General features: G+C 47.5%; 41 protein-coding genes, 2 tRNA genes, 1 rRNA gene and 2 riboswitches (1 of these 46 only partly in view). Of the genes, 6 read left to right on the forward strand and 38 right to left on the reverse strand.

What is annotated here, in order from left to right; all coding sequences use genetic code 11:
• From atpB to AC58PV_RS27410, 23 genes are all read right to left on the reverse strand, one after another.
• On the reverse strand, positions 1-671 hold the 5' portion of the coding sequence (gene atpB, locus AC58PV_RS27300; protein WP_497435838.1) for a F0F1 ATP synthase subunit A. 28 nt of this gene lie to the left of the window's left edge; 671 of the gene's 699 nt are visible here — the first part of the coding sequence; it begins with the start codon at positions 669-671; the stop codon falls past the left edge of the window.
• Positions 672-717: 46 nt separating this feature from the next.
• Positions 718-1,101, reverse strand: coding sequence for an ATP synthase subunit I (locus tag AC58PV_RS27305; RefSeq protein ID WP_497435839.1), 384 nt, complete (start codon positions 1,099-1,101; stop codon positions 718-720).
• Complete coding sequence (locus tag AC58PV_RS27310) at positions 1,098-1,319, reverse strand: AtpZ/AtpI family protein (RefSeq protein WP_056611689.1); 222 nt, start codon at positions 1,317-1,319, stop codon at positions 1,098-1,100. The genes AC58PV_RS27305 and AC58PV_RS27310 overlap by 4 nt, the downstream gene beginning before the upstream one ends.
• Before the next feature lie 223 nt (positions 1,320-1,542).
• Complete coding sequence (gene wecB / locus AC58PV_RS27315) at positions 1,543-2,679, reverse strand: non-hydrolyzing UDP-N-acetylglucosamine 2-epimerase (protein WP_497435840.1); 1,137 nt, start codon at positions 2,677-2,679, stop codon at positions 1,543-1,545.
• A 79-nt stretch (positions 2,680-2,758) separates the two neighbouring features.
• On the reverse strand, positions 2,759-3,388 hold the full coding sequence (upp, locus tag AC58PV_RS27320) for a uracil phosphoribosyltransferase (protein ID WP_173117292.1): 630 nt from the start codon (positions 3,386-3,388) through the stop codon (positions 2,759-2,761).
• 213 nt (positions 3,389-3,601) lie between these two features.
• Positions 3,602-6,799, reverse strand: a complete 3,198-nt coding sequence (locus tag AC58PV_RS27325; RefSeq protein WP_497435841.1) for a glycosyl hydrolase — start codon at positions 6,797-6,799, stop codon at positions 3,602-3,604.
• 16 nt (positions 6,800-6,815) lie between these two features.
• Positions 6,816-8,417, reverse strand: coding sequence for a response regulator (locus AC58PV_RS27330; protein WP_497435843.1), 1,602 nt, complete (start codon positions 8,415-8,417; stop codon positions 6,816-6,818).
• On the reverse strand, positions 8,414-10,198 hold the full coding sequence (locus AC58PV_RS27335; protein ID WP_497435844.1) for a cache domain-containing sensor histidine kinase: 1,785 nt from the start codon (positions 10,196-10,198) through the stop codon (positions 8,414-8,416). The genes AC58PV_RS27330 and AC58PV_RS27335 overlap by 4 nt, the downstream gene beginning before the upstream one ends.
• Before the next feature lie 77 nt (positions 10,199-10,275).
• Complete coding sequence (locus AC58PV_RS27340; RefSeq protein ID WP_497435845.1) at positions 10,276-11,889, reverse strand: type 2 periplasmic-binding domain-containing protein; 1,614 nt, start codon at positions 11,887-11,889, stop codon at positions 10,276-10,278.
• Between the two features lie 79 nt (positions 11,890-11,968).
• Positions 11,969-12,841 carry a carbohydrate ABC transporter permease gene (locus AC58PV_RS27345; protein WP_497435846.1) on the reverse strand — a complete coding sequence of 291 codons (873 nt, stop codon included), beginning with the start codon at positions 12,839-12,841 and terminating at the stop codon, positions 11,969-11,971.
• Between the two features lie 15 nt (positions 12,842-12,856).
• The gene (locus AC58PV_RS27350) at positions 12,857-13,759 is read right to left on the reverse strand and encodes an ABC transporter permease (protein ID WP_497435847.1); all 903 of its coding nucleotides are present in this window, start codon (positions 13,757-13,759) and stop codon (positions 12,857-12,859) included.
• Between the two features lie 142 nt (positions 13,760-13,901).
• Positions 13,902-14,912: a glycoside hydrolase family protein gene (locus tag AC58PV_RS27355; protein ID WP_497435849.1), complete on the reverse strand. Its 1,011-nt coding sequence runs from the start codon at positions 14,910-14,912 to the stop codon at positions 13,902-13,904.
• A 980-nt stretch (positions 14,913-15,892) separates the two neighbouring features.
• Positions 15,893-17,143, reverse strand: a complete 1,251-nt coding sequence (gene glyA, locus AC58PV_RS27360; protein WP_497435850.1) for a serine hydroxymethyltransferase — start codon at positions 17,141-17,143, stop codon at positions 15,893-15,895.
• 36 nt (positions 17,144-17,179) lie between these two features.
• Positions 17,180-17,785 carry a TIGR01440 family protein gene (locus tag AC58PV_RS27365; protein WP_497435851.1) on the reverse strand — a complete coding sequence of 202 codons (606 nt, stop codon included), beginning with the start codon at positions 17,783-17,785 and terminating at the stop codon, positions 17,180-17,182.
• Positions 17,786-17,800: 15 nt separating this feature from the next.
• Entirely contained in the window at positions 17,801-18,259 is a 459-nt protein-coding gene (rpiB, locus tag AC58PV_RS27370) for a ribose 5-phosphate isomerase B (RefSeq protein WP_028556915.1), read from the reverse strand.
• Positions 18,260-18,363: 104 nt separating this feature from the next.
• Positions 18,364-18,444: riboswitch (ZMP/ZTP riboswitch) on the reverse strand.
• A 110-nt stretch (positions 18,445-18,554) separates the two neighbouring features.
• On the reverse strand, positions 18,555-19,127 hold the full coding sequence (locus AC58PV_RS27375; protein WP_497435853.1) for a low molecular weight protein arginine phosphatase: 573 nt from the start codon (positions 19,125-19,127) through the stop codon (positions 18,555-18,557).
• Between the two features lie 54 nt (positions 19,128-19,181).
• On the reverse strand, positions 19,182-19,745 hold the full coding sequence (locus tag AC58PV_RS27380) for a manganese efflux pump MntP (RefSeq protein ID WP_497435854.1): 564 nt from the start codon (positions 19,743-19,745) through the stop codon (positions 19,182-19,184).
• A 65-nt stretch (positions 19,746-19,810) separates the two neighbouring features.
• Entirely contained in the window at positions 19,811-20,890 is a 1,080-nt protein-coding gene (locus AC58PV_RS27385) for an L-threonylcarbamoyladenylate synthase (RefSeq protein WP_497435855.1), read from the reverse strand.
• 44 nt (positions 20,891-20,934) lie between these two features.
• The gene (gene spoIIR / locus AC58PV_RS27390) at positions 20,935-21,702 is read right to left on the reverse strand and encodes a stage II sporulation protein R (RefSeq protein WP_497435856.1); all 768 of its coding nucleotides are present in this window, start codon (positions 21,700-21,702) and stop codon (positions 20,935-20,937) included.
• A gap of 150 nt (positions 21,703-21,852) precedes the next feature.
• On the reverse strand, positions 21,853-22,743 hold the full coding sequence (gene prmC / locus AC58PV_RS27395; protein ID WP_497435858.1) for a peptide chain release factor N(5)-glutamine methyltransferase: 891 nt from the start codon (positions 22,741-22,743) through the stop codon (positions 21,853-21,855).
• Positions 22,743-23,807 carry a peptide chain release factor 1 gene (prfA, locus tag AC58PV_RS27400; RefSeq protein ID WP_497435859.1) on the reverse strand — a complete coding sequence of 355 codons (1,065 nt, stop codon included), beginning with the start codon at positions 23,805-23,807 and terminating at the stop codon, positions 22,743-22,745. The genes prmC and prfA overlap by 1 nt, the downstream gene beginning before the upstream one ends.
• 33 nt (positions 23,808-23,840) lie before the next feature.
• Positions 23,841-24,941: a redox-regulated ATPase YchF gene (gene ychF, locus AC58PV_RS27405; protein WP_497435860.1), complete on the reverse strand. Its 1,101-nt coding sequence runs from the start codon at positions 24,939-24,941 to the stop codon at positions 23,841-23,843.
• A gap of 78 nt (positions 24,942-25,019) precedes the next feature.
• Positions 25,020-25,754, reverse strand: coding sequence for a PilZ domain-containing protein (locus tag AC58PV_RS27410; protein WP_497435861.1), 735 nt, complete (start codon positions 25,752-25,754; stop codon positions 25,020-25,022).
• Between the two features lie 105 nt (positions 25,755-25,859).
• Positions 25,860-25,946: riboswitch (cyclic di-GMP riboswitch) on the reverse strand.
• A 283-nt stretch (positions 25,947-26,229) separates the two neighbouring features.
• Between AC58PV_RS27410 and tadA the strand changes: the two genes are divergently transcribed.
• Positions 26,230-26,688, forward strand: a complete 459-nt coding sequence (gene tadA / locus AC58PV_RS27415) for a tRNA adenosine(34) deaminase TadA (RefSeq protein ID WP_497435863.1) — start codon at positions 26,230-26,232, stop codon at positions 26,686-26,688.
• Positions 26,689-26,712: 24 nt separating this feature from the next.
• Here tadA and AC58PV_RS27420 read toward each other — a convergent pair whose 3' ends face one another.
• Together AC58PV_RS27420 and AC58PV_RS27425 are read right to left on the reverse strand one after the other, a co-directional pair.
• Positions 26,713-27,252 carry a DUF1697 domain-containing protein gene (locus AC58PV_RS27420; RefSeq protein WP_497435864.1) on the reverse strand — a complete coding sequence of 180 codons (540 nt, stop codon included), beginning with the start codon at positions 27,250-27,252 and terminating at the stop codon, positions 26,713-26,715.
• Positions 27,253-27,267: 15 nt separating this feature from the next.
• Positions 27,268-27,765: a DUF1648 domain-containing protein gene (locus AC58PV_RS27425; protein WP_497435865.1), complete on the reverse strand. Its 498-nt coding sequence runs from the start codon at positions 27,763-27,765 to the stop codon at positions 27,268-27,270.
• A gap of 163 nt (positions 27,766-27,928) precedes the next feature.
• Here AC58PV_RS27425 and AC58PV_RS27430 point away from each other — a divergent pair.
• Positions 27,929-28,002: transfer RNA gene (locus AC58PV_RS27430), tRNA-Arg, on the forward strand.
• Between the two features lie 268 nt (positions 28,003-28,270).
• On the opposite strand, the gene AC58PV_RS27435 is transcribed toward AC58PV_RS27430, so the two are convergent.
• Entirely contained in the window at positions 28,271-28,636 is a 366-nt protein-coding gene (locus tag AC58PV_RS27435) for a hypothetical protein (protein WP_497435867.1), read from the reverse strand.
• Positions 28,637-28,973: 337 nt separating this feature from the next.
• On the opposite strand from AC58PV_RS27435, the gene AC58PV_RS27440 reads away from it, so the two are divergent.
• The 4 genes from AC58PV_RS27440 (at position 28,974) to AC58PV_RS27455 (ending at position 32,487) form a co-directional block, all read left to right on the forward strand.
• Positions 28,974-30,179, forward strand: coding sequence for an MFS transporter (locus AC58PV_RS27440; protein ID WP_497435869.1), 1,206 nt, complete (start codon positions 28,974-28,976; stop codon positions 30,177-30,179).
• A gap of 159 nt (positions 30,180-30,338) precedes the next feature.
• A complete protein-coding gene (locus AC58PV_RS27445; protein ID WP_497435870.1) occupies positions 30,339-30,836 on the forward strand; it encodes a sigma-70 family RNA polymerase sigma factor in 498 nt (165 codons plus the stop codon).
• A complete protein-coding gene (locus tag AC58PV_RS27450; protein WP_497435872.1) occupies positions 30,833-31,309 on the forward strand; it encodes an anti-sigma factor in 477 nt (158 codons plus the stop codon). Before AC58PV_RS27445 ends, AC58PV_RS27450 begins: the two co-directional genes overlap by 4 nt.
• On the forward strand, positions 31,309-32,487 hold the full coding sequence (locus tag AC58PV_RS27455) for a hypothetical protein (protein WP_497435873.1): 1,179 nt from the start codon (positions 31,309-31,311) through the stop codon (positions 32,485-32,487). Before AC58PV_RS27450 ends, AC58PV_RS27455 begins: the two co-directional genes overlap by 1 nt.
• 293 nt (positions 32,488-32,780) lie before the next feature.
• Here the strand turns inward: AC58PV_RS27455 and AC58PV_RS27460 are convergent, their stop codons facing one another.
• The 12 genes from AC58PV_RS27460 to rrf form a co-directional block, all read right to left on the reverse strand.
• Positions 32,781-32,951, reverse strand: a complete 171-nt coding sequence (locus AC58PV_RS27460; RefSeq protein ID WP_497435875.1) for a small acid-soluble spore protein P — start codon at positions 32,949-32,951, stop codon at positions 32,781-32,783.
• A gap of 18 nt (positions 32,952-32,969) precedes the next feature.
• Positions 32,970-33,128 (reverse strand): hypothetical protein, encoded by a 159-nt coding sequence (locus AC58PV_RS27465; protein ID WP_167355939.1) that lies wholly within the window; start codon positions 33,126-33,128, stop codon positions 32,970-32,972.
• A gap of 17 nt (positions 33,129-33,145) precedes the next feature.
• The gene (locus tag AC58PV_RS27470) at positions 33,146-33,493 is read right to left on the reverse strand and encodes a hypothetical protein (protein ID WP_497435876.1); all 348 of its coding nucleotides are present in this window, start codon (positions 33,491-33,493) and stop codon (positions 33,146-33,148) included.
• Positions 33,494-33,614: 121 nt separating this feature from the next.
• Positions 33,615-37,793 (reverse strand): choice-of-anchor I family protein, encoded by a 4,179-nt coding sequence (locus AC58PV_RS27475; protein ID WP_497435878.1) that lies wholly within the window; start codon positions 37,791-37,793, stop codon positions 33,615-33,617.
• 154 nt (positions 37,794-37,947) lie between these two features.
• A tRNA-Ser gene (locus AC58PV_RS27480) sits at positions 37,948-38,034 on the reverse strand.
• 83 nt (positions 38,035-38,117) lie between these two features.
• Positions 38,118-39,398, reverse strand: a complete 1,281-nt coding sequence (gene serS / locus AC58PV_RS27485; RefSeq protein ID WP_497435879.1) for a serine--tRNA ligase — start codon at positions 39,396-39,398, stop codon at positions 38,118-38,120.
• Between the two features lie 91 nt (positions 39,399-39,489).
• Positions 39,490-40,068, reverse strand: coding sequence for a pyridoxal 5'-phosphate synthase glutaminase subunit PdxT (gene pdxT / locus AC58PV_RS27490; protein ID WP_068669666.1), 579 nt, complete (start codon positions 40,066-40,068; stop codon positions 39,490-39,492).
• Positions 40,068-40,949 carry a pyridoxal 5'-phosphate synthase lyase subunit PdxS gene (gene pdxS, locus AC58PV_RS27495; protein WP_057314892.1) on the reverse strand — a complete coding sequence of 294 codons (882 nt, stop codon included), beginning with the start codon at positions 40,947-40,949 and terminating at the stop codon, positions 40,068-40,070. The genes pdxT and pdxS overlap by 1 nt, the downstream gene beginning before the upstream one ends.
• Before the next feature lie 119 nt (positions 40,950-41,068).
• Positions 41,069-42,439, reverse strand: a complete 1,371-nt coding sequence (locus AC58PV_RS27500; protein ID WP_497435881.1) for a D-alanyl-D-alanine carboxypeptidase family protein — start codon at positions 42,437-42,439, stop codon at positions 41,069-41,071.
• A gap of 201 nt (positions 42,440-42,640) precedes the next feature.
• Positions 42,641-44,098: an IMP dehydrogenase gene (guaB, locus tag AC58PV_RS27505; protein ID WP_497435882.1), complete on the reverse strand. Its 1,458-nt coding sequence runs from the start codon at positions 44,096-44,098 to the stop codon at positions 42,641-42,643.
• Between the two features lie 162 nt (positions 44,099-44,260).
• Positions 44,261-45,466 carry a putative glycoside hydrolase gene (locus AC58PV_RS27510; protein WP_497435883.1) on the reverse strand — a complete coding sequence of 402 codons (1,206 nt, stop codon included), beginning with the start codon at positions 45,464-45,466 and terminating at the stop codon, positions 44,261-44,263.
• A 101-nt stretch (positions 45,467-45,567) separates the two neighbouring features.
• A 5S ribosomal RNA gene (rrf, locus tag AC58PV_RS27515) occupies positions 45,568-45,673 on the reverse strand; the annotation flags it as partial.

Here is a 45,673-nt window from a genome sequence, read left to right on the forward strand (position 1 = left end):
TGCGAGATATAAACCATGGTTAACATCGTGAATACGAAGGCTTGAATCGCACCTACGAACACACTAAAGCCCTGCCATACGAAGAGAGGCGCAACGCCAAACCAACCTGCTCCAATAATGACAGATATCATGATTTCACCTGCATAAATGTTACCGTAAAGACGGAAAGCGAGTGTAAGCGGCTTTGATACAACTTCAATTAAATGAAGGATCAACATTGCCCCTTTGTACTCAAAGTAATGCGCGAAGTAATGCTTCGTATTACGTGTTATCCCTAAGTAGTGACTGATAAAGATAACAATAACCGTCAAAGCTCCTGTTACAGCGATATCAGCTGTTGGTGATTTCCACCAAGATACGTGATCTTCCGTTACAATTGAGAAAGGAAGACCGAGCATGTTACCGATAAAGATGTACATAATGAGCGTTAGACCAAGTGCGATAAACCCTTTGCCATGTTTGGAACCAATCGTGCTTCCGATGATACCTTCTACGAATTCAATCGTCCATTCCATGAAGTTTTGCATTTTCGAAGGATTCGATACAGAAAGCTTACGAGTACCTGCAAATGCAAGAATCAATACGATAACCGTGGTTATGCTGATCATCATCAGTGCTGATGCATCAAAGTGAAAACCTAACCACTCAAATTCTGGTACATGATGTTCCATATTTTCCATTTTCACCCCTTTCATTCGTTGAAGTTACATCGTGGAATTACTTCTTCGACTTCTTAATAGAAAGAATACCCAGTACGAGTGTTGCCAATTGCGCAAAAAAGTATCCAACAATTGTCGTGGTTAATGCAACATGTTCGGGATACCTGACGGCAATCAAACCTACAAACCCAGCGACTGCTGCCCTTGTCAGAAAGCCAAGGGTTACTTTGCGCCCCGACTTCTCTATCGCAGCTGCTGCCAGCTTGTTAATCTTCCAGGCTAAGAACCTTGCATTGATCATACTCGCACAAGCTCCAAGCATTATCCCCGCAATGTAAATCCTGTAATCGACAAGAAGCGCCCATGCAGCCAAACAAAAGGATAAAAAGAATAAAAATACATTTTGAACCGTTTTCAGAGTGGCTGAAAAGTCGTCCATCATAGCCCTCCGTACCGCTTAATCATGAAGTAAATGCTCATGATGCCGGTTACAAGCCCCAGTAAAAATCCGACTAGCAACCAGATCTGTCCGCCTAGTGCGCCACTTAACCAATCACCGAAGAAATATCCGGCTGCCAAACACACGACAAGGTCTATGCCAATTGCACTAGTTAACGCTACTGCCCGCCAAGGATTATCATTGGAATTTGGCCGTTTCATTGCACCCTCCTGGGTGTTTTCCACATGGGAAAACGCGTCTCGCAGCTCATCTGCTACGAATCCTCATTCATTGTATCGAAGCCATGCTAACTTTGTCAATTGACGGAACTTCATTTGTCACATCTCACAAAACTCCTTAGAGCCTTGCGGCTCTAGGGTTTGCGCTTTTTTAAACCGAACAGTTCAACTGTACGCTGTAGCGTTTGTCATGATTTTGTCACGGTTAGAAAGATTCCGGGCGTTCAGTCGTCCTACCGAAGTGATGAAGAATTGCTTGAACGATACGTTCTGACGCTTTTCCGTCTCCGTAAGGATTCGCAGCTTGGCTCATTTTGTTGTACTGCTCAGGGTCTGTAAGCAGCGCCTTAGCACGCGTATAGACGACTTCTTCATCCGTCCCAACCAGCTCTAATGTACCCGCTTGGATACCTTCTGGGCGCTCTGTCGTATCACGAAGAACGAGTGCTGGAACTCCGAAGGTCGGCGCCTCTTCTTGAAGGCCACCAGAATCGGTCAGAATCATATACGTGTAAGGATAAAAATTGTGAAGCTCTAGAACGTCAAGCGGGTCGATCAGTTTGATTCGTGGATGATTGCCTAGAATTTCATGGGCAGGCTCGAGAACTACCGGATTCGGATGAACCGGGTACACGATCGCAATGTCCTCAAACTCATCAGCAATCCGTTTCACAGCACGGAAGATTTGGCGATGCGGCTCACCTTGAGCTTCCCGGCGATGCGCCGTCATCAAGATCAACTTGCGGCCTGCGGCCCATTCCAGCACGGGGTGATTGAATTTTTCCTGCACCGTATACTTAAATACGTCGATCGCTGTATTCCCTGTCACATAAATCTGGGATTCGGATTTATTTTCTTTGCGCAGGTTATCAGCGGATTGCCCTGTAGGGGCAAAGTGGAGATCAGCGAGAACGCCTGTTAACTGACGGTTCATTTCCTCTGGATATGGCGACAATTTGTTCCACGTCCGAAGACCCGCTTCCACGTGTCCTACTTGGATCTGCTGCATGAAGGCTGCATAGCTGGCTAGGAACGTTGTTAGTGTATCCCCGTGCACGAGAATCAGATCTGGCTTCGCTTCTTGGAACACAGGCTCCAAACCTTGCAGCACGCGCATCGTAATCTCATTCAGTGTTTGGCGATCCTTCATAACGTTGAGATCAAAGTTCGGTGTGATTTTGAAAATATCAAGCACTTGGTCCAACATCTGACGATGCTGTGCGGTTACGCATACCAGAGACTCAATCTGCTCAGGATGCTTCTCCAACTCGAGAATGAGCGGAGCCATTTTGATAGCTTCAGGTCTTGTTCCGAAGATCGTAATCACTTTTAAACGTTTCATCGGTTTCTTCTCCCCTTAAGTTCCTTCAAGTATTCTTACAGGAAAACTGACTTCGCAAGCCTTATTTTTGTTCAAAAAATTAATCTGTGCCGTACAAACGATCCCCAGCATCCCCGAGTCCTGGCACAATATAGCCATGATCATTCAAATGATCATCAACCGCAGCGACGTAAATATCGACGTCTGGATGTTCTTTTTGCACAGAAGCTACGCCCTCAGGTGCTGCAATGAGACACATGAGCTTAATACGCGAACACCCCCTGCGTTTCAGCACATCAATCGCTGCATTCGCAGAACCGCCAGTTGCAAGCATAGGATCAATTACGAGCAGATCCCGCTCCAACACATCGGTTGGCAACTTCACATAGTATTCAACAGGTTGAAGCGTATCCGGATCACGGTAGAGACCAACATGTCCTACTTTGGCAGCTGGCATCAGCTTTAACACACCATCAACCATACCTAAACCTGCTCGTAAAATAGGGATCAGACCTAACATTCTGCCCGAGATAACTTGGCAATCAGCTGTTGTTACCGGCGTTTTCACCTGTACTTGCTGCAGAGGCAGATCTCTTGTAATTTCATACACCATTAATGTAGCAACTTCATCGACAAGGGCTCTGAAATCCTTCGTTGTCGTGTTCTCATCCCGAATATAAGTAAGCTTATGCTGGATAAGCGGATGATCGCAAATATGTACTTTACCCATATGTTCCTCCTAATTACGCTTCTAGGTCAGGCAAACCTCGTCCATTATATCATATGTTATCCAACTTATCTGCTGTAGAACCGCCATTTCTCTTGATGACTACTAAATGAAGCAACGTGGTTTTCCTGCGGTTATAAAAACATGACGAAAAACCCTCGTGAACCACACTCTCCAACCGGAAAATGGGTTCAGACAAGGGTTTACATGTGAGGTTTAGCTGGCATTAACCAGCAACAATTGAACGCCGGTCAGCCCGCAGCTGACCAAGCAGTAGCGATCCGTCCATATTTTGTCGGCGCCTGCATCGACCCAACCGATTTTATCGGTGAAACTTGTAGGTCCGACAAAGGTGACTTCCCCTTTTAGATGATGATGGGGTCCAAATGTATTACGTCCGCTGCTCAACAGCTCGATTCGGAGCTGAACCTGCTCGCTCATTATCTCATCTGTTATATCCAGCTGCTGGGCTCCCCAGAAAATCGTACGGGTGGTTCCGTCATTCACCGTAATATTCATAGCCGGACAGCGCAGCGCATCCCACTGTAAGACGAGCCTGCTGCCGTTATCCCGGATACGTTCCCACACAGACTCAGATAAGGTAAGCGATTGGTCTGCAATCACTCGTCCTGCGTAGAACACCAATCCCTGCTTCGTAACATCCCTCAACAGGAGCTGCTTCGGCAATGTGGTCAAAGTGAATGGCCCCTCCGTCCACAACGCCTCGCGCTCCGCCTGCTCCCAACCGCCATGTGGTTTCACTGCGAATGGTCCTAATACGTAAATGCTCTCGACTTCAACATCGAATAGGAGCTTATTGCGAATCGGGGCCAAATTAGCGCCCGCCACACCGAAGAACCGATAGACATCCTCGTTACAATAAAAACTTCCTGACATGTGGACGCGATTATGACCCGCGCGCACAAATTCACCGATGCTCAGCATTGGGAAGCTGCGGTCACCGCCAAACCAGCCGTTAGCATCCTCCGCACGGACAAGCTGTTCATTGATCGTGATTTCCCAATGCTCAGGACGCTCGACAGCGAGCTTCCACAATGAGCGATCCGTCTGTCGCATGAGCTCAGCATCCGTCTCGAAAGTGAACGCCAACTCCACATGCAGGGGTCGCTTCATGGCGATACAATGCTCTTGAATGTTCAACACGTAGGTAGGAGATGACCACTCCCCACCATCTATGCGATAGGCGGCATAGTCCAGTGTGAGTGCATTAGGCCCTGACAACTGGTAGTTCCATGCCTCATCTATGCTCGCTTCAACTGTTGAGAATACTTTCTCATTTGGCAAAAGTACTGCTGCCGGGTGCGAATGCCCTAAGGGAGTTGGCGTCTGATCCAATTTCGTCTCCGCAGACTCGCCGTCCCAAATGGCGAAAAGCTTTGAATCACCTGGCGCCAGCTTCATGCTCACTGACAGCATACGTGCATCCGCTTTGGCTCCCTCCCCTTTTTCCAAATCCATCTCCATCCATATTCGTGAGTCAGACTCCGGAATTTGCAACTCAACCATGTCGGTGTCACCTGTATGCACGGCATATAGTAGCGTCACACCTGGCAATCGCCGTTCCTGCACGTAGAGTTTTCGTAAGGCTTCCTGGGATGTGCCTTCCACAGGTGTCCAATCCTGGCGCACTTGCACATACTCGCGTACACTCTTTAATTCCGGGACACGAACTACACGATCGCTCAAGAACCATGATGTCAGTTGTTCATACCGCTGTCCATTCAAGTAATGAGGCGCTTCGCCCACCAAGATGACCTTTCCTCCGGCTTCTACGAATGATTGCAGCAACGCTAAGGTTGATGCCTCCAGTGTCAGCACATCGCTTACGATCACCGTGTCGTACTCTTGCTCTCCGATCTGCAGTACGTCTCCCTGCACACGACCGTACTGCTCCATCAACGCCTCGTCCCCGTAATCGAAATCCCGCTGTAGCGCTAATAATTCATCGGCTAGCTCGTCCATACGTTCCTGCATGTGCACCACATCACGAACGTCTTTAGCGCTTTGCAGCAGCCAAGCCGATCGTATCGGATGCAGCACAAGAACTCCTGGCACTGCCTTCCCAAGGGTCAACAAATACGTCAGTCTAGCGAAGTAATCATTAAACTGGCTATACACGTCCCACCAAGGTTGCTGAATGTATAGAGAAGGCGGATAATCCCGCTTCCTAACCCCGCGAATCGAGTACGATTGCAGATGGGGGCATAAGCGATTAACCCCAAGGACAAACTGCCACTCTGCAATCCGTTTCATCTCGCGGAAGCTCAAATTCCAACCACAGCAACCGAAGGTTTCTGTGATCACGAATGGCTTACCCAGCTGCCGCGCTACCGATGCAGCCTGCTTAGGCAACAATGTACTGCGCGGCGTCCGCCCTAGCATATCAATGCCCGGCATGTGCATTCGCTCATATAGCGGCATCACTCCTGCCGTGTATTGCATTTGCTCCATAAGAGTATCTTCGCCCATGAAGTGGCCTGTCAGCTGCCAGCCGTGGGACTCGCACCAGTCTGCCACAAGACGAACGGACGTTTGGAATCGTTCACTTACTAGCTGCCAGAACTGATAACGCGCTCGGTATGCCGCATCCTTCATAGACTCATCTGCTTCTGTCAGCAGCCAACCGATCGCATTCCCAATCGCTTCTCCGTAACGCTCCGCGTATGCCTGTTCGATATCAGCCGACCATGGTACGCCCGAGAACTTAAACTCATCGGTGAATATGCCCGGCATACCTCCCTCGCCGAAACGCTCTCCCAAGCGCTGATAATAAACATCGTGGCATGCTTGCAGGAAGGCTTCCATCGCTTTTTCAGAAAGAATATCGATATAGTAAGGATTCACGCGGCACATGACAGCCAAGCCTACATCCCAATCCTCCTCATCCTCAGAAGTCTCACCCGGAAGCGGCGCTGTCGCCTCTTGCACCCGCCAATGCTCATCTTCCTCTCGACGTACGAGCAGGTACATAAAATCTGGGTCCTGCCTAAGCACTTCAACCTGCTGATTGGCATCTATGCTTTCAACTCGGATACCTTCTAGCGACTTCTGTTGATACGAAGCCCCCAGTGCCGGAACAACGCCATTCGCCGTTCCACTCGGCCAACCGTTCTCGTCGTAGCACCAGGCTTCAAGCCCATGAACCTTCGCTTCTTCCGCTGCTATTTCAACCGCGTCTAGAAACGCCTCACCCATATAGGGTGTAAGCAGTCCTTGTCTCGTATGCATGAAGAAGCCGCCTAATCCCGCCCGTTTCATTTCGCCAATTTGTCTGCGAAGCTCCTCGGGTTCCAACTTATCGTTCCAAGACCAGAATGGCGTGCTTCGATACGCAGCAGGGGGATTCTGAAGAATCGATTCATCTACGTGATCTCGAGCTTCCTTTGGTAACAAAGCAACTCTCTCCTCGTCAACCCCTCCAGTTTGCTGCGACAAACTTCTGTGGAGAGGTCCCGGTTATTTTTTTGAACAAGGTACAGAAATACTTCTCGTTGTGAACACCAACAGCCTCAGCCAGTTCTAAATTCGAATAATCACGCTTACGGAGCAGCTCGATAGCCCGCTCAATCCTGCGCTTGGAGACGTAATCGGTGAAGTTGATCCCTAATTCTTTCTTGAAAAGCTCGCTCACATAGGTCGGATTCAAGTGAATATGCTCGGCTACAACGCCGAGGGAAATGGATTCCTTGAGGTGATCTTCAACAAAACGCATCGCCTTCACCATCTCGAGGCGCAAGCCGCTGCCCTCTGCACGTGCATGAAGTTTCTCCCACTCTATGCGCAGCCGCTCTACTAATTGATGCAGATGCGTACAATCTGCAAATACAACCACATCGGCTGAAGCAGCATGATCAGCTGGTAGCAACCGCTGGCGGAGTCGTGCGTACCAGCCCTCGATATAACCCAGCAGCTTGCCAGGGGTAACCCGGTGGCTGTGCAGCACGTTCAGCAGAGGCGCAAGCGCTTCGCTGCCCGACGACTTCGCACTAGCGCGCTCGAGCGTTTGCTCGAAACGTTCTGTGAATTCCCGCCAATCACTTTCGCTGTAGCTCAACCTGCGGTTTGGCGTAATGACAGTGCCAAAGCTGGCATAGAAGGTATCGTCAAGGGCGCCCTTGGCTTCCTCATAAGCCGCTGGGGCGGAACTCCAACCGTTGTACATACGGCTCACGCCTATCGAAATCGAAATCCGCAGATAGGTTTTAATCGCGTCACGTATACGTTCTCCAAGTTCGTAGCAGGTCCGGTCGAACGACTGTTCGCTGCCTGCCCGAATCGTAGCAAGGGCAACGATGACGCCCTGCTGCAATTCACAAGCGAAGCAGCTTCCATTCTCGCGGAGTACTTCCTCAATAATATTTAACATGCCGTACTTGAGCATGTTGCGGTCCGCTGGTGAATATTCCGTGCAGAATACATCGTAATTATCGAATCGCACAGCAAAGCACCCAAACTGCCGCGGCTCAAAGCCTGGTACGAGTTCCGCACTTCGGCGTTCCATGACCAGACTCGATACTTCACCACGGAGCAATTCTTCCAACAGATGCTTCCGTAGACGGTAGGAATTCTCTTTCACAGAACCGCTAAGACTCTGCAGGCGCCTCTCTTTCTCCTCACGCGCGATCACATTATCGCGTGCTTTGGACAAGGCTGTGCGTACATCTTCTTCGCGCAGTGGCACCTTCACCAAATATTCAAACACACCCATAGCGATCGCTTGTTTGGCATAAGCGAAGTCGGAGTAGGCGCTTAGGATGATGACTTCCACACCAGGCAATCGTTCCCGCAGCTGACGAACAAGCTCAATTCCGTCCATGCCAGGCATCACGATATCCGTGATAATGAGATCGGGACGCAGCTCCGCAGCCTTCTCCAACGCTTCAACGCCCGAATAAGCACGACCCACTAACCGGAATGGCATCCGCCGCTCCGCCCACCGCCCGAAGTATGTCTCTAACCGTTGCACCATTGGCGGCTCGTCATCCACAATGAGGCAAGTCACCTCTCTCATTGCGCCTCCCCCCTTCCGCGTTCCTCAAGCTGATCTTGTGCTGAATCATCTGGGAATGTCAGTGTTACACATGTTCCACGACCTGGCTCGCTCCATACGCTAAGCCCATAAGATTCCCCGTAATTCAAACGTATGCGTTGATGAATGTTGTACAGGCCTATACGTTTACGGTGATCCAAATTTCTCCCCACAGGGTCCTCTACCAACAGCTCCGTTGTCTTATCAGGGGTCATACCGATCCCTTGATCCTCAACCTCAATAATGAGTTTGCCCTCACGACGGACTGCAGACAATCGTATAGCCCCTGACTTACGTCCACCTGCATAGCCATGGAAAATACTATTTTCAACAATCGGCTGAAGCGCCATTCGTAGTACTGGCAGCTCTAGAGTAACGGGATCGATCTCCTCTATGAGCTCAAATTCACAGTCATAGCGAATCTTCTGGATATACAAATAATCCTTCACATTCCGCAGTTCCTGCTCCAAGTTAACACGATCTGCGAACTCGGTAATCCCATATTCTAGAATTGAAATCAGTGCTTCAATAATGTTATCTACCTCATGATAGCGCTCAAATGCCACTACATTGGAGATAGAACCTAGCGTGTTGTATAGAAAATGCGGATTAATTTGAGACTGCAGCACTTGAATCTCTAACTCTTTCTTCTTGCGCTCGCCACGGTTCACATGCTCGATTAAGGTACGAATCTGACCTAGCATGTCGTCGAATGTTTGTGCTAGCTTGCCGAACTCATCACGCCGAGCACTCGATATGTTAACGTTCAGATCTCCGTGACCGACTTGATTTATTTTGCGGATAAGATAATACACAGGTGTTCGAATCATGCGGGCCACGAAGCCAGCCGTCAGCACACTAAGCAAGAAGCCGAGCAGCAGCAGGCCTATAAAAAATGTTTCCATCCGCTTGAGCGAAGTTTGCAGCGTCGTTCCGTCATAGAAGGCAAATACAATCCATTTGGTACGCGGATTAATGCTCTTCATAATCGTCACGGCAGTTCCGTTCATATGCTCAGTAAACACATCGTCCTTGGACTCCACGAGCTCGCGGCCATCACGGTCGTCAAAGCGCAAACGATGATCAATGATACTGAACAGGCGACTGCCCGCAGGCTCTAGAATGACACGTCCCTCTTTATCCATAATGCCTAGCTGCAAATCGTTGCTGCCACCGCCAATCTTCTGCAATCGCTCCTGCATCGCAGTTAAATTCAAATCTACGGCAACTGCCATCGGTTCACCGGCAATCATAATCGCTTTGGTGAAGGTTACCGTCCAACCGGAGAAGAAGTTTTGATACGGCTGACTAACCGTCACGGCCCCGTAGGCGTTACTATAAGCCATTTTATAAAGAGGATCCCGATCGTCTCTAGGGTCGTTGATGACCTTAGTTACAGGATTTCCGCCTAGAATGGACAAATCCTTGCGAATCACGTACACGTCTGTCAGCATGATCGCGTTCTCCCGGTAGGCATTCTCTAAGGCGGCTTGAGCAGCCGTCAGATCATTGCGCCACGAAGCTGCTGAGGTGGAGAGTTGGCCGATCGTATTTTGCACAAGAAGAAAGTATAGGTCGATATACTCCTCTTCCTTATGCAGCAACTGTGTCGCTTGGTTGAGCTGACTCGAGGTAATTTCGTTTTTAATGTAACGGTAAGATAGACCGCTTAGAATAGCCTCCGAGCTGAGCACGAAGACGAAACAGACCAGAAACAGTCGGAACGATATGTTGTGGAACCATTTCTTGATCCAATCTCGCATGATGTTCGCACCCCTCGTCGTAGCTACTCTATAGAAATGTGGAAAAAGAGGAGGTGTCTCCCCTTTTCCCCACTACTTTATTTGATAACACCGTCACCTTGCAGCTGCTTCGTATAATTCGCAATCGCATCGTTCAACTTGAATTTGTCCTGCAGCGTCTTCACGAACGTATCCCAGTTGGCTAAAGGCTCTTTGCCCGTTACGAATTTGAGCATCATTTCATTCGCATATTTGAGACGATCTTGTGACATCGGGTCAGCTGGATCATCAAAAACTCGTGGATTGACGTTATTATCTTTCAAGTAACTCGTATTAATCTTCTGATTCGCGTTTGTAATGTCAGGCTTTTGGAAGTCGAAGTACACGCCGTCCGTCGCTTTGCGAACAAAGGCATAATTATAGCGCCATTCAATTTCCTTCTCGTTGTAAGTGGATCTATCAATTAATTTCGGCGTGCCATTCGTCACAGTAAAGGACTTATCTTTGATCCCATAAGCCAGGAACGGATACGCATCTTTATTGGTGTATAGATACTGAATGAACTGCATCGCACGCTTCGCTTTGCCAGGATCCTTCATCGCTTCCTTCGAAAGTCCAATGAGTGACTGTTGGAATGGCTTCATGTCAAGGATTTGATCTCCATATGGCCCCTTTGGAGGTGCGATTTGCTTCCAATCCGGCACACTGCCTCCGGCATCTTGCATTTTCTTCGTTTCCGCAGGCTCCAAGCGGCGCCAGTCTTCAATCATAATACCAACCTTGCCTTGGTACATTTTATTATCACGTTTGAGTCCATCGTCGATCGTTACCCAGTCCGGATCAACAACTTTCGCATCGATCATTTCTTTAATAAACGTCAGCGCTTCCTTCGTTTTCGGATCGGTGTTGTAGACAATAACTTTACCGTCTTTGACATCTACAAAGTTAGGCTGCACGCCATACATCCAGAAAATTTGTTGGAAACCTTGTGCACCACTCGTGCTATAACCCAGTGAGCCGTCCTTCGGCAGCATGGCGACGAAACCGTACGTATCGTTCTTGCCGTTGCCATCAGGATCATTGAACGTGAACGCTTTCATTACGTTGAGTAATTCTTGCGGATTCGTCGGAACCGATAGGTTTAACTTCTTAAGCCATGTATTGTTAATCCACCAACCATTGACGCCGCCAACGGCTTCAGAAGCTGGTAATCCAATCGTATGTCCTTTGTATTTCATCGGCTCAAGGCGCGAAGGATCGAATGCTTTCGGAAGTTCTGGGAACTCCTTTAATAAATCATCGAGATCGGCTAGCAAGCCTTGATCGTAATATTTAATGGCAGAAGCACGGTCAGGGAAAGAAACGATATCAGGAATTTGATTGGAAGAGATTAGCAAGTTGAGCTTATCTTTCCAGTTCTCACCGCCCATAATCATATCGAGGTCCATATTGTTGTCTTTCTCAATCATTTGACGAATGGGATCCTGCTCCTTGGCTGGCATTGGCGTTGTTAACCGATAACCGACTGTATTATAAAAGCTAACTTTATACTTCTTGTCAGTCTCCACCGGCTTTGCCGACTGAGCCGCACCCGTAGAAGGAGCAACGCTTGCGCTTGGTGAAGCCGTATTCTCAGCCTTGCTGCAGCCAGCAGCAACCACCCCTAGGAGCACAGTAGCACTAAGTAATGCACTTGCGTGTTTCTTTTTCATCTTGAACCTCTCCCTTTAGTCTATTATACATGCTATATCGAGAGTTGCCTCTAGATATCATCGTGATTTCGGCTCCGCATTATCCTTTCACAGAGCCAAGCAGCACACCTCGGGTAAAATGCTTCTGGATGAACGGATACACAACCAGGATCGGCAAAGTTGTAATGGCGACGGACGCCATTTGAACCGAAATCGGGTTAACCGAGTTAGCAGCTTCTGCTGCATCCCCGCTAATGGCGACGGAGGCAAGCAAGATCTGCCTTAGAAATAGCTGTACAGGCTGATTCTCCGGGGTATTAATGTAAAGCAGAGCATCGAAGTAACTGTTCCAGTGCCACACGGCGTAAAAAAGGCCAATCGTCGCGATAATCGGTACGGACAGCGGGATGACAATGCGCACTAGGATGGAGATTTCACCCGCTCCGTCGATACGAGCAGCCTCGTCAATCGCTTCTGGCAACTGTTCAAAAAAGCTTTTCACAATCATCAGATAAAACGCATTAATCAAACCAGGAATGATGAGTGACCATTCGGAATCGAGCAGTCCTATATTTTTCACGAGCAAATAGCTCGGAATAATACCGCCGTTAAACAACATAGTGAAGACGATGAACATCAGGAAAGGACTTCGACCAGGCAACGCTTTGCGTGAGAGCGGGAGTGCTGTAATGACGGTAAAGACTAGATTCAGCAACGTACCGACAATGACACGAAAAAGGGTTACTTGATAGGCGTCGAGCAAGCGTCCGCCTTGCATAATCTCTCGATAAGCCGTCAATGTGGTATGCGTTGGGATAATAACTAACCCGTCTTTCTTAATGAACTCGGATATGGGTGTTAGTGAGACGCTGATAACATACAAGAACGGCAGTACGCAAGAAGCAGCAAGCAGTGAGAGCAGCAAATAGTTAACGCTTTGTGCGATTTTGTCGCTGGTGGTCATGTGACGCATGGATGATTCCTCCTTCTACCAGATTTGTCCGTCGAATTTTTTGGCAATCCGATTCGCACCCAGTACAAGCACGAAACCGATGACTGATTTAAATAACCCGACAGCGGTAGCAAGTCCAATACGTCCCTCTTGTAAACCCACCCGATATACCCACGTCTCGATAACATCGGCCTTCTCTTGATTAAGGGGATTCAGCATAATGAAGATTTGATCAAAACCAACATCAAGGATGGCGCTAAGCCTTAAGACAAGCATAAGGATAATGACATTACGAATACCCGGTAGGGTAATATGCCATAGCTGACGGGACGCGGACGCGCCATCCATCGTCGCTGCTTCGTAAAGGCTTGGATCGATACCCGTGAGCGCTGCCAAGTAAATGATCGCTCCCCAGCCGACGGATTGCCATATGTCCGTTGTGACGATCAGCGTTCGGATCAGACCTGACTCCGTCAGGAAGGATATGCGGTCTAAGTGGAAAGTGGTCAACAACTGGTTAACCAGCCCTGTTCCAGGTGCGAGGAACGCCACCAGCAACCCATAAATAATGACCCAGGATAGAAAATGAGGCAGGTAGGTTAGGGTTTGAATGGTTCTCTTGAACCCCGTGGAAGTGACTGCATTGAGCATTAACGCTAGAATAATGGGTGCCGGAAATGAAAAAACGAGTTTGTAAAACGAAATCAGAATGGTGTTTCCAATAATTTGTTTGAAGTATACGCCATCGAAAAATAGCTGAAAGTTCTGCCAACCGACCCATGGGCTCTCCCAAAGTCCTTGAAGGATATTGTAGTTCTTAAATGCAGCGGCGATGTACACCATCGGCACATATTTGAATACCGCAAAGTACAGCAGGCCCGGAATTAATAGGGCATACATGACGCCGTATCTTCGCAGTAGGTTCATCGTTCGATGCATGGCTGCCTCTCCTTTCTCTCTGTTGTTATATCCCTATTGTAGCGCCGCGAAAGGGGCCATCCTTTTCATATCTTTGGCAGATGGTCTAAAATCTTCGGAAATACGAAAGCCGCCTCCTACTTGGGAAACGGCTTTAATGGCATCATTGATGTCTTCCTAATGGAATTCGAATGTTGTACGACCGGCTCCCTACTCGTTCAAGAACAGCACACAGCAGGACAACAGGGCTGCCACTATCGTCTAACAACAATTGTGGGCGTTCCAGTCGGAAGACGGACTGTGGTTCCTGATGCGCCCAATGAATGCGTAAATCGAAAGCCAGCATATGCCGCGAGGGTAACCATGAAATGCCGTCTGATGATTCAAATAGAGCTACAGAGCCGCGTTCTGATTGTGTAAAATAACCTTGAAAATCTTTCATCAAGGCATAATAGCTGTTGCCCTGACACCAAACGTAAGGATCCTCTACGGCCCAATCGTTGGTCGGATTTGATACCGTAGGGTCCGGCTGCTTGCGAAACGGACCGAGCGGATGATCGGCGAAGGCTATACCGGCATTAACTGCCCCGCCCTTTGGCGGAGGTCCTTCGCCTACACCTTTGTACATCATCAGGATTCGGCCGTCAGGAGTCTCGCACACCGTTGGGTTGCTCGTCAGGAGCCCATCCCACTCTCCTGGGGAGACATCAAGCACGGGCGATGCCCCTCGGGTCCATGGACCTGCGGGATGTTCAGCCACCGCAACGCCGATACGCTGATGGTTGCGGTATGCCCACCATGTTGCCTCATCGGCAGGCTGGTCGAGATCAAAATCAGGTCCATGCGTCCCCATGTAATACAGGTAATAACGATTACCATGACGCATAATGGCTGGATTGTGTGCCACATCCCTGTCCCAGCCCGCTGCGCGGTCTCTGTTGGTCCAAATTGTATCCACGTGGTGGAACGGACCCAAAGGATTGTCCGCAACAGCATAGGCAATTTCGGAATGCGTGACCCAAGCCTCAAAACCAGCGCTCTCCGGCCATCGCGAGTAGAACAAGTAATACCTCCCCTCCGCATCTCGTGTCATCGACCCACACCAAACATGCCATCCTGCTAGCTCGAACTTCGCCTCAACCGGCACAGGCCGAAGCATCTCCTGGAAATTCATGCACATCTCTCCTAGCCCTGTAAGGATTCACATTATACAGAATCAGTGTAAAGCGTCTGCTGGATGGAATGGTTTCATATTTTCGTAAGATGGTTTGAAGTTTTGGGATGTGTGTTTGGCAGATGCGAGGGTGGGGTGACGGTAAACTTACGAATTGGACAAATATGCTTTAAATAGATGGAGGAAAATTCAGCTAGTTTGCGGAACGCGGGGGTAGTACGGAGTGTTGGGTTGTTTCTTTCTCCCTTCGAAAAATTCAAAAATGCAAAAATACAACCTTTTCTACGAATTAAACGCTTAAATTGGTAAATGCGTGCATAAAGGCAACCTTTTTCACGAATTTCATGGAAATTCGCTGAAATTGCCCCAAATTGATGCCTATTTGCATCAATTTATGCTAACAAAGGGAGGAACCCCTTTGAAAAGTGCTCTTTTGCATTTTTGACATAGGGACGTAGGGGTAGAGGGCTTGAGCTGAAAAATTCTTAGGTAATCAACAACTTTACTCCATCGAGTCTTACTTTTGTTACCTCTGCCGCCTCGCTATAGTACTTCACATAGTCCACCACTCTTCTACTCTCACTTTTCTGCACACCCTTCTCTTATCCTCGATACTCGCCAATTACTCTCATCACGCCACTTTACTGTTCTTATTACACACTCTTATATCGGGAGAGAGTCGAACCAGGGGGCGTCTGTCGGGAGTGTTGGTCGGCATTCAGGTAGATAAATGGTGTTGGTGAGTAGCAGGTTACGGCGAGAGCGTTGCATATGGATATAGACTAGGTAGATGTAGCGGTATTGGGCAGAGAGAGCTTACTGGTAAAGAGAGTTAGATAGAAGTTGGAGGTTACTCGTTGCGGCAGTGGTTGGGGAACGTAGCAGGGGTGGCTTGCTTGAAAGTAATGGTTAGTAGAGGGCAGCCAAGTGCCGCATAAATAAAAGACCAGCTCCAATGAGCTGGCCCTCCCTAATAGCTATTAGTAAGTCAAACCTGGGTAAAGCGGGAATTGTGCCGTTAGATCGGACACCATGCCGCGAGCTTTCTCAAGCGTAGCTTCGTCTTTCGGGTTTTTCAACGTAAGCGCGATAACTTTCGCGATAGTCTTCATTGCTTCTTCGTCCATACCGCGGGAAGTAACAGCTGGTGTACCCAAACGGATACCACTTGTTACGAACGGGCTAGTTGGGTCGAAAGGAATTGCGTTTTTATTCGCTGTGATCCCGATTTCATCCAAAACGTGCTCTGCATCTTTACCAGAGATGTTCAGGTTGCGCAAGTCAACCAACATCAAGTGATTGTCCGTACCGCCGGAAACAAGGTTGATACCTTCAGCTGTAAGAGCAGTCGCCAATGCTTGTGCATTGTTGATGACATTTTGACCGTATACTTTGAAATCTGGTTGAAGAGCTTCACCGAAGGAAACAGCTTTCGCTGCGATCGTGTGCATCAAAGGTCCACCTTGGGATCCAGGGAATACCGCTTTATCAATCGCTGCAGCCCAAGCTTTCTTCGTAAGAATCATACCGCCGCGAGGTCCGCGAAGCGTTTTGTGTGTTGTTGTTGTTACGAAATGTGCGTGTGGCACTGGGTTCGGGTGCAAGCCAGCAGCAACTAGACCAGCGATATGCGCCATATCGACGAAGAACAATGCGCCTACATCGTTAGCGATAGATGCCAAAGCTTCGAAATCAATCGTACGCGGGTACGCACTTGCACCAGCAACTAACATGCGAGGCTTATGTTTAAAAGCTGCTTTACGAACATCGTCATAGTCGATGCGGAAGTCTTTTTCGCTTACGCCGTAAGCTACGAAGTTGTAAAGAATACCGGAAGCATTCACTGGGCTACCATGTGTTAAGTGACCGCCATGCGCAAGATTCATACCAAGAACCGTGTCGCCAGGGTTTAGAGCAGCTAGGTAAACAGCCATGTTCGCTTGTGCACCGGAATGCGGTTGAACGTTCGCATGTTCAGCACCGAAAAGTTCTTTCGCGCGGTCACGAGCGATGTCTTCCACGATATCTACGTACTCACAGCCACCATAGTATCTTTTGCCTGGGTAACCTTCAGCGTATTTGTTCGTCAAAACAGTGCCCATAGCCTCAAGAACAGCTTGGCTTACGATGTTTTCGGAAGCAATTAGCTCAATTTTGTCGCGTTGACGGCCTAGCTCAAGGTTCATCGCTTCTACGATTTTCGGATCTTGTTTGCTCAAAAAGTTAGTCATCTCATATTCCTCCTAAGGATAGTCGTTACAAATAAATTAGCAATCTGCATCAGGTGCAGCTTGTTGATAAAGTTGATCCGCTTGATCAGCGGAGTATACAGCTCTCGTACCCCCGATGAGCTTCGGCCTTGCGAATGCCATCGTGACATAAGCCTGGCCAATATGGCGAACCGGCGGCCTTACAGGAACAGCGACTCTGCGCAGATGCATCCCAATCAGCGTTGAGCCAATATCGATGCCCGCATGCGCCTGAATCGTTTCAACTACGACCGGCTTGGCGAAGTGTCTGTACGCATAGGAAGCCATCGCCCCCCCGGCCTTCGGCACGGGAATGACAGATACAGATTCAAGCTGCGGCGCATGCGCTAGCAACGCTTCTTCTACGATCAGCGCACGGTTCAAATGCTCGCAGCACTGATAAGCCGCAAACAGCCCAAACTCGCCGCAAATGCGCGCAACCGTCTCGAAAATCGGCTTCGCTGCGTTCAGCGTACCTGATGTTCCAATCCGATGCCCGAGAATTTCACTTGTGCTCGTACCGATCACCAAGATCTGGCCGGGACGCAAGCTTCCGACAGTAACCAACTCACGCAGATTCGCTTCCAGAGCTTCTGCGATAGGTTCATACATAGAGTCTGTCATTGTGCAACCTCATTTCTAGGGGTGAACCGTGAAACGATCTTCAATGCTCTGCACTTTGTTGATTCGATTCTTATGGCGGACACCTTCCGAAAACTCGGTTTCCAACCAGATTTTGACGATTTCTTCCGCAACGCCAGGTCCAACAACTCGCTCACCCATCGCTAGCACGTTCGTATCATTATGTTCACGCGTCGCTTTCGCGGAGAAGAGGTCGTGCACAAGTGCACAGCGGATCCCTGGAACTTTATTAGCTGCAATGGACATCCCAATGCCAGTTCCACAAAGCAGAATACCTTTATCTGCTTCGCCTGCAACGACTTTTTCACAAACTTGAAGTGCATAATCCGGATAATCGACGGAGTCGCCGCAGCTGCATCCGAAATCGATGACTTGATGACCTAATGATTCAATAAAAGGAATGATAACATCTTTCAAACGATAGCCTGCATGATCTGCACCTAAAGCAATTTTCATGAATAAAACGCTCCTTTTTGACTGTTCGAATTCGACCATCCTATTATATCCCAAAGCTCACCAAAAACGAAAAAAAGAGCGCACACGCTAAAAAACGCGCGTTGCTCTTGTGCCCAGGCGACCGGCCGTATAGCTCAATGCTCCATTGTGGTTACTCCCACTCGTCGCCAGTTACATTGAGTCTTGCTTGTTAGTTGTATTTTATCGCATTCCCAGCGTTGTGTAAAGCTCCTATTGGCCTACCCTAATTAAGTATCTAATGGAAAAAGCCAACGTCTGTGTGAATCACGGGATGCTAGCGTATTTTTTTCACCAATTTATCTAAGCTCCGACCAATCTCCTCGGCCGTATGCCGATAATCAGCTAATGACCCGCCGTAAGGATCTGAAATATCATAATCCGGAATCGTGTTTTCCAATGCATACAAGCGGCTTCTCTCTTCCACAGATACCGTCTGAGCTAGCGCCTGTTTGAGCTGAAGCTCTGTCGCAAGCTGCTCTCGCTCTTCAATCGCCTTGAGAATGCGAGCGTCGTCCTCTACATACTCTTTGAGCGTATGCGTCTTCTCAACCGCATAAGGAAATCGCCCGATAACTGAGCGTTTGTGCCCCGTTGTCATCGTTAAGATCACATCTGCCCACTCGACATCCGCAGCACCTATTGCTAGTGAACTAATAGACTCCTTGAAACCCGCTTCATCTAGAAGAGACTGACTGTTTCTCGATATCGGACCACCCGTCATCGCAGATACGCCTGCCGAACGAACCTCCGCCGCAAGCCCCTCTTGATGCACCCTCATACGCAGCAAACCTTCGGCTAACGGACTGCGGCACGTATTTCCTGTACAGACAAATAGAATTCGCAACATGAAATCCTCCTTGAAATGAACGGCTTATCACCATCCGTAATTACCCGTATTGTATCATAGTAAAAACTTGATCCCAAACCCTAATAGAATAAGCCCACCGAATGCTTCGCCATATTCCCCGACCCAACCACTGACCCGTCTTCCTAGCATTAGGCCTGCTATCGAAAGCAACCCGCCAAATAGACCGAAGATCAGCACGGTAAGCACAATGTCTGTAGCAAACATCCCTAGCGAAACGCCCACTGAGAATGAATCTATACTAACACTGAGGGCAAAAATAATAAGCCCCCATAACGTTCGATGATCGAAGGACGAAGCCTCTTCCCCGCGAATTGAGCTATAGACCATATGTGCGCCAAGCAAAATAAGCAAACATCCCCCTGCCGCTGTAGCGACATTACCTAGAAGGAGAGACACATATTGCCCCATGAACATCCCCATTAATGGCATTAGCACATGGAAGAGACCGATGACAATGCTGATTTTCAAAATATCGATCAGACGAATGCCCTTCATCCCTATGCCAATTCCCAATGAAAAAGCATCTAGGCCCAAAGCAACCGCCATTATTCCAATTGTCATGAGTTGCCCAACTTGTACACCAGATGCGACGAGCATAGCATGATCCCCCTTGTCCACGATTCTTTCTCAAGATATGCGGACAAACTGGGAATCATGCTAATTTAGAGGCGGATGCGTTCATGACCTGCTGCTTTGAGCAGTCGATTCATAATGGCGCTGCCAATCCCTGCATCAGATACACCTTCTGCAACAATATAGCTAATGCCTTTATGATCAAAAGTCCGCAGAGCGGCGTAAAGCTCTCGGGCTATCGTTTCTGGCTGTGATAAGGAGCCGCAGGCGACAACAAGATCTGCTTCATATCCGTTTATTCTTTCTTCAAAAGTGAGAATCCCCGTCGACTCTCCCCGTGCCTTCGCAGCATCGATATCGCGTTGAATCCATGCCGCGACTTCCCTGTAGTCGTCCCCTTGAACGATATGCATATAGCCTTTCGGCGCATAGTGTGTATACTTCATACCTGGCGCACGAGGCGTATCCGCAGCTGCAACCTCTGTCGGTTCAGCCACATGAATACGCATCTTTGGCAATACCCCCTGCAGCTGTTCCACTGTCACACCACCAGGGCGCAGCACATGTAATTCACCCTCAACAAGTTGAATAACGGTTGATTCTACACCGACACCTGTTGCGCCGCCGTCTACAATTCCACCGATTCGACCATCCAAATCCTCACGTACATGCGATGCCCATGTCGGGCTTGGTCTCCCTGAGCTATTCGCGCTTGGAGCTGCAATTGGAAGCCCAGTTTCTCGCAGCAACTGCAGGGCCACGGGATGATCAGGTATCCGGATACCGACCGTTTGCAGTCCCGCTGTTACGAACGGCGAAAGGCTACCTGCAAGAACAGGTAGCACAATCGTTAAAGGTCCCGGCCAGAAAGCCTTCATAAGCGCCTGATGATGTGCCGTGAGACGATCTGGCTGAACAAGGCCTGAGAGCTGCGTCGCATCTGCGATATGTACGATCAGAGGATTGTCGGAAGGTCTCCCTTTTGCAGCAAAAATCTTTCGTACGGCTTCGGTATTCGTCGCATCGGCACCAAGTCCATATACTGTTTCAGTCGGAAAAGCGACGGTTTCCCCTTGTCGTAAGAGACTTGCTGCCTCTGCTATAGCCTGAGCGGATTCTCTCTGTTCGCCTTGCTCCACATGCCAATAGGTTGTCACAATCACTCTCATCCTTACTTGTATGAAATAAAGTGTATCTATATCATCTATTACGATTAGCTAAACCACGAAAAGATCGCTTTGAACATTTCCCAGATAAAGAATTTTACTTTCGGTTGAGCTGACTCTTCGGCTGTAGAGATAGAAGCAGAAGCGGCTGCAACTTCAACTTTAGCATCTTTCTTTGCAACTTTCTCTGTGGAAGGAGCTTTATCCTTGCTAGTTTTAGCCTTATCTTCTTTAACCGGCTGTTTTTCTTTGCCATTCTCATCCGTCGTTTTGGCCACCACAACAGCTGCCGAAGCAACTGCTTCACCTGAGATAGAATCTACAAAGCATAACGGGGGAAATAAGACGCACCACCAATTTTGCCCTTCACCAGATCCGATAACAACACGCAAAGCTTCGTAATCTCCAGCTGGGTAGACGTCATTTCCGTACATTTTGGTTGGAAAAGGAACAATCCCTAGCTCTACTGTATGTGAATAGTTGTAGCCACGAGATGTAATCATCTCGCCAACAAGTTGATCGAATTCAGGCAAATGCGCATTCACGACTGCTCTAGCCTCGTCCAAGGAATGGGGTCCAACGACCCACTCCGCCATACGGGCAATAATCGCATCGCGAATCTCTCGTTTCAAAGCTTGATCCTGCGCAGAATCAGAGTTTGCTAGAATGCGCAAACGAATGGATTCCTCTGGTATAGTAGGCGAAATGACCGCCGCATTCGTACGATTGGATTCCCAACACATAATCATAAGTATAAGTGCAAAAACAATGAATGATAAGCTCTTTACTGAGTGGCGCTCCGTTCTCTTAACCATGGAGAGTAGCCCCTTTCCCAACTCTTATAATAATAACCAGTATGGACAAGAGTGGGTGGGGCTAAACCTATGAATCTATGATTTTTTTTAAAATGATAGAGTTGGTCCTCCGAGTGAAAAAAGAGAAAGCAGCCGATCGCAAGGAATCAGCTACTCGGGAGATTGGATCGCGATCACGTGGCGATCGATCCCCTGGAGATCCTGCACGAAGCGGATCTCCGTCCAATCCGCAGCGGCGCGCAGCAACGCCGCCACTGCTTCCGCCTGCCCGATGCCCACCTCGAACCCGACCACGGTCGGGATTCGCGGCAGCCGGCGCAGCTGCGAGATCATGCGGCGGTACAGGTCGAGTCCCTCGACACCGCCGAACAGAGCTGTGTGCGGCTCGAATAGCCGCACCTCGGGCATTAGCGCCGGCAGGTCGCCGTCCGGAATATATGGTGGGTTCGACACCACCATGTCCGGCGCGAGCCCGCGCTCGATATAAGGCTCGAGGAGGTCGCCCTCGAGCCACTCAATCCGCGCAGCCACTTCGTGGCGCTGCGCGTTCAACCGAGCCATCTCCAGCGCTGCCGCGGAGATGTCGCTGGCCGCCACGCGCCACGCATGGCGCGCGTGCGCCACAGTCACCGGGATGATGCCACTCCCGGTGCCCACATCCGCAAGGAGCGGAGCACCTTGCGGGAACAGACGCGAGCCCTCGTGGAGCATCGCCTCCACGAGCAGCTCGGTCTCCGGCCGCGGGATCAGCACGGCCGGGCCTACCTCAAACGGAAGGCCGAAGAAATCCTGCTCGCCGGTAATGTACTGCACCGGCTCGCCCGCGGCCTTCCTAGCAACCAGCTGGTCCCACGTAGCGACCAGCTCCAAGGGCATCTGTTCCTGCCACCAGCGGAACAGCAATTCCGTCCGACTGCAGCCGCCGAGCAGGTGCTGCAGCAGCAATTCCGTGCAAGACGATGCTTCTGCGACGCCTTGCTCCGCTAAAAAAGAAGAAGCCTTCACAAAGGCTTCTCTCACACTCATGTTAGCAGTCGTCATTACATCGCCTCTAGGGCATCGGATTGTGCAGCAATCGTTAACGCTGACACGATTTCCGCCATATCGCCGTTAAGAACCGTCTCTAAACGGTGAAGCGTCAAGCCGATACGGTGGTCGGTAATCCGGCTTTGCGGGAAGTTATAAGTTCGAATACGCTCTGAACGGTCGCCCGTTCCGACTTTGCTTTTACGCTCGCCGGCATATTTCGCTTCTTCTTCTTCACGCATTTTATCTGAAATACGCGCACGCAATACGCGAAGCGCTTGTTCTTTATTAGAGTTCTGGGATTTCCCGTCCTGACACGTTGCGACGATACCTGTTGGTACGTGAGTTACACGCACAGCGGATTTCGTTGTATTAACGGACTGACCGCCCGCTCCACTGGAACAGAACGTATCAACGCGAATATCTGCATCGTGAATTACGATTTCTACATCTTCTGCTTCCGGCATAACGACAACCGTTGACGTTGAAGTATGAATCCGTCCACCAGACTCTGTTACTGGAATACGTTGAACACGGTGTGCTCCGCTCTCAAACTTGAGTTTGCTGTAAGCACCTTTACCCGTAATCATGAAAATAATTTCTTTGAATCCGCCCAAATCATTCACGGACGCATCAAGAATTTCCGTTCTCCATCCTTGACCATCTGCGTAACGCGTATACATGCGGTAAAGATCGCCTGCGAACAAAGCAGCTTCGTCGCCGCCTGCCGCGCCGCGAATTTCCACGATAACGTTCTTGTCATCGTTAGGGTCCTTCGGCATCATCAGAATGCGAAGGTGTTCTTCTAGCTTAGCCGATTGCTCGGTCAGCTCCTCGATCTCCATTTTGACCATTTCGCGCATCTCATCGTCCAGCTTCTCATTCTGCATTACTTTCGCATCAGCTAGCTGTTCGCTCACACTTTTATACTCATTATAAGCATCGTAAGACTCTTGAAGATCCGATTGCTCTTTGGAATACTCTCTTAGTTTCTTCGTATCACTCGTTACATCCGGGTCACACAATAACTCGCTTAGTTTCTCATAGCGGTCCACAATGGACTGAAGTCGATCCAACATAGGGGATCACTCCTTTCTTGTTTTTGTAAGTAATTAAACGTTGAAACGGAAATGCATAACGTCGCCGTCATTCACTACATACTCTTTACCTTCAAGGCGTACTTGGCCTTTTTCTTTCGCACCCGCCATCGATCCAGCAGCAGCCAAATCGTTATAAGATACAACCTCTGCACGAATAAATCCACGTTCGAAATCCGTATGAATCACACCAGCCGCTTGAGGAGCCTTCGTTCCTTTACGGATCGTCCAAGCTCTAACTTCTTGAACACCTGCTGTAAAGTACGTGTATAAACCTAACTTGCGATACGCTGCTTTGATCAATCTATTCAAGCCGGACTCTTGAAGTCCCAACTCTTCCAGGAACATCGCTTTTTCTTCGTCTTCCAGTTCAGCGATCTCGGATTCAACCTTCGCAGAGATGGAAACAACTTCGTTGTTTTCACTTTCAGCGAATGTCTTCACAATTTTAACGTATGCATTATCGTCTGCTGTTGAAACTTCATCTTCACTTACGTTTGCCGCGTAAAGAACCGGCTTCATCGTCAGCAAATGCAAGTCGCGAACTAGCAGGCGCTCGTCATCCGACAAATCCAAGCTGCGTGCTGGCTTATCATTATATAAGGCTTCCTTGATTCGTTCCAAACACTCCACTTCAGCTACCACTTTCTTGTCGCCGCCTTTGAGGTTTTTGCGTGAACGCTCGATCTTTTTCTCAACCGACTCAATGTCTGCCAAAATCAATTCAAGATTAATCGTCTCAATGTCGCCAATCGGATCGACTTTTCCAGAAACGTGAGTAATATTATCATCCTCAAAACAACGTACAACATGCACAATCGCATCAACTTCACGGATATGTGCTAGAAATTTATTCCCAAGGCCCTCGCCTTTGCTCGCACCCTTAACCAAACCCGCAATGTCAACGAATTCGAAGGCCGTCGGCACGATGCTCTTAGGCACTACGATTTCTACCAGCTTCTGCAATCTCTCGTCTGGTACTTCAACTACCCCAACATTCGGATCAATCGTACAGAACGGATAATTCGCAGATTCTGCCCCCGCCTGTGTAATTGCATTAAACAATGTCGATTTTCCTACGTTCGGTAGACCGACGATACCTGCTTTCAAAGCCATTGTCGTTACAACTCCTTAATTTTCGAAAATCATCCTTCTTATTATATAGTACTTAGCGGGCAAAAAAAAGCCTGCAAGCTATTGATTGGCTGCAGACTTTTTTTCCATTGCTTTTTTGAACTCTTCATCCCGCTTCTGTTCGTAGTAGGATTGGACCTGATTCCGTAGAATAAACCCGCGCAGGGCATTGCTTTGTTCCGCAGGAACGCTCTCGAAGCTGGCACCGTAGTAGTAGCCGTCTTCTTGCTTTTCCTTCCTTATAATTTCCAACCTGCACAGCATGTCAAACCCTAAATCCAGCTCGACTTGCAACTTACATTTTTTATGAAGAATCCCGTCGATCATCGAATTATCATTAATGATAAACCCAATTCCGCTCATGGAAATGTTGGATATCGAAATGTGAATCGGATTTTCCAAATGATGCTGCTCTTTTTGCGTTATATTTTGAAAACCTGCTATGGAACCTACATTCTTTACATCGACCCGCGGGAATTCCCGCTTCTCCGAAAACTTCTTTCGATTCTCAGGTGGATTGATCACGATCAGTGAACCAGGCTCTCTAGCTACGACTGTCGATTGAAAGACGAATAGACCTGATTTCGTATATAACGTCATTTTGATCTTGTCTCCAAGTTGAAATACTTCATACTCCGGCAGTTCGACCTCCATGATATCGCCTTGCGCATAGGTAAGAATACCTGTCGACACGAAATCATCCTTCGCGACCACAGCTCGGCAATCGATTAATACCTCTGCATCATATCCTTCTTTACTCCCATATCGCTTCAAAGCATCCTGCTTCATCGTCATGCTCTCTTCACCCTCCCTAAACCTAGGATTCACAGCATTATACCACGCAAAAAAGACTGCCCCACACAGGGACAGCCTCTCACCGCAATCACTAAAGCATCGATTTTCGGTAACCAGGCTGCCATAGTTCATAAGAACCGTAGACCCTCAGCTTTGCGTCCTTGCCTTTCAGCAAGTTTGCCATTGTCGAACCCTGCTATTCATATATAGATATACCATTACTAGTCTAGATGCTCTATTTTTCGTCCAAACTGGTCTAAAAGACCCACTTCTATCATCATTATACGTAGCTCATGCACTTCTTTCAACTAAAATCCTTGCATGAGCAATGTTTTTATTGTATGAATGTGTAGTGGAATTGAATATCCACAGGTTTATAACTTATCCACATTGTTATCCACAGCTTGTTAACAACGAATGCTTGTTCGGATTTCTATTCACATGTGGATAAACTATTATTGCGAGGTGTCCCCCTGTGGATCAACATATTCCTTGGATGAGAGAAGCGATCCATGAAGCTCTGAAAGCGGAAGCCATCCGTGAAGTTCCGATCGGCGCCATTGTCGTCCATCAAGGTCAAATCATTGGCCGTGGCCATAATTTACGCGAAACAACCCTGGATCCTCTTGCCCATGCAGAGTTAATTGCCATTAAACAAGCAAGCGAGCATTTGCAGGCTTGGCGTCTCCTGGATTGCCAGCTCTATGTAACTTTGGAGCCCTGTCCGATGTGCGCAGGTGCGATCGTGCAAGCGCGCGTGCCTCAAGTTATTTACGGTACTGTTGATCCGAAGGCTGGCTGTGCCGGCACGTTAATGAATTTGTTACAGGAAGATCGGTTCAATCACCGGGTCGATGTCGTTAGCGGCGTTTTGCAAGAGGAGTGTTCCACGATGTTAACGCAGTTTTTTCGAAAATTACGGGGGAAAGTTTAGGACTTTAGTCCTTTTGGCTGCTTATTACTTGTATAGCCCCGCCATCTCTGCCAGTTTGCTCATCGTATTCCAGTTACGCGTCGTGGTTTGGTTCCCAAGCTTCTGGATGTTACCCGCTAGCTTCGAATCCAGCACACTTTGCCGAAACAGATAATAGATCGTACAGCCTCGTATTCGATATTCATCGACCTCACTCTGTCCCTTGGATAAGATGTCGGTGAAAGTCTGCGGGGCTTCTTCTGTAAGCACAGAGATTTGAATGCTCTCCCCTTCGGATAGCGCCTCTGCGTCATAGGGGCAGTTCCTTACAAGGTCATCTAGCTCCGTCGCAGTACGCAATATTACAGTAGGCGCTACACCTACCGCATCACTGATGGCTTTTTCAATACGCGGGCATAGTGTTTCTCTTGAATCCTCCGATTGGAACAGCACATTGCCACTTTGCAAATAGGTCTGTACTTGTGCTAATCCTAAGGCTTCTAACGTCTTTTTCAAGTCGGCCATCTTAATCTTGTTCTTGCCACCTACATTAATTCCGCGTAGAAAACCAACATAAACCGTCATTTCGGTGTGCCTCCCTTACTTTAATTGTATGGAACGTACGATGAAGAAGATAATCGTGGCAAAGAGCAGCAACAGGAGGAGGCCTAGCACCCAACCATTAAGCTCCGCGGTGCCTTCTTTTGCACTCTGGATAATCGACCATTCAATGAACGCGAACAGAATAAGGATTATCGTCTTCATACTATGGATGAGCAAACGCGCATTCTGATATTGTCTACGAGCATTCTGCTCCGTGATTGGAGATGGGTAATTATACACGTGAGGGATTTTGCTTAGGAGCGTTAGGCCAACATAGATGATAACACCTATGAGTGGTAAGGCCATTAGGCTCATTTTGTTCCCCCAACCATCAATCTCCCCTTTTCCGTTAAAATGCATCGGCATTCGCTCCGGCATATCGCGCCATTCGTAGGCGACATATGCGATCATACTTAGGATTGCGAGCAGAGAAATAACATCAAGTGCGATTTCAATTCTAGTCTTGGCAAGTTGAATGACAGGTCGTTTCTCCATAAGGCACCCTCTTTCTATTGGTTACGAACAGGTAAGCGTTGAATGTTCTTATTATTCTTTACCCACTATGTACATTCCTTGCTTAAATAAACAATATCTTCCTTGTCTATGGCCTAAAATGGTTGCACCTCTAAAACATCTCATGTTAGAATGACGATACTATGCGCCCGTAGCTCAGCAGGATAGAGCAACAGTTTCCTAAACTGTAGGTCGTACGTTCGAATCGTATCGGGCGCGTCATAGTTGACAAAAAAACCTTGATATATCAAGGTTTTTTTGTTTCACTCAGAATCCTAAGCATACAGTTTGAACAAGTCTCATCCCAAAACTATTGTTGACTGTAGCTCTAATTCAACTGAGCTTTTTTAATAGCCGCGAAAAAAATAAATAGGAGCCACTTAAGCAAGTTGCTCCCTCTGATCGTCAACCAATTTATAACTAGCTCCATCTGCAATTACCACAGAACAAAAAAAATGCGCCACTTATGGGCACATAGTTGTCAGTATTATGGTTTAAGTTTAGCAATGACGGCAACTGTTACAAAACGGATGGAGTTAGTTGGGTTCCACGCTGTAAAGAACCAATGGTCCTCGGCACTGGAGTAGCTGTCGAGCATGTATCCTTGTTGGTCACCGCTAAATACCCAAGCTCCACTGATGATGTTGTAGTCGTTTCCGAAGACTTCTATTCTCCGAAAAGTGTTTGGTCCTAAACGTGTAGTTGAGATTACGAAACGTCCAAATCCATCGCCGAGATCAGTTGCTTTGATTGCTTTCTTAATGCTGTATTTAACTGTACGTGCGGCAGTGTATTTCTTGCCGGTTTTGAGTTGTGCTCTTTTAATTACTGCTAGCGCTTTTCTGCTAATCATATGGCATTCTCCTTTCTTAATGGAATAATATAGTAGATGCTAGAATCATAGATTACGAACGGGGCATTTTTCGCAGGTGTGTAGCGGAAATTGCAAATTGCAAATCAAATCGATAGTCACACAACATGCTTGTCGTGTTGTTAACATTGCGGTAAAATAGGAACCGTAACACGATTAACCGTGAGTCATCGCATAGACTCTACACGATTAGTGTAAATCGAGCGCGTATAGTTCTTTTAAACATACATACGTAATAAGGGATTTCAACTCAAGTTGACAATCCCTTTCTTTAATTATGGCCACTATGGATTCACACTCGAAAGGAGTCCTCACTCCGATGACAACTCGCGCGATTACATCCTATCGCATCCCGCTCTTCTGTGCGGTCACGATGCTCTTCTGGATGTCGATGTACACCAGCGTTCCAATCATGGCACCTTATGTGGAATTCCTCGGGGGAAGCCACCAATTAGCTGGCTGGATTGTCGGCATGTACGGCATTTCGCAGATGCTGCTCCGCATACCCGTAGGCATTATGTCGGATCGTTTTCATAAAAGAAGGCTGTTCATCACCTTCGGTCTCCTCTTCACCGCCATTACAGGAATCGGGCTGTGGTTCACGCACGATTTTACGTGGATCTTGATCCTTCGAGCGCTGGCAGGGGCAGCCGCAGCCACTTGGGTTGATTTTACAGTGCTATTCACAAGCTATTACAAGCATGAAGAGTCTACGAAGGCGATCGGGACGATCTCCTTTTTCAACTCACTGGGTCAGGTGCTGGGCATACTTAGTGCGGGCTGGGCGGCAGATAAGCTAGGTTGGGAATCTGTCTTCATTCTCGGCGCGGCGCTTGGCCTGCTAGGGATGATCGGTTCTTTCTTCCTCATTGAAAAAGTAGAGAAAGACGCGCCCAAAATTACCATGCGAGGAATCGGAAACGTAGCGACCGATCGCACGCTCCTCTTTGTTTCGCTGCTCGCTATCTTATCCCAAGTACTGATATTTGCTACGGTGTTCGGCTTCACGCCAGTTTATGCGTTGCAGCTTGGCGCAGATAAATTCTCACTTTCCTTGCTGTCCTTATTCGCTAACGTACCTGTTGCGCTTGCCTCTCTATTCGGTGGAAGGCGTTGGGCGATGAAATATGGGGAGAAACGCATGGTTGTAGCCGGCTTCCTGCTCATGGGGATTTTCACCTTTACGGTGCCTTTCACTCATCATCTTTGGCTGCTCATGATTACCCAAGCATTGGCTGGGTTTGGTCGCGGACTTTCGTTTACCTTGCTCATGGGGATGAGCATTAAACATATGCCTGCGGATAAGCGAGCAACGGCAATGGGCTTTTTCCAAGCGATATATGGTCTCGGCATGTTCGTAGGACCTGTCCTCATGGGCATCATTGGCGACTATTTCTCTCTGAATGAGGGCTTTATTGTACTTGGTGTCCTCGGTGCCGGCAGTGCATTACTCGCCTATCTGTTCGTCCAAAGTTCTGCTAAGAAACAACCACTGGGAACTAACAAATCTACGATGGCACAATAATTGGAAGAGTGAATCTCACGATTCGCTCTTTTTTTTCATCAAAGTGCAGGGGTAAGTCTAGTAGGCCTCGTCTATACATGCGGAGAGGAGGAGAAGCATATTGAGGAGCACGTACTAATTGATCGTATTCTAAAAGGCGATGAAGCGGCATTCCGTGAGTTGATCGCAAGGTACCGTTCGTATATTTTGCAGACGATATTTGCGATTGTTCGTCACCAGAAGGATACCGAAGACTTGTCCCAAGAGGTTTGGACCCGCATTTACTTCTCCCTCCCTCGGTATGAAAGGAAAGGCCTGAAAACCTGGATGACGCGCATCGCAGTGAATCGTGCTATTGATTTCAAGCGCGCGACTAGTCGGCGTAAGGAAGACAGCGTTGCCGAATTGGAGGAAGCTCTGTCTTCAGCTGGTCCAGCGCCTCCAGAGCAGAGTGTGGAACAAGAAATTATGATCAGAGAAACGACGGAATTCGTTCGCCACAAGCTCGATCAGATCCCGCCAAACTACCAAGACGTGTTATTGGCCTATTATATTCATCACCAATCGTATCAAGATATCGCCGATGCCCAAGGCATCACGATCAAAACCGTCGAATCAAAGCTATACAGAGCCAAGATGTGGCTGCGAAATCATTGGAAGGAGGAGGAGTTTCGATGAAGGTTACCCATTATAGTGAACAGGAATGGATGCAGTATATAGAGGATCATCTACCGTCAGAAGTAAGGGACGAAATGGAGGATCATCTCTACCGTTGCGAGGCCTGCTTAGCGAGCTACATGATAGGTATAGATCAACTAGCCCTACAGTCGATCCTAGAGGTCGAAGATCCATCAGTCTATACGAATCGTATTCTAAGCAGGACAGTAGGAACGAAGCCGGTTTGGTATCGCTCAACGATGTTCCACTATGGGATCGCGGCTGCCGCGACGCTGGTGCTCGTAGCCACTGGCTTTTTCCATGGCATATCGCAGGAAATAGGAACGTATGGTGCCTTCAAGCCCGCTCCTCCTCTAGAAGCGCCTGCCTCTCTTGAAACACCCATTTCGATATCCGATCATCTCGTTAATCGCACACTAACATGGTTGGATACTTTACAAAATGAACATAAAAAAGGAGGCCTAACGCCTTAATGCCTACGAAAAGTAATCTTATTGCATTCCTGCTATCCTTCATTCCCGGAGTCGGTCATCTGTATATGAATCGTACTATCCGCGGTTTATTATACGGGTTCGTATTCTTCGGACTATCTTTCATACTCTTTCTAGGTATTGTGTCTCATGATGCTGATGAGTTAGCCTTTCTGCTTATTCCTATCGGGCTTACGTGGATCATTAATATGATTGATATGCTTATCTATTTATTGAACGCGCCAGCTCCAATGCCAATGCCGTTGCCAAATCCATCAATGTATCATCAACCGATGCAACAACCGTATTATGGCCCTTATCCACCTGAACAAGAGATGCCGTCTTGGAATGCTGACGCATACTATGCTCACCTGGCAGGAAGACATGAAAGATCTAAAGTACTCATGCTCTCCTTCGTTCCAGGCGTTGGCCATTTCTGGCTTGGGTTAATGCAAAGAGGCCTTACCGCAATGATCTCCTTCTTCGGTATTGCCATTCTTGTGTTCTTTATCACCATTCTGACGCATAACGAAGGTTTTATCGTGTTCTTACTGGCGTTGCCTGTGCTTTGGTTCTATACGATGTTCGATGCGCTGAAGCAGTTAGATCGTAAGCAAACCGGATATGAGCTCGTGGATCGTAGTATGTTTGAAGATTTCCAGCGTGATGAACATGGCCGCAAGAATCGGACCCTTGCCACGATTATCGCCATTTTCCCTGGTGCCGCGCATCTGTACTTATCGATGACCAAACGCGGGATCCAACTGATGGCTGTGTTTCTTTTCTCCATTTACGTGTTGGATGTGCTGCGGCTGTCTCTTTTCTTCTTTTTGATCCCGATTCTTTGGTTCTTTAGCTTTTTTGATGCCCTGCAGAGCATTTCGAAGTATGAAAATGGTACGCTGACTGACAAGCCTCTTGTCGAAAATTGGACAGCCTATCAACGTCTGATTGGTGTCGTTTTAATTGTTTTAGGCGGCTACTATATCTTCAGTGAGTTCTTTGTCCAATTCCTCTATCAAGTTCTTCCCGCTTCGCGGAATTATATGTATCTGCTTAACAACTTTAGCCAGACACTGATCGTTGCCCTTCTCCTGATTGGCGGCGGCATTCGTTTACTCATGAATCGAAAGCAGAAGTTATCGTCACCATTTCCTGAAAAGGATAACAGTGAAATTTGATAACCTACGAAAAAAAGAACCCCTAAGGGTTCTTTTTTCTGTCGGCATTGATGATATTTCTTTGAACCTTGTTACTCATAAAACTTAAGTTAAATCTGCGTATAAAACACGGTAAGTGTCTTTAGCACATCGCCCTCCAGCCTGATTATAACAGGTAGAAAAGTCCTCTTTGCAACGGTTGTTTCGCTTTCGCTAATTGCTCCAACGGAACCACACCTCTCTGCTTGCCGACAATAATAGTATGACCGATTTACAATTTTTTAATCATCTATTTTAAAAAATTTCATTGCCCGTTATCCGCCGTGTCCATGCCCTTCAGCAGCGTGACCGCCGTGATGATTCTGGTTCTTCACTTTCTTAGACCCAGACAAGGGTTCTTGGTTCCCGCCCTGCTGATTACGGTTCTTTACATTGCCATTATTGACAAGATTGTCGCCTGCGGAATAATTCTTAGGTTTAGACATATCTCCTCATCCCCTCTCTTACGAGTTTGTTCCTTCGTGATTTAGAGCATCTTGATGGCGATGGTCGTTGACCTTCTGCTGAACCTGCTGCGCATGATGGGCGTTAACTGGATTGTTATCCAAATCTTTGGCCACATTCTGCAAATTCTTGTCGGGACTCTTTTGCTTCGTCATCATGGTGTCCTCCTTCTCACTTAAGCGTTGGTGACCTTCTGCAAAGCCTGCGCACATTCATGAATATGCCGCACATAATCATCGATCAACGTCTGCACAACATCGCTGCGTTCGTCAATATGCGTTGTGCCTTGCTGCACGTCAGTTAGTTCAACTTTCACTTCTCTCGCATCCACATACGTCACTTTAAAATCAAATGAATAACCGGTATGCCCCGCCGTCATAATGTGCACGCGGATAGCATCCGCATCGCCCTCATCTGCCCATACCCTTGTTTGATCCGCAGGTTGCAGAATAGTTGGCATGACACGCATCCATTCACTCACGATTTCAGCTTGATCCACGCTAGGCTTATCTGATTTGCTCATAGGTAACACCTCCACATGATTAAAATGCGGAAGCCGCCCGTGTTTTATCCATGTAAAAAAACACCTACTCCCCAGCACGAATCGAATCCGTGTTAGAGAGTAAGTGCCATCTGTTACCAGTTTATTTCACAATTTGCTGCAGAAGCATACCCAGCATCTTCGCAGCTTCTTCACGCGATGCCAAGTCTTTCGGTGCGAATGTATTTCCCGATTTCCCGGAAATAATGCCTGCTTGCTGCATCGCTTTCGCTGCGTCTACAGCGAAGGCAGGAATCTCTGCACCGTCTGCAAAAGGTGCAGCGGTCACTGCTTGTGGCAAGCTAAACTTCTGATGCGCAGCGAATCTCGCGATCATCGTGACGATTTGCTCGCGCGAGATGTTGGCAGCAGGTGCGAATACACCCTCGCTTACGCCGCTTGTAAGGCCGTTCTCAGCTGCCCATTGGACAGACTGGGCATAATAGCTGTCTGCCTTCACATCGCGGAAAATAGACGATTTGTAGCCGCTAAGGTTCACGCCAGCCATACGAGCTAGCATTAAGGTGAAATCAGCACGACTGATTTGAGCATTCGGGGAGAACTGACCCTCTGCTGTTCCATTAATAATGTTACGAGCCGCTAGGTACGTAATATAGCTCTTAGCAAAGCTTGCTGACGTATCACTGAACGTAACAGGGGAATAACCCACCGCATACTGCGAGAAGTGGCTTACTTTGAACACCAGCGTACCTGTAGCCGCGTCATAGTAGCTATTCGTGACTTTTACGAGCTCACCATTGTCCGCAATGTAATAGGCTACAATGGCATTTGTATCTTCATTAGTTGTCGGTTTATACGGAACTTGAACCTCAACGGAACCTCCGTTGAAGGTAGAAACCGTTTTGCCTCCTGCTGTAATGGTGAAATCGAAGACAGGGCGATCGCCAACAGCAGCTTTAACCGCATCGCTATCTTTTGCAGTCATATGTTGAGTAACCGCACCTAGATCCGCTTTAGCAATGGACAAGGAAACTTCACCCGTCGTTGCAGCAGAGACGATGGCAGCCAGCGCATTTTTATCCAAATTCACGGAACCAATACCTAAGTCTAACTTTACTGCTGCCGTAGAGCTCGCGGCAACCTTAACGAGTGATTCTGCTGGCAATTTGATAACTGCTTCTGTGGAAGTAACATCAACTGCTGCCTTAATTTCAAGGATAGATGATTTTCCTGCTGAATCAGTCATCTGTTTTAAAGCATCCGTTACTTGCCCAACCGTAAGATTAGCCGTGGAAGTACCTTTGCTATCTTTGACAGCTGGTGCCGTAATTGTTGTCACTTCTCCATTCGTTGTTGGAGGGCTAGGTTGTGTTCCTCCCGCTACGGGACCACCAGAAGATGAACTTCCCGCAGAAGAAACCGTTACAGGTACATCCGCTGTCGCATACCCGTCAGGGCTAATAGCTGTAATTACCGCGATACCCGTATCCACGGCTGATACTAGGCCTTCTGCACTCACCGTTGCAACCGCTGAATTCGAAGATTTCCAAGTAGCTGTGCCTGAACCAACAGCCTCTCCTGCAGCCGTCGTCACTGTTGCTGTGAGCTTGCTTGCAGCGTCTCCCTTAGTAACAGACAGTGTGGATCTATCCACGCTAATCCGTTGGACATTAAGCTGATAGACAGCAACCGTTCCGCCTACCTCATTTGCAACTAGAAGCAATGGATTCCCATTCGGGCTAATTGCGGCAGGTATGAAATCAATACCCTCTGGCCCCGTATCAGTATTCAAGTTGTCCTTCGGAGTATAAACACGTGAATTTGTATAGTTTACAAACTTGGCATTCACGGGATCTGACACGTCATAGGTCATAATACCACCAACACGCTCAAGTCCCACGAAAGCAAGGATTTTACTTCCCACTTTCCCTACTTTCACATCTTCAGGCTCTGGCCCTTTTTTCGAGCTGCGATCATCTAAAGCTGTCTTACTATTACTCGTATTGAAATTGTTCGGCACACGCTGTGCAGTAACTTTCTCAAATTCATTCCCGCTATCATAGACCTGCGCCATCGTATTTGCTTGCCAAATTGAGAAGGAACGGCCCCCATACATGTAAATGCTATCCGATCCCATATCACTAGCAACTTCTACGCCGTCATAAGTCGTCTTACCAGCCAAGAATTGAGCTGCAGGTGAGTTGGGCGTCAAACTGCCTTTCATCGCGCCAATCGTGCTGCCATTGCCTCTCACACCCGGCCATTCGGTTACATCTCCCTCATTCGCAGTTAATACATAAGAGATACCATTAATCGTTTGGCTAGCAATGCCATCTGGCATGTACATCCCATAGAACGGGACATTTTCAAACTTGATCGCATTGTCTTTCACTAGATCCAAAGAATTGCGTGGAAGGCTCAAGTCCTTCAAACCTAACCCGTTAATCGAAAGGACCTTTTTCGTTGCTAAATCAATCGTTCCAATCGCGTTATTCTCTTGGAAAGACACATAGGCTTTACTATTATCTTCCGAAAGTGCGATATATTCAGGTTCCAAATCAAAAATGGCGTCTTGCTTCGTACCTTCACCTGTAATCTGACCCGTTACTGGCGTAGAAGCACCGCGAATATGAACCTTATTGTCGATGACGGATGGATCTGCAAATCGTAGCTGCGTCACACTATCCATCATCGTATCAACGATGGTTATACTTCCTTCAGGATCGATACCAGCCGTACGAGGCTCGCCTTCATTCGCAGTTAAAATGTATCTGCCATCTGTTGTGGATTTAATCATATCGGGCTGAATACCTGCGTCATACATCTTCACAACGTTGCCATCGTAATCGAGAACGACGATTTTACCAGCTTTTTTGGAATCTGCCTCTTGCACAGATACGGATACTCGCTTCGTAGTCGTATTCACATCCACGCTTGTCAGGTCACCGTAAAGAAAACCATTATTCTCAACCAAATCTTTGACTTTAATCGTTTTCTCTTTAACTGGACCTTGGACTAGATCTAAACGAACGATATCTAGACTAGGTGGATTCCCCGAGCCATTGACCAGATAGAACTTATTATTATCTTTGTTGTATTTAACAATCTCGGCGACACCACCGTCTTTATTCGTAATTCCTACTTTAAAATCAGTCAACTTCGTGATACTTAGCGTATCTTTGAATAAGTTAGAAGCGGGTTCAACCTGAATCGTCAAATTACGGCCGTATTGTGCTAACAAACTATCCGTTACTTTAATGTATACGTTAGATGTAACTACTTCTGTTGGTTTACCGTTGACTTCACCTGTGACAGCATTAATTGTTAGTCCAGCAGGCAATCCTGTTGCTGTGAACGTATATGGCGCTCTACCTCCATACACATTCATTAATACCGAATAGTCTTCTTGCTCATAAGCTGTAGGCAACTTTTCATTGGAGTAACCCAGCACAGACACATTATTATCCCATTGCCCGAATGCGCCATATTTAGGTCCCTTCACTGCTAATTCTTGCGTAGTCGAATCGGCAATCCCGAATTGTCCGAAATCCTGCTTGTTATTATCCGAATCTGTTAGTGCTTTCCGACGTACGGATATTTTCTTAGAGGTTCCTTCTGATGAACCTTTGGGATAATCGAACTCGTACCCATCAATGTCCGTTTGGATGTCAATGTTGTCCCCATCATTGCTTCCTGTGCCAATCATATCGACATAGCCAGTCGGTTTAGGGTCATTGGCAAATGGATTTTTATTAGCAACATCCAACTTCGTTTGGTTGCTCATCAACACAACCTTCATCCCTTTATTGTTAAAAAAGCGTTCGCTCCATAATTGATCATACGTCGTTGTCAGATTTAGCTTCGGCGCAGTTGCCCCTGTCGCTTTGCCAAGAATGAGGAACGAGGACTTGGCTTTAATCGTGCCAACAAGATCAAGTTTATTCCAATCGCCCGTTGGACCTATCTTCGGATCTGTTGCATCTGCTCCACGATCCGCATATTGAAGTGACCAGCCATTTAAGCTGACATCATTGCTAGTTGGATTATAAAGCTCAATAAATCCATGGGAAGATGCTGTATTTTTCGAATCTATTGCCAAACCGCCACCATATACCTGATTGATGAACACATGCGGTACTGTTACATCGTAAGTACCATTGGACAGATACGGTGTTCCTGGTGTTATTGCTACAGCACTTGCTGGGATGGCTACTGCCAAAGAACTTATCGTGACAGCCACGGATAAAAGTACCGAGACGACCTTCGTTCCAACCTTCTTCACAGGGGTTTCACTCTCCTCATATTGGATGATCTCGTCCATTATAAGAAAAGCTCCAGCTACTAAATACCCACTTTTCGTTAAAATATGATGTAGATTTTGTAAAGAATCTCTCGCTACTCTGAAAATGAAAAACAAAAAAAGCCACACGATTTCAACAATCGCATGACTTTTTGGTTGGGTATTACCTTGGCTACGGAGAGGGTGGGATTCGAACCCACGGAGACCTTGCGACCTCGGCGGTTTTCAAGACCGCTGCCTTAAACCACTCGACCACCTCTCCACGATAGGCGTCTCCGATTAGGGAGACGACCTTGTGCAGTGACAAAAAGCATTGTAGCACATAACTGTCACTCGATGCAAGTGCTATTTTTTTGTGATGACTTTAACGTTGTTCATGTAGGGTACAAGCACGTCCGGAACGATAATCGAACCATCCGCTTGCTGATAATTTTCAAGAATCGCAGCCACTGTTCGGCCAAGCGCTAAACCTGAACCATTCAGGGTGTGCACGAACTCCGGTTTCGCCTTCGCATCGCGGCGGAAGCGAATGTTCGCTCTGCGCGCTTGGAAGTCTTCGAAGTTCGAGCAGCTGGAGATCTCGCGGTACGCACCGCTGTTCGGCAGCCATACTTCCAGATCATACGTCTTCGCCGACGTGAAGCCAATATCACCTGTGCAGAGTGACAGCACACGGTAAGGCAGCTTCAATAGCTGTAGGACGCGCTCAGCATGCCCTGTAAGCTTCTCCAACTCGTCGTAGGAGTCTTCGGGCTTTACAAGCTTAACAAGCTCAATTTTGTTGAATTGGTGCTGTCTGATTAAACCACGTGTATCACGACCAGCAGATCCTGCTTCTGAACGGAAACAAGCGCTGAATGCCACGAAGTTAACCGGTAGCTGTTCTGTTGTAAGGATATCCTCACGGTGATAATTCGTAACCGGTACTTCTGCTGTCGGAATCAAGAAATATTCCGAATTCTCAACCTTGAACACATCTTCCTCAAACTTCGGAAGTTGGCCTGTACCCGTTAAGCTATCACGGTTAACGATATACGGAGGCAGCATTTCTTCATAACCATGCTCATCGCTGTGCAGGTCCATCATGAAGTTGATCAAAGCGCGCTCTAAGCGGGCACCAAGCCCTTTGTAGAACACGAAACGCGAGCCCGTTACCTTCGCCGCAGCTTCGAAATCCAGAATGCCTAATTCTTGCGCAACTTCCCAATGCGGCTTTACTTCGAAATCGAACGATGGAATATCGCCAATACGGCGTACTTCCACATTCTCTTCCTCCGTACGACCTACAGGAACGCTGGCATGTGGCATGTTCGGGATGGAGAGCAAAACTTGTTGTAACGACTCGTCTAAGACGCGGATCTCATCATCAAGCTCTTTAATGCGGTCTCCGACCACTTTCATTTCTTGAATCAGCTCATCCGCGTTTTCACCGGATCTCTTGCGCCCCGCTACCTCTTGGGAAACGGTATTACGACGGTTCTTGAGCTGTTCCGTTTCTTGCAGCAGCTCTCTGCGCTTCACGTCTAGCGCTGTGAAGCCATTAAGCTCCTCGATCTGCTTGCCGCGGTTTTGCATGGCAGCTTGTACAGCTGCTAAATCACTTCGAAGTAACTTTACATCAAACAAGGAGATTCCTCCGTTAGCGCAAAATGGTTTGTATATGGAAGCAAGCACCCATACCGGCAATCCGGTTAACTCGGGGTGCTTGAACCATTGGTTATGCTTGGCTTTGCTTTACCATGTCTAAGAAATAACTATGCAGACGGAAATCATCCGTCAGCTCTGGGTGAAACGACGCCGCAAGGAGATGGCCTTGCCGCGCAGCGACGATCTGGCCGTCATACGTGGCCAATACATCAACATCCGGTCCCACTTTCTCAATGAGTGGGGCCCGAATGAATACCGCGCGAACGTTCTCGTCAATGCCTTTGATCGGCAAGTCCGTCTCAAAGCTTTCGCGTTGACGACCGAACGCGTTGCGAGCCACCGTAATATCCATCAGCTCAAGGTGAGCTTCCGGCTGTCCGGTGATCTCTTTCGCGATAACGATCAACCCTGCGCAGGTGCCGAACACCGGCTTGCCTGCCGCGGAGAACTCACGCAGCGCATCGATGAAGCCATATGTGCGCATAAGCTTACCAATTGTCGTGCTCTCTCCACCAGGGAGAATAATGCCATCTAGCTCAGCGAGCTGCTCAGTACGTTTAACAACGACACCTTCTGCGCCTGCTTTTTCAATACCACGTATATGCTCTGCTACCGCGCCTTGCAGCGCGAGAACCCCAATCTTCGTCATTACCAGCCGCGCTCCTGCATACGCTCGGAAGCTTGAAGCTTAGAAATTTCGATTCCCTTCATAGGGGCACCTAGGTTTTTGGAAATTTCAGCAATCAATTTGAAGTCTGTGTAATGTGTTACAGCTTCAACGATCGCTTTTGCGAACTTCTCTGGGTTATCGGATTTGAAAATCCCGGATCCAACGAATACACCGTCAGAACCAAGGTGCATCATAAGCGCTGCATCAGCAGGTGTAGACACACCGCCAGCTGCGAAGTTAACAACAGGCAACTTACCTGTTTGGTGAACTTGAAGCATCAACTCGTAAGGAGCGCCAAGTGTTTTCGCTTCGAACATCAATTCGTCCAAAGACATGCTTTGAACTTTACGGATTTGACCTTGAATTTGACGCATGTGACGAACCGCTTCAACAATGTTACCTGTTCCTGGCTCACCTTTCGTACGAAGCATGGATGCACCTTCACCGATACGACGCAAAGCTTCGCCAAGATCGCGGCAACCACATACGAAAGGCACTGTGAAATCACGTTTATTGATGTGGAATACTTCATCCGCAGGAGTAAGTACTTCACTCTCATCGATATAGTCAACGCCTAGGGATTCAAGAATTTTCGCTTCAACGAAGTGTCCGATTCTTGCTTTCGCCATGACTGGAATGGATACAACTTTCATGACATCTTCAACGATTGTTGGATCCGCCATGCGGGATACGCCACCTGCTGCACGAATATCAGCGGGTACGCGCTCAAGTGCCATAACAGCGGATGCGCCAGCTGCTTCAGCGATTTTAGCTTGCTCGGCGTTCATAACGTCCATGATCACGCCGCCTTTTTGCATTTCGGCCATACCTGTTTTAACGCGGGAAGTTCCTGTTTCCATTCTTGATTTCCTCCTATAGCTTCTATGCAATTTCGGTGTAGTTCCCTACACGATTCGATATAAACTTCTAAACAACAATTTTACATGAAGGAGGGTTAATATACAACCCATTTTATGGCCTAAGACCCGCCTTTAATCCCATTGAACATATCGCTGAAGAAGTTTTTAATGGAGCGGAACAGCAATCGGATCCAGCTGCCTTTTTCAACATCCCCGTCTGCAATTAGATCTACTGTTTTTTCTTGCCCATTGTAGCTCACTTTCACTTTGCCAAGCGCATCCCCTTTTGCAATTGGAGCTACTAGCTTAGCTTCTTCAACAGACTCAGTAGTTACTGTGAAATCTGTGTCTTTCGCGCCTTTTCTAGCAACGAACGTTAAACCCGTTTTCGTAACAAGAGGTACTTCTAATTGTACACCCTTCTTAATGTTCACACTTTTCAAAGAATCTATCGTCTGTTTCGCATTTAAGAATGGTTTTATTTCAAAATTATTAAATGCATAGTCCATCAGCTTACGTGTTTCGTTGAAACGTTCTGGTTCCGTCTTCGTCCCCATAACAACTGTGATCATACGCATACCATTACGTTCTGCCGTTCCCGTGAAGCAATAGCCAGCATCATCGGTAGAGCCTGTTTTCAAACCGTCTAACCCCGCATAGGCATATTTCTTAAAGTTGGTGTTCGTTGAATTCCCTTCAAGCATCCAGTTCCAGTTGATCATCGCCGTTTTATCTGTTGCTCTAAGCTTCAAGGAAGGGATTTTCGTAAACTCAAGAATTTCTTTATGATCTTTTAAAATGTTATAAGCAAGAATCGCCGCATCGCGAGCTGTCATTTTTGTCTCACCTTCAATAGAAGCAGGTGGATTCTTAAGATCGGCACGTGAAAGTCCTGTCGCACTAATAAAATGAGCCTTATCCGACATTCCTAGCTGTTTCGCTTTGTCATTCATCATTTTCGCAAAGTTCTCTTCAGTACCGCCTAGTAATTCGGCAAAAGCCACAGACGCATCATTCGCAGAATAAATGGACATCGCATTGAACATATCCTTGAAAGTCAGCGTTTCGTTCTCGGCGATCAACTGTCCGGAGCCAATAACGTCCGCTGCATTCTTCGTTGCTGTTACAGGAGAGTCCCATTTAAACTTGCCTTCTTTAATGCTCTCCATCGCCAAATACTCCGTCATCATCTTCGCCATACTTGCCGGCGGGAAGGCTTCGTCTGCATTCATTTGATACAGAACTGCTCCTGTGCTAGCTTCCATAATAATCGCAGATTTAGCTGCTACTTGAGGTTCATTCAGTGCAGGCGCTGGTGTAGTCCCTGCATTCGGAGCAGGCGTTGTCGCCGCCGCTGGTGATGGAGAAGCCGCTGGCTTTTTCTCATCTGCCGCATAGGTTGGTTGTATATGTAAAAGTAAGGATTGAGCAATTAAGCTAATACCTAACACCAAAGCAACCTTTTTCTTTGTCCAACGTAAAAATCTCACAATTTCACTCTCCCTAAATAATGTTTGACTAACACATATGACACGTTATATTGTATCACACCCCATTAGACGAAATAAATGTCTGCGCCGTTCATCTAGAATACGATCATTTCCCGAGAAATAATTCTGCATCATCTATATCAAAAAAAGAAAACGTGGGTTCGACGCCCACGCCTCCAATTTCATCCTATTATCGATAACTTACATCGAGTAGTTTGGTGCTTCTTTGGTAATTTGAATATCATGCGGATGGCTTTCTTTCAAACCTGCTCCCGTAATACGAACAAATTGCGTATCATGAATAAGTTCTTGAATGTTGCGCGCACCACAATACCCCATGCCTGAACGAAGTCCACCGACGAGTTGATACACGGTATCTGCCATTGGCCCTTTGTAAGCCACACGACCCTCAATACCCTCCGGAACAAGCTTGCTCTCGTTCTCTTGGAAGTACCGATCCTTGCTGCCTTCCTTCATCGCACCTAAGGAGCCCATTCCGCGGTAAACCTTGTATCTGCGACCTTGGAAAATCTCAGACTCACCAGGACTCTCTTCTGTCCCTGCAAAAAGACTACCAATCATAACCGCGCTAGCGCCCGCAGCAATGGCTTTAACCACATCACCGGAGTATTTGATCCCACCGTCAGCGATAATTGGTACACCAAATTCAGCGGCTGCTTGAGCACAATCGTAAATCGCTGTAATTTGTGGGACACCAATCCCTGCAATAATGCGAGTTGTACAGATCGATCCAGGGCCAATTCCGACTTTCACCATGGAAGCCCCTGCTTTAATCAAATCACGTGTGCCATCACCAGTTGCTACATTACCTGCGATAATTGGCAGTTCAGGATACTGAGCTCTCAACTTCTTCACAGTCTCTGCGATGTTAATATGATGTCCATGTGCAGAATCTACGACGATGACGTCAATTCCCGCTGTAACAAGCGCTGCCGCTCTTTCTAGCACGTCTTTAGACACACCAACTGCGGCACCAACTAGTAAACGCCCTTGTGCATCTTTAGCTGAGTTAGGGAATTGAATAGCCTTCTCGATATCTTTAATCGTAATTAACCCTTTGAGACCGAAATTCTCGTCGACCAAAGGCAGCTTCTCAATCTTATGCTTCTGAAGGATGCCTTCTGCTTGCTGAAGGGTTGTGCCAACGGGTGCTGTCACAAGACCTTCCTGCGTCATCACTTCTTTAATTTTAATAGAATAATCATGTACAAAGCGCAAGTCGCGATTGGTCAAAATACCCACCAAACGGTTGTCCTCATTAACAATAGGCACCCCCGAAATGCGGTATTTCGCCATTAACTCTTCTGCATCATACACATGATGTTCAGGTGTCAAGGAGAATGGATTCGTGATAACGCCACTTTCCGATCTTTTGACACGATCAACATGCTCAGCTTGCAACTCAATCGGCATATTCTTATGAATGATCCCGATGCCACCTTCACGAGCCATAGCAATCGCTAGCGCAGACTCCGTCACTGTATCCATAGCCGAGCTAATGAAAGGGATATTTAATTTCACACCAGGAGCTAATTGCGTTGAAACGTCGATCTCTTTACCGAAAACTTCCGACTTCCTCGGCACCAACAGCACATCATCAAACGTTAAACCTTCCTTGCCAAACTTATCTTCTCTCACAGCGTACCATATCCTCCTTAAAGCCCTCTAACTGAAGAAAGCTTGATTCATAAGCTTCTGCTCATTCTTTCGTATGATTGCAATCTTAACAAAGAGCTATTTTTGGTGTCAAGGAAAAGGAAGAGCCTACAGCTCCCCCTCACCTCGAATAAGTCGATTCCGTTAACGATAGGAGTACGTACTGCTTGGATTCCAGAGTAGGAACTGTTCGATCCCTTGCTCCTTCGCTGCCTTAATCTGCTCCTTTACATCAATCACACCATACTTCTTATGCGGGTTAACCCAAGTTGCCGTAAAATCCTGATACCACGGCCTGATCTGTGCAACCTGACTACTAGTTCTCGCTAGCTGATGATTTTTCCATTTGGCATCGTTAACTGCTTGATGAATAACCGCATACGGCTGCAAATCAGGGCTTTTGATGCCATAGATGCCGCTGGTATAGTGCGAAGGGTATAACATAGGTGAAATGAAATGGACCTCCTTACTAATCATCGCCCAATCTTGACCAATGCCCATATCATTAGGTAAGGATGTCGTTAATCCGAACACATCTGCTGAAATGTAAGCTTTATTGCCGATCTGTTCTTTCGCCCTATGCAAAAAGGTTGCGATATCCTGCGCCTTACTGAGGTTCTGCGGGTTATCGAACAGCACCTCTCGATCCACCTTCTGCCCATTCTCCGGAAATCTCACATAATCAAACTGAATCTCATCAAAACCTAGACTAGCTACTTCATCAGCGATTTGAATGTTATAATCCCACACATCTGTCTTGTAGGGGTCTACCCAAGCAACCCCCTTCGCATCCTTCCAAACACTACCGTCTCTGTTCTTCATCGCATATATACTCTTCTTCTTACTTAAATAAGGATCCTTAAACACAACAAGCCTAGCTATTGTATAAATATGCTTCTGCTTCAATCGCTGCAGCTTCACTTTCATATCTTGTATAATGACGTGGCTGTTCGCCCCAATTTCGTTGACCAATGGAACCGTTGAGGGATAGGTTACTTGGCCCGAATCGTTCTTCACATCAATTACCATCGCGTTTAAATCCGTCTGCTCCACCAGTTCAATCAATTGCTCGAACTTGCTGCCTACGGAGGACCAGGCTGATACATAAATACCTTTCACGACCGGTTTAGCAGAGTTTTGAAAAGTAGGATTTACAGCCACAGCCTGCGGCATCTTCTTCGGTTCTTGATTAGGCGCGAGCCCCATGCTTCCTACATGACTTAAAGAGTGAAGTGGATTTGTCTCTTCCTTAACTTCGTCCATCTTGGTTGAGCAACCATTCATCATCAGCGTTACTATTGAACAAAGACACACCCTGCTCATCCATCTCATGCGGCTTGTTGATCTCATCGTCATCCCTCCTCGTAGGATTAGTATGGTTAAAAAAACAATATTTACAGATACAAAAAAAAGAGTCTTTTTGGAAATTATCCAAAAAGACTCTTTCAGTTGCTTGGCAACGTTCTACTCTCCCAGAACCCTGCGGTTCAAGTACCATCGACGCTGGAAGGCTTAACGGTCGTGTTCGAGATGGGAACGCGTGGATCCCTTCCGCCA

Source organism: Paenibacillus sp. J22FR83 (genome assembly GCF_059691955.1).

Bases quoted from the DNA above. Each gene is read 5' to 3' on its own strand.
- AC58PV_RS27455 (WP_497435873.1), top strand. From the start codon at position 31,309: ATGCCTACGAAAAGTAATCTTATTGCATTCCTGCTATCCTTCATTCCC.
- AC58PV_RS27375 (WP_497435853.1), bottom strand. From the start codon at position 19,127: ATGTTGCGAATTCTATTTGTCTGTACAGGAAATACGTGCCGCAGTCCG.
- AC58PV_RS27340 (WP_497435845.1), bottom strand. From the start codon at position 11,889: ATGAAAAAGAAACACGCAAGTGCATTACTTAGTGCTACTGTGCTCCTA.
- AC58PV_RS27335 (WP_497435844.1), bottom strand. From the start codon at position 10,198: ATGCGAGATTGGATCAAGAAATGGTTCCACAACATATCGTTCCGACTG.
- AC58PV_RS27305 (WP_497435839.1), bottom strand. From the start codon at position 1,101: ATGATGGACGACTTTTCAGCCACTCTGAAAACGGTTCAAAATGTATTT.
- AC58PV_RS27475 (WP_497435878.1), bottom strand. From the start codon at position 37,793: ATGGACGAGATCATCCAATATGAGGAGAGTGAAACCCCTGTGAAGAAG.
- AC58PV_RS27510 (WP_497435883.1), bottom strand. From the start codon at position 45,466: ATGAGATCAACAAGCCGCATGAGATGGATGAGCAGGGTGTGTCTTTGT.
- prmC (WP_497435858.1), bottom strand. From the start codon at position 22,743: ATGACGACTGCTAACATGAGTGTGAGAGAAGCCTTTGTGAAGGCTTCT.
- AC58PV_RS27425 (WP_497435865.1), bottom strand. From the start codon at position 27,765: ATGGAGAAACGACCTGTCATTCAACTTGCCAAGACTAGAATTGAAATC.
- AC58PV_RS27365 (WP_497435851.1), bottom strand. From the start codon at position 17,785: ATGACAGACTCTATGTATGAACCTATCGCAGAAGCTCTGGAAGCGAAT.
- AC58PV_RS27355 (WP_497435849.1), bottom strand. From the start codon at position 14,912: ATGAATTTCCAGGAGATGCTTCGGCCTGTGCCGGTTGAGGCGAAGTTC.
- AC58PV_RS27450 (WP_497435872.1), top strand. From the start codon at position 30,833: ATGAAGGTTACCCATTATAGTGAACAGGAATGGATGCAGTATATAGAG.
- spoIIR (WP_497435856.1), bottom strand. From the start codon at position 21,702: ATGGTTAAGAGAACGGAGCGCCACTCAGTAAAGAGCTTATCATTCATT.
- AC58PV_RS27440 (WP_497435869.1), top strand. From the start codon at position 28,974: ATGACAACTCGCGCGATTACATCCTATCGCATCCCGCTCTTCTGTGCG.
- ychF (WP_497435860.1), bottom strand. From the start codon at position 24,941: ATGGCTTTGAAAGCAGGTATCGTCGGTCTACCGAACGTAGGAAAATCG.
- AC58PV_RS27385 (WP_497435855.1), bottom strand. From the start codon at position 20,890: ATGAGAGTGATTGTGACAACCTATTGGCATGTGGAGCAAGGCGAACAG.
- AC58PV_RS27345 (WP_497435846.1), bottom strand. From the start codon at position 12,841: ATGCGTCACATGACCACCAGCGACAAAATCGCACAAAGCGTTAACTAT.
- AC58PV_RS27435 (WP_497435867.1), bottom strand. From the start codon at position 28,636: ATGATTAGCAGAAAAGCGCTAGCAGTAATTAAAAGAGCACAACTCAAA.
- AC58PV_RS27350 (WP_497435847.1), bottom strand. From the start codon at position 13,759: ATGCATCGAACGATGAACCTACTGCGAAGATACGGCGTCATGTATGCC.
- rpiB (WP_028556915.1), bottom strand. From the start codon at position 18,259: ATGAAAATTGCTTTAGGTGCAGATCATGCAGGCTATCGTTTGAAAGAT.
- AC58PV_RS27380 (WP_497435854.1), bottom strand. From the start codon at position 19,745: ATGCTCGTCGCATCTGGTGTACAAGTTGGGCAACTCATGACAATTGGA.
- AC58PV_RS27470 (WP_497435876.1), bottom strand. From the start codon at position 33,493: ATGAGCAAATCAGATAAGCCTAGCGTGGATCAAGCTGAAATCGTGAGT.
- pdxS (WP_057314892.1), bottom strand. From the start codon at position 40,949: ATGGAAACAGGAACTTCCCGCGTTAAAACAGGTATGGCCGAAATGCAA.
- glyA (WP_497435850.1), bottom strand. From the start codon at position 17,143: ATGACTAACTTTTTGAGCAAACAAGATCCGAAAATCGTAGAAGCGATG.
- AC58PV_RS27460 (WP_497435875.1), bottom strand. From the start codon at position 32,951: ATGTCTAAACCTAAGAATTATTCCGCAGGCGACAATCTTGTCAATAAT.
- AC58PV_RS27465 (WP_167355939.1), bottom strand. From the start codon at position 33,128: ATGATGACGAAGCAAAAGAGTCCCGACAAGAATTTGCAGAATGTGGCC.
- upp (WP_173117292.1), bottom strand. From the start codon at position 3,388: ATGGGTAAAGTACATATTTGCGATCATCCGCTTATCCAGCATAAGCTT.
- pdxT (WP_068669666.1), bottom strand. From the start codon at position 40,068: ATGACGAAGATTGGGGTTCTCGCGCTGCAAGGCGCGGTAGCAGAGCAT.
- AC58PV_RS27410 (WP_497435861.1), bottom strand. From the start codon at position 25,754: ATGACGATGAAGCAGGATGCTTTGAAGCGATATGGGAGTAAAGAAGGA.
- AC58PV_RS27310 (WP_056611689.1), bottom strand. From the start codon at position 1,319: ATGAAACGGCCAAATTCCAATGATAATCCTTGGCGGGCAGTAGCGTTA.
- prfA (WP_497435859.1), bottom strand. From the start codon at position 23,807: ATGTTGGATCGACTTCAGTCCATTGTGGACCGCTATGAGAAACTAAGC.
- AC58PV_RS27420 (WP_497435864.1), bottom strand. From the start codon at position 27,252: ATGACGGTTTATGTTGGTTTTCTACGCGGAATTAATGTAGGTGGCAAG.
- wecB (WP_497435840.1), bottom strand. From the start codon at position 2,679: ATGAAACGTTTAAAAGTGATTACGATCTTCGGAACAAGACCTGAAGCT.
- AC58PV_RS27330 (WP_497435843.1), bottom strand. From the start codon at position 8,417: ATGAGAGAGGTGACTTGCCTCATTGTGGATGACGAGCCGCCAATGGTG.